Consider the following 55,707-nt stretch of genomic DNA (forward strand, 5'->3'; position numbering starts at 1 on the left):
AGAGCAAAGGATGCGGGCGGGTCTGGGGTGGGGGGTGCGAAACATGACGCTGAGTGACCGAATTGAGAGGTCGGCGACGGGGTCGTCGGATTCGGGGCACCGCTGGCGGACCAGCCCACCGGCCCGGTGACGGAGGCCACCCGTAGGTCGGAATCGTGGGCCGGCCGGGGTCGTTACAACTGGCATCCGCGATCGCACCCCCCGGCCGGCCCCGCTCGGCCGGAGGCACGGGAGCGCCGCGGAACGGACGCCCCCGGAGCACGCCGCCCCGGAACGCGAGCCACCCCTCTTCACCTGCCCCACGGCGCGACCGCGCCCATCCCGCACCCCCTGCGGACGTACGCGGGCGTGGACCCCCGAGATGCAGAGGAGCACGACATCATGCGTACCGACATCCTGCGTAAGACCGTGCTGACCGCTGCCGGCCTGACCGTCACCGCCGGTGGTATCGCCGGCCCCGCGCTGGCCGCCCAGGCCGCCGAGACGACCCGACCCGCCGCCGTCGTGCAGACCGACCGCAAGCCGGCCGGCGAGCGCGAGTTGAAGGTCGACTACGCCGCGCAGCCCAACTTCTACTACTGCGGCCCCGCCGCCACCCGGAACGCCCTGAGTGTCCAGGGCAAGAACATCGACGTCGACGCCATGGCCAAGGAGATGGGCACCACCGAGGACGGCACCGACAGCATCAACGACATCACCCCGGTGCTGAACAAGGAGATCGGCCGCAACGCGTACCGCAGCACCGAGATCCCGGTCGACAAGGTCGACGGCAAGCGCATCGCGCAGCTGCGGGCCGACATCGTCCGGGCGGTGGACGACGGCCGGGCCGTGGTCGCCAACATCGCCGGCACCGCCACCGACACCGACGGCAACACCCACGCCTTCGAGGGTGGGCACTACATCAGCGTCGTCGGCTACCGCGACGGTGGGCGGGTCGTGACGATCGCCGACTCCGCCAACCCGGACACCGCCTCCTACCGGATCGACGTCGACGAGCTGGCCCACTGGATCGCCAGCCGCGGCTACGCCTCCTGACCCGCCCCACACCGGTCATACGAAGGGCCGGCCCCCTCGGGGGTCGGTCCTTCACCGTCGGCACCGCCGACCGGCGGACCACCCCGGACAACCCGAACAGCACACCACCCCGGCCGGCGGAACACCCCGGACACCCCCAGGCGGCGGACGACCCCGGGCGGCGGACGCCCCGTCGACGACGGGCGGCGGACGGCGACCGGGTCGGTCGGTCTCAGCCGCCCGAGTCGTCCAACTCGGCGCCCTCGGGGACGGTGTCGTCGTCCCGGCTAGCCAGCCAGCCCTCGGGCAGGAAGACCTTGCCGGGAGAGTTCGTCCGGCCGCGCGGCTGACCGAGGGCGGCCACCGGGAACGGTTCGGCCGCGTCCAGCTTGCCGAGCAGGTCGTCCAGCTGGGCCAGGCTCTCGATCATGGCGAGTTCCCGGCGCAGCTCGCTGCCCACCGGGAAACCCTTCAGGTACCAGGCGACGTGCTTGCGGAAGTCGGTGCAGCCGTCCCGCTCGCCCCGCGCCGGGGTACGCGAGCCGGCGGTGAACTGTTCCACCAGCAGTTCGGCGTGCCGCCGCATGGTCACCGCCACCTCGCCGAGGGTCGGCAGCCGACGCTCCGGTCGGCCCTCGAATGCGGCCTCCAGGTCGGCGAAGAGCCACGGCCGCCCCAGGCAACCCCGGCCGACCACCACCCCGTCCACCCCGGTGTGGGCCACCATCCGCAACGCGTCGTCGGCCTCCCAGATGTCACCGTTGCCGAGCACCGGCACGTCGAGCGCCTGCTTGAGGGTGGCGATGGCGTCCCAGTCGGCGGTGCCGGAATACCGCTGCGCGGCCGTACGCCCGTGCAGGGCGACCGCCGCCACCCCGGCGTCCTGGGCGGCCAGCCCCGCCTCGACGTACGTCAGGTGATCGTCGTCGATGCCCTTGCGCATCTTGACGGTGACCGGCACCCCGGCGGGTGACGCGGCGTCCACCGCCGCCCTGACCAGCCGGGCGAAGAGCCGCCGCCGCCAGGGCAGAGCCGAGCCACCGCCCCGGCGGGTCACCTTGGGCACCGGGCAGCCGAAGTTCAGGTCGATGTGGTCGGCGAGGTCACGCTCCACCACGATCCGCACCGCAGCCGCGGTCACCTCCGGGTCGGTGCCGTAGAGCTGGAGGCTACGCGGCTGCTCCTCGGCACCGAAGGCGATCATGCGCAGGGTCTTCGGGTTCCGCTGCACCAGCGCGATCGTGGTGATCATCTCGCAGACGTAGATGCCACCGCCCTGCTCCCGGCAGAGCTGCCGGAAACCGACGTTGGTGATGCCGGCCATCGGCGCGAGCACCACCGGCGGCCACACCCGGTGGGGGCCGATGGTGAGCGGGCGCAGGACCGCAGCGGGACTGGTCACGTACCCCAGAATCCCATGCCGTCGGCGGCCCGCCCACCGCCGGTCCCCGGCCGCCGCCACGGCAGTGGGCAAACCCGCACCACGACGGCGACCGGTGTACGGCTTCAGTACGTGCCGGGTTCGGCGAGGATCAACCCGCAGACGTCCACGATGACCGAGGTGGCCGCGTTGACGTAGACGCCGAACGACAGCGGGGTGCCGTCGTGGCTGCCCAACTGCACCTCCACCAGGTTCGACAGCACCTGGTTGGGCCCCCACCAGTTCAACGAGGACGTGCCCGGCCGGGCCGTCGACGAGCTGTACGCGGTGAGGAAGCCGCCGGAGACGGTCCCGGCCACGGTGACGTTGACATACGCGGCGGTGGCCTTGCCGGCCAGCGCCGGCGGCACGTTCTTCACCGTCACGTGGATGATCTTGCCGGCGCCGAGCTTGCCGGCGAGCACGTTCCCCGCGCCGGCCACCACGTTGCCGCCGTAGGTGCCCATCGCACGGGTGTCCAGGATGCGCGTCGGCGCGACCGCCAGCGTCCGGTTCGCCCAGCGGGAGGTGTTGACGTACCGCTTCGTCGCGTCCCTGCCCCCGATGACCAGGTCACCCGACTCGTTGATCGCCAGCGAACCGGTAGGCAGCTCCGCCGGGATCGCCGCGTCCGCAGTGGGCGCGAGGATCAGTGGCGGACGCCCGTCGGCGTGGGTGAGGGTCAGCGTCGGGGCGGCCGACGAGCCCCCGGTCAGCAGCGTCCCGGTCGTACCGGCGTCGTTGGTCAACCCGGCGCGGACCGGGTCGCCGGCAGCCGCCTCGGCCGGCGTGGCGACGACGGCCGCGACCGGGACACCCGCACCGACGGCGAGGCCGCCCTTCACCAGCCGCCGACGGGTGGTCGAGGAGCTCTGGTCGCTGGTCATGCTGCTGTCCTCCTCGTGGTCACGCACCGGTCCGCACCTCGCGGTCACCGCGCTCGGCGGCTTCCCTGATCACCCGGGCCCGGACTCCGCCGGCACCGACGCGACCGCCCTGGGCGGCCTTCGCGTTGATCACCGCCGACTCCGGGTGGAACACCAGCAGGCCGGTGACGTCGAGGATCACCGCCGCCGCGCCAGCGGCCACCCAGACGGCCACCACGTCGGGGTAGTAGTCCCCACCGGCGGTCTCGTAGCCGCCGAGCTGGGAGATGACGCCGTTGGAGAGCAGCTGGCCGGCGTCCCACCAGTTGATCGTGGAGGCGGTGGGCAGTTCACCCCGACCCCACACGGTGGCGAACCCGCCCCGCGCGGTGTTGGCCACGGTGACGTTGCCCATCAGGCCGTCGCCGTAGTCGACGATGTCGCGCAGGTGCACGACCAGCAGGGTGTCGGCAAGTACCCGGCCCTGCGGATCGACCCGGCCGGCCCCCTCCAGGAGCCGGGCGCGACCGGTCGCGCTGCGGCTGTCGAGCACCCGGGTCGGCGGGATCGGCACCAGCATGGTGGCGTTCGCCGTGGTCAGCGTCTCGTGCTGCACCACCGCGCTGTCGACCACCCGCTGCACGCCCAGGCCGTCGGCGGTGGAGACCAGCCCGCCGCCCCACCCGAAGCTGGACGGCCGGCGGGTCAGCCGGAGGGTCGCACCGGTGCTGTTCTCCAGGGCGAGCGTTGCGGCCCCGCCGTCGGCGGCGCTGGTCACGACGGTGTGCAGGCCGCCGGTGGTGGTCCCGCCGAGGACGACCGGGTCTCCGGTCGCAGCGGCGGCGGGCGCAGCGGCGGCGGGCGCGGCGGCGGCGGGCGCGGCGGCGGCGGGCGCGGCGTTGGCTGTGGTGGCGGCGACCGCCGCGCCGCCGGTGACGGCGGCCCGCCGCAGCAGGGCCCGCCGGGAGGCGGCCGGGTCAGGTTCGGACGACGTCATTCTTCGTTCCCCCGTCGGCTGGTCGGATGGCGGCGTTCGGGGCGCGGTGCGCGCCTGCGGCCGCCTAGGCACGGTTGACGAGCACCTGGCTCGGGTGACCGACCAGCAGGCTGGTCAGGTCGAGGATCACGTGGGTCGGCGAACTGGTGGCCTGGAGCGTCAACACGCTGCGGTACGCCCCAACGGCACCGAGCTCGGTGAAGAGGAAGTTCGACAGGACCTGGCCGCTGGTCCACCAGTTCACCGTGGACGTGACCGGCCTGGGGCCGCTGCCCCACACGGTCAGCACGCCGCCACCTGTCATCCCGGTCACGGTCACGTTGCCCTTGAGGGCATAACCGTCCCGGACGTAGCCGTCCAGACTGAGCACGACCGGCTTGCCGGGGACCAGCCGGCCGGTGGCGTCCAGGTCGCCCGCGCCGGAGACGATGGCCCGGCGCAGGTTCGGATCCCGGGTGTCGAGCACCCGGGTCGGCGCGACCGCCACCGAGGTGGTCGCCCACTCCGAGGTCCAGGCCCAGCCGGCGGTTGCCTGGTCGGCGTCGTCCCCCCCGGCCTTGACGAACAGGTCGCCCTGGTCGTCGACGGCCAGCGTGCCGAGCGCGGCGTCCAGCACCTGCGGATAGATGCTCTCGCCGGGCACCAGCCGCAGCGGCGCACCCCCGGTGTTCCTCAGTAGCAGCGTGCCGTAGCCGCTGGTGGCGTTCACCGTGGTGGTGGCCGGGCCGGCGTCGTTGGTCGTACCCATGGTGAGGTTGCCGCCCGGGGCGGCCTGCGCGGTGCCGGGCAGGCCGACCGTGGCGGCGACACCCGCGCCGGCCGTGCCGGCGACGACCGTGGCGGCCCGGCGCAGCAGACGACGACGATCCGGGTCGTGGTCGTGGTCAGGCTGCGACGCACGCGTCATTTCACACCCCCGTGTAGAGATTCAGCACCGCTGATGCTGACACGGCCCACCGACCCATTCAAGGACTGAACGGACACAGCTACCGACCGATGCCCGGCCCGGGACCCGGCCCCGCCCGGCAACGCGACCCACCCGGCCCAGCCCGGCAACGCGACCCACCCGGCCTCGGCCCGGCAACGTGCCGGCCCCGCCCCGGACAGCGGGGCGGGGCCGGCACGACGGCGGTCGGGGTCAGCAGCCGGGCAGCCGCTCGATCAGGTAGCGCTCGACCTGGTCCAGGGCGACCCGCTCCTGGGCCATGGTGTCCCGGTTCCGCACGGTCACCGCGTCGTCATCGAGGGTGTCGAAGTCGACGGTGACGCAGAACGGGGTGCCGATCTCGTCCTGCCGGCGGTAGCGGCGGCCGATCGCCTGCGAGTCGTCGAACTCGACCACCCAGCGCTTGCGGAGCTGGGCGGCGAGCCCCTTGGCCTTGGGCGAGAGCGCCTCGTTGCGCGACAGCGGCAGCACCGCCACCTTGACCGGGGCCAGCCGGGGGTCGAAGCGCATCACGGTGCGCTTGTCGACGCCGCCCTTGGTGTTCGGGGCCTCGTCCTCGTCGTACGCCTCCAGCAGGAACGCCAGCACCGCGCGGGTGAGGCCGGCGGCCGGCTCGATGACGTACGGCACCCAGCGCTCGTTGCGGGTCTGGTCGAAGTACGACAGGTCCACGCCGGAGTGCTTGCTGTGCGTGGCCAGGTCGAAGTCGGTGCGGTTGGCCACCCCCTCCAGCTCGGCGAACTCGGTGCCGCCGAACCGGAACCGGTACTCGATGTCGACGGTGCGCTTCGAGTAGTGGGAGAGCTTCTCCTTGGGGTGCTCGTAGAAGCGCAGGTTCTCCTCGGACAGGCCCAGGTCGAGGTACCAGTTCCAGCGCTCCTGAAGCCAGTACTCGTGCCACTGCTCGTCGGAGCCGGGCTCGACGAAGAACTCCATCTCCATCTGCTCGAACTCGCGGGTGCGGAAGATGAAGTTGCCCGGGGTGATCTCGTTGCGGAACGACTTGCCGGTCTGCGCGATGCCGAACGGCGGCTTCTTGCGGGCGGCGGTCGCCACGTTGTTGTAGTTGACGAAGATGCCCTGGGCGGTCTCCGGGCGCAGGTAGTGCAGGCCCTCGTCGCTCTCCACCGGCCCGAGGTAGGTCTTCATCAGGCCGTTGAACATCTTCGGCTCGGTGAAGGTGCCCTTGTTGCCGCAGTTGGGGCAGTTCAGCTCCTGCAACGAGGTCAGCGGCTTGCCGTGCTTCTCGGCGTACGCCTCCTCCAGGTGGTCGGCGCGGAACCGCTTGTGGCACGACTGGCACTCGGTGAGCGGGTCGACGAACTCGGCGAGGTGGCCGCTGGCCTCCCAGACCTTGCGGGCGAGGATGACCGCCGAGTCGAGGCCGACGACGTCGTCGCGCTGCTGGACCATCGCCTTCCACCACTGCCGGCGGACGTTCTCCTTCAGCTCCACACCGAGCGGACCGTAGTCCCACGCCGAGCGGGTGCCTCCGTAGATCTCACTGGAGGGGAAGACGAAGCCTCGGCGCTTGGCGAGGCTGACGACGGCGTCGATACGGTCGGCTGGCATGTTTCCTCCTACGCCGGCTGGCGGTCGGCGTGGCCATGAGGTGGGTGGGACCGGACGGTCCGGGACAACGGTACGACCAGCAGCGCCCCGGGCCCAGCAGAATACCGGTGCCGGCTCAGCTGACCCCGCACACCTCCATGCCGCCGGTCTGCTGGTCGGCGGCGAGGGTGACCTGCTGGGTGCCCCGCCCACCACCGTTGAAGGTGACGTCGACCGGCACGGTCAGGGTCTGCGGGTCGACGTCACCGACCCGGTAACTGGCCACGGCCGGCTCCTCGGCGATCCGGCGGGTGAACTCGCCCCGGGACTCCCGCCGACGCGCGTCGTCGCAGAGCTTCTCGTACGCCTTGCCGTACTGCTTGTCGACCAGGGCGCGGTAGTAGTCGTCGGTGACCGCCTGACCCTGCTCCTCGATGGCCTGCACGTTGCTGACCACCAGCCCGACGGCTGCCGCGCCGCCGCCTCCGCAGCAGATCAACAGGGCGAGCGCCCCGACGCCGAGGCCCAGCCAGAGCCGCTTACGGCTGCCCTCGGTGGGTGGGGCGGCGAACGGCGGGGCCACCCCGGGACCCTGGGGTGGGGCGGGCACCCCCGGGTCACCCGGCGCGGTGGGCACCCCCGGGGCACCCGGCGGGGCGGGCACACCCGGGGCACCCGGGGCGACCGACGGCGGGGTGCCGTCCGGGCCGGGTGTCGCGGGGTACGGCGGTGGGGCTGCCGGGCCGGGAGCGGTCATAGGAGCAGGGTAGTGCCCCCGGGCTCAACGCTGCGGACGCGCGGCCCGATCAGGCTCGACGCTACGGCACGCGGCCCGACCGGGCTCAGCGGTGCGGACTCGCGGCCCGGTCGCTGTCGACCACCACCACCTCGCCGTCGGGGGCGGCGCCGGCCAGCGTCTCGTACGCCGAGGGTTCGTCGACCGACTCGGCGAGCAACGGCACGGCGGTGATCTTGACGTCGAACCCGCCCAGCGCCCGCCGGTACGTCCCGACCGACTCCCACTCGGTGAGCAGGCACCAGTGCCGGGGGTCGTCGAGGGCGCGCAGGAGTTCACCGCGCAGGTAGCCGGGGCGGGCGGCGAGCGCGGCCAGCGCGGCGTGCGCCCGGGCGGTGAAGTCGTCCGACGCCTCGACGGCGACCACGAACCGGTTGGTGACCAGCACCGGGTTCCTCCTCGTAGAGTCTGTGGGATGCAGCCTACGCAGCGCCCTCTGCTGGCCCGGTTGGCCCGGGCGAACCCGACGTCGGTGTTCCTCGCCACCCTGGCGCTGGTGCTGGTGGCGCTCTTCGCGCCCGGCCCGGTCGGTGGGCTGCTGCTGTTGGCGCTGGCCGCCGGGCTGGCCTATCTGCTGGCCACCACCTGGCCGGTGCAGGCGCCACAGACCCGGCTGTTGCGGTTGGTGATGTTGACGCTGCTGGCCACGGTGGCCCTGGTCAAGCTCTTCTGACATGCACTCATGCGTTTTTGACAATCATTCTCGTTTTCACGGACAGTTGCCGACATGACCGCCCGCACCCTGCCCCGCGCCCTGACCGCCGTCGCCACCGCCCTGCTCGTCCTGACCGGTGGCACCGCCTGCTCGACCGACGGGGCCGGGGCCGACCCGGACCGGGTGGACGTGGTCGCCGCCTTCTATCCCCTCCAGTTCGTCGCCGAGCGGGTCGGCGGGGACGCGGTCACCGTCACCAACCTCGCCAAGCCGGGTGCGGAGCCGCACGACCTGGAACTCAACCCCCGGCAGGTCGGCCAGGTCAGCCAGGCCGAACTGGTCTTCTATCTCAAGGGTTTCCAGCCGGCGGTGGACGAGGCCGTCGCGCAGAACGCCGCCGACCGGGCCTTCGACGTGACAACCGTCGCACCGCTGCGGGACGCGACAGCCGACGGGCACGACCACGAGGGTGAGGACGGTCACGCCGAGGAGAGCGGCGGCAAGGACCCGCACCTCTGGCTGGACCCGACCCGGCTGGCCACCGTCGCCGACCAGCTGGCCGAGCGGCTCGGCGCCGTCGACCCGGACCGGGCAGCCGACTACACGACCAGGGCCCGGACGCTGCGCGGCGAGCTGGAGAAGCTCGACACCGAGTACGCCGCCGGCCTGAAGACCTGCCAACGCCGGGAGATCGTGGTCAGCCACGCCGCCTTCGGCTACCTCGCCGAGCGCTACCAGCTGGAGCAGATCGGCCTCACCGGGCTCACCCCCGACACCGAGCCCGCCCCGCAGCGGCTGGCCGAGGTCGCCCGCGAGGCCCGCGAGCACCGCGCCACCACGATCTTCTTCGAGACGCTGGTCAGCCCGAAGGTCGCCGAGACCATCGCCGCCGAGGTCGGCGCGAAGACCGCGGTGCTGGACCCGATCGAAGGGCTCTCCGTCGACGGGGGTGGGGACTACCTTTCGGTGATGCGCACCAACCTGACCACGCTCCGTACCGCCCTGGGGTGCTCGTGACCACACCCGTGATCCAGGTCGGGCACGCCTCGGTCGGCTACGACGGCCGCCCGGTGCTGCGGGACGTCTCGTTGACCGTCACCGCCGGCGAGGTGGTGGCGGTGCTCGGCGCCAACGGCTCCGGCAAGTCCACCCTGATCCGGGCCGTGCTCGGGCTGGTCCCACTCGGCACCGGCTCGGTCGAGCTGTTCGGCGTACCGCAGCGCCGGTTCCGGCAGTGGCACCGGATCGGCTACGTCCCGCAGCGGCTCGGGGCCGGCAGCGGTGTGCCGGCCACCGTCCGCGAGGTGGTGGCCTCCGGGCGGCTGGCCCGCCGGGGTGTGCTGCGCCCACCGGGCCGGGCCGACCGGGCCGCGGTGGACGCGGCGCTGCGCGCGGTGGGCCTCGCCGACCGGGCCCGGGACCCGGTGGCCACCCTCTCCGGCGGCCAGCAGCAGCGCACCCTGATCGCCCGCGCCCTGGCCGGTGAGCCGGAGCTGCTGGTGCTCGACGAGCCGACCGCCGGGGTCGACGCGGCCAGCCAGGAGGCGTTCGCCGGGGCGTTGCACGACTTCGTCGGCACCGGCGGCACCGTGCTGCTGGTCGCCCACGAGCTGGGGCCGCTGCGTCCGCTGATCAGCCGGGCCGTGGTGGTGCACCAGGGCGGCGTCTGCCATGACGGCGCGGTGCCGGAACCGGCCGGGCACCACGCCGAGCCCGACCACGACCACGTGCACCCGCACGGTCCCGAGGAGCCCGCCGGGCTGTGGAGCAGCTGAACGATGGACCTCTTCCAGTACGACTTCATGCAGCGGGCGCTGGTCGGCGCCCTGGTGATCGGGCTGACCGCCCCGGCCCTCGGGATCTACCTGGTGCAGCGGCGGCTGGCCCTGATCGGTGACGGCATCGGCCACGTCGCGCTCACCGGCGTCGGGGCGGGCCTGCTGCTCAACCGGTCGCCGGTGCTGGTGGCGGTGGTCGCGGCGATCCTCGGCGCGGTCACCATCGAGCTGGTCCGGGCCCGGGGCCGCACCTCCGGTGACCTGGCGCTGGCGCTGCTGTTCTACGGCGGCATCGCCGGTGGCGTGATGCTGGTCGGCCTCTCCGACGCCAGCAGCGCCAACCTCAACGCCTACCTGTTCGGCTCGCTCACCACCACCTCCCCCGCCGACCTGACCACCATCGCGGTGCTCGGCGCGAGCATCGCGGTGCTCATGCTGGCGCTGCGCCCGGCGCTGTTCGCGGTCTGCCACGACGAGGAGTACGCCCGGGTGGCCGGGCTGCCCGTGCGGGCACTGAACCTGCTGCTGGCGGTCGCCACCGCGGTCACCGTCACCATCGCCATGCGGGCCGTCGGGGTGTTGCTGATCAGCGCGCTGATGGTGGTGCCGGTGGCCACCGCGCAGCAGGTCACCCGGGGCTTCCGCAGCACCATGACGGCGGCCATGGCGCTCGGCCTGTTCGCCGCCGGGGCGGGGATCTGGGTGGCGGCCACCGCCGACACCGCCCCCGGCGCGTCGGTGGTGCTGCTGGCAATCGCGTCGTTCCTGGTGGTGGCGTTGGCCGCCGCCGGCTGGCGGGTGCTGCGCCGCCGGGCCACCCCGGCCGCCGTCACCGCCCCGGAACCGCACGAGGTGGTGCTGCGGTGACGCCGACCGACGAACCGTCACTGGTATTGGTTACCGTTACGGGGTGACCGGCACCCAGGGCTACGACGCGTTCGAGGGCGCGGGCGAGCTGCTGCGGGCGCTGTCCGCCCCGATCCGGCTGGCCATCGTCAGCGAGCTGGCCCAGGGTGAGCGGTGTGTGCACGAGCTGGTCGAGCAGCTCGGCGCCCCGCAGCCGCTGGTCTCCCAGCACCTGCGGGTGCTCCGCGGCGCGGGGGTGGTGCGGGGTTCCCGGCGCGGCCGGGAGATCGCGTACGCCCTGGTCGACGAGCATGTCGCGCACATCGTGGCCGACGCGGTCAGCCATGCCGGGGAGGGGCCGTCGTCCCCCGGTGAGCCGGCGACCGGGCGCGCGGGGGGTGCCGGGCGGCCCGCGTCGTGGCACGCTGTCGGCCGTGAAGATCTACGCTGACCGTTTTCCGGTCGCCCTCCGCCAGTTCCTCACCGATCTCCTCGTCGTCGTCTGGGTCTACGCGGCGATCCGCTTCGCGATGTGGCTGTACGACCTGGTGGAGAAGCTCGCCGTACCGGGGCGGAAGCTGGAGGGGGCCGGCGGCGGCCTCGCCGACAACCTGGCCGAGGCCGGCGGCAAGGTGGGCCGGGTGCCGCTGGTCGGCGACGAGCTGACCGGCCCGTTCACCAAGGCCGCCGACGCCGCCCGGGCGGTGGCCGAGGCCGGCCGCGACCAGCAGGACCTGGTCGGTCAGCTGGCGTGGGCGTTGAGCATCGCGGTGCTGGTCTTCCCGCTCGGGCTGGTGCTGTTCGGCTGGCTGCCGCTGCGGCTGCGCTGGATGCGTCGGGCCGCGTCGGCGAAGGCCCTCGCCGCCGGGCCGGCCGGCCGGGACCTACTGGCCCTGCGCGCGCTGACCAGTCAGCCGCTGCGCCGGCTGACCCGGATCGACCCGGACGTGGCGCAGGCGTGGCGGCGGGGCGACGACGCCACCGTCGACGCGCTCGCCGCCCTGGAGCTGCGCCGACTCGGTCTGCGCGGCGGTCGCTAGGCACCGTCACCTGTTGTGTCCCCCCGGCCCGCAGGCTTAGATGATGGTGAATGTCTTAAGTCTGCAAGCCGTCGTCGTGCGTCGGCACGGACGGCCCGGAGAGGGAGCGTCCCCCATGCCCGTGTCCCGCAGTCGGTCGATCCTCGCGGCGGGAGCCGCCGGGGTGGTGGCGGTGCTGGCCGCCACACTCATCGGCCTGCCCCCGGCCAGCGCCGCCACCGGTGACGGCTCCCCCACCGACGCGAACATCGCCTTCGTCGGCCGCTGGGACCGCAGCAACAGCAGCGCGTACGTGCCGAACTGGGCGGGCGCCTACCTCAGGACCGGGTTCACCGGCACCACGGTCAAGCTGCGGCAGCGCCGCACCATCGACCTCTACTACAGCATCGACGGGGCCGACTTCCGCTACCTGACCAACGTCAGCGGCACGGTCAACCTCACCCCGACCCCGCTGCGCGCCGGCAACCACACGCTGGTGGTGTCGTACCGGGTGGTCGCCGGCTCGTACACCGGGGACGCGGTGTTCCAGGGGTTGACCCTCGACTCGGGGGCGCGGACCCTGCCGGCGGCGGTGCGGCCCCAGCTGATCGAGTTCGTCGGCGACTCCATCACCCTCGGCACCACCTCGTCGCGCACGGCGCTGACCGCGTACGGGTGGCTGACCGGGGAGCAGCTCGGCACCGAGCACACCCAACTCGGCTACGGCGGAGGCTGCCTGGTCGCCACCGCCGACGGCTGCGTCAGCGTCGCCAGCCAGTTCCTCCGCACCGGATACTCGGCCACCAGCCCCGCCTGGGACTTCAGCCGCTACCGGGCGGACGCCGTGGTGATCAACCTGGGCACCAACGACCGCAGCCACGGGGTGAGCGGCGCGGACTTCCAGAACCAGTACGCCACGTTCATCCGTACCGTGCGGGGGAAGTACCCGCGCGCGGCGATCTTCGCGCTGCGCACCTTCAGCGGCCGGTACGCCGCGGAGACCGCCGCCGCCGTCAACACGGTCACCGGGGGCGGCGACCGCAACGTGTTCTACGTGGACACCACCGGTTGGCTGCCGGCCGACGGGCTGAGCGACTCGGTGCACCCCAACGACGCCGGGCACCGGGCGATCACGGCCCGGCTCGCCCCGATCGTCGCGGCGAAGCTGACCACCACCCCGACGCCGACCCCCACCACCGCACCGCCCACCACGCCCCCGCCGACCACCGCACCGCCCACCACGCCCCCGCCCACCACCGCACCGCCCACCACGCCCCCGCCCACCACCGCACCGCCCACCACGCCCCCGCCCACCACGCCGCCGGCCGGCGCGACCGGGTGCGCCGTCGGGTATTCGGTCACCGGGCAATGGCAGGGCGGATTCCAGGGCGAGGTGACGATCCGCAACACCGGCACGGCCCCGGTCGACGGCTGGACGCTGCAGTGGAGCTTCGCCGACGGCCAGCGGATCAGCCAGGCGTGGAACGCGAGCTACACGCAGAGCGGCGGCACCGTCCGTGCGACCAACGCCGACTGGAACGGTGCGATCGCGGCCGGCGCGACGACGAGCTTCGGTTTCCTCGCCGACGCCACCGGCGCGAACAGCCGACCCACCGGGTTCGCCCTCAACGGCACCGCCTGCGCGCTGTCCTGACCGTGGTCGGGCGGCCCCGGTCCGGGGCCGCCCGACCGCACGCCAGCTATTCAGCTCACCACTGCTGAACCGACTCCACCAGGCTCACAGTCAGCGCAGGTAGGCCGCGAGGCCCAACTGCTGGTTACGCAGGGCGGTGGCCACCACACCGGCGATCTGCCGGGCCCCGGCCGTCTCGAAGTGGGTGTGGTCGGCGCAGAAGAACGCCCCCACCGCGCCCGAGTTGTAGTCCCCGTTGTTCGGGCACAGCTTGAGCGTGTTGTAGAGCGTGTAGCTCAGCTTGTGCAGGTCGATGACGGGGACGTTGTTGGCCCGCCCCGCGTCGAACGTCTCGGTGAGGAAGCCCCGGTTGCCCACGGCGGTGCTGCCCGAGCAGGTGATCGCGGCGGCCGGGGTGAGGAAGACCGGGTACGCGCCGCGCTGCTGGGCCGCGCGGGCCATCACGCCGAGCAGTTCCTTGTAGCGGGCCGAGCCGACGTGCCGGTTGCAGGTGGCGCTGCCGTCGTTGATGCCGAACTGGATGAACAGGTAGTCGCCGGCCTTCATCCCGCCGTTGGCGTTGAGCATGGCCTGCCAGCGGGTCGAGTAGGTCTGCGGGTTGATCACGCACTCGCCGGCCGAGTTCATCGTGGTGGTGACGTTGGGGTCGTACAGCCAGGTCTGGATGCTGCGTCCGCCGACCGCGCTGTTGACCACGGTGGCGTTGCCGTTGAGGTACTGGCCGAACTGGTTGCCCCAGCCCACCGGGCAGGCCCCGCTGGACGACGGGTTGGCGACCGTGGAGTCCCCGGCCAGCCACACGGTGACCCGCGGCTGCGTCGAGGGCGTCGGGGTGGGGGTGGGCGTCCGGGTGGGGGGCGGCGTGGGCGTGGGCGTGAGGGTGGGCGTGGGCGTCGCGGTCGGCGGGGTGGACGGCGGTGGGCAGGGCGTCGCGGTCGGCGTCGCGCCGGTGCACGACACCCCGTTGAGCGCGAACCCGGTGGGGACCGGGTTCGCGGTGGTCCACGCACCGTTGAAGCCGAAGCTGACGCCGGCACCGGTGCCGATGGCGGCGTTGTAGCCGACGTCCTTCGCGCTGACCGCCGTCCCACTCTGGGTGACGGTGGCGTTCCACGCCTGGGTGACCTGTTGCCCGCTGGCGAAGGCCCAGGTGAGCGTCCAGCCGGAGACCGGGTCACCGAGGTTGGTGATGGTCACGTCCGCGCCGAAGCCACCCTGCCACTCGCTGGTGACCTTGTAGTCGACCCGGCAGCCGGTCGCCGCCGCGGTGGCGTTCCCGGCCGCGACCGCCACCCCGCCCGCGAGGACCGCCAGCGTGATCGCGCCCAGTCCGGCGACACGTCGTCGCGCTGCTCTCATGATCTGCTCCTAGTCGCCGGTGCCGGGCCGGCGTCGCCCGCCCCCATCTGGACGGCCGCCCGAGCCCCGCGACGATGGCCGGACCCCGGGACGAGAGGAGGCAAAAATCGATGTTACTCGATATTAATCTGCTCTCCCACCTCCGCCCGGTCGAACCGGCACGCCAGATGACGCCGCACCGGGCCGCAGGCGGTCGCGCTCGGTCGCCAGGCACCGCAACCCCCTCGTCTAGGGTGGTGCGGTGCTCTACTTCCTGATCGTCATCGCCGTGCTGCTGCTGGCGTACGCCGCCGTACTGGTCAGCTTCGTCCGGCGCGGACGCAAGATCCCGCCGCAGGCGTACCTGGTGCTGGCGCTGCTCAACGGGCTCATCCTGGCCGCCGTGCTGGCCTGGGCCATCGCCCGCTGACGATCCGGCCGACACGCGAAGCGGGGCCCACCCCGACCGCCGTCGGCCCGGGTGGGCCCGGCCCACTGCGTCCCTCACCGCCCGAGGGCGGGATCAGTCACCGTTGGTCACCACCGGGTCGTCATCGTCGTCGTCGATGTCGTCCTCACCCCAGCTGCGCCGGACGAACGGCAGGATGACCCAGAACGTCAGGAACCACAGGCCGGTGACCACGGTGAGCACCACGGCGATGCCGGTGTCGAGCACGAAGTCGGCGATCAGCAGGACCGCACTCACCATGGCGACCAGCATGAAGGCCAGGCCGCCGGTGGCCATCCGGTGGGCGAACCGGACCAGCTCCGGCTTACGACCCTGGCGGAACAGCGCCCGGTGGAAGGCGACCGGCGAGATGATCATCGCGGTGGCCGCGGCGGCCGACAGCAGCGCGAGAATGTAGACGTCCCGCTGGAACTCGCTCGTCCGGGTGAAACCGTTGCTGAACGGCAGGGTCAGCAGGAAGGCGAAGAGGATCTGCACGCCGGTCTGGGCGACCCGCAACTCCTGGAGCAGATCGGCGAAGTTGCGCTGCCAGCGCTGCTTCTCGGATTCCTTCGACACGCGCTACCTCCGGATGAGACGGTACGACCGACGGGAGCACCTCCCGTCGGCAGCAACGCCAGTGCCCGATCCGCAATCGCCCGAAACCGATTCACGATCCCCGATCGGCCCGGTCCACCCTCGGCAGGGCGGCTCAGGCCGCCGGGCACACCCGGGCCAGGATCGCCTCGGCCAGGGGCCCCGGCGCCTCGTCGGGAATCCAGTGCGTCACCCCGGCCAGCACCATGAACCGGTAGTCCCCCGTGACGTGCCGGGCACAGGCCTGCGCGGCGGTACGCCCGACTGCCACGTCCCGGTCGCTCCACACGTAGCTGGTCGGCACCGGCACCGGACCGACCGCCTTCAGGTCCCGCCCCGACATCGCCCGGTACCAGTTCAGCGCCCCGGTCAGCGCGCCCGGCCCGCGCATCGGCTGGGCGTAGCGGGCCACCCGGGCGGAGTCACCGACGCCGGCCAGCAGCCGACGCAGGACCACCGCCCGCCCGGCCAGCAGCACCCGCTCCGCCAGGCCCGCCCGGCGGAACAACGTCATGTACGCCGAACGCGCCCGCTGCCGACGGTCGGTGGACAGCGCGTACCCGAAGGCCGCCGGATGGGGCACCGAGACCGCGGTGAGGGTACGCACCCGCTCCGGGTGCCGCGCGGCCAGCGCCCAGGCGACGATCGCCCCCCAGTCGTGCCCCACCACGTGCGCGGTGTCGACGCCCAGCGCGTCCAGCACCGCCACCGCGTCGGCGACCAGTTCCGGCAGCCGGTAGCCGGCCACCTCCGTGGGACGGGCCCCGGGCGAGTAACCCCGCTGGTCGGGGGCGTACGTACGCAGCCCGGCGGCGTGCAGGGCGGGCACCACCGCGTCCCACTCCCCGCCGTGCTGGGGGAAGCCGTGCAGCAGCAGCACGACCTCGCCGCCCTCGGGCCCACCGGCCCGTACGTCGAACGTCAGTCCCCGCGCCGCCACCCGCATGACCGGCAGCCTACCCAGCGCCCCGGTGTGCGCCCGGGACGTCGAATGCCGGGAACCATGACCTGCTGGGCCGTTGCCGCAGGTCGGTGCTAGCGTCTGCCGAGACAACTTCACATCCGACAGGGGAGCGCACAGCGCTGAGAGTGCGGGCACCGCCCGCAGACCCTCGAACCTGATCTGGGTAATGCCAGCGCAGGGAGTTCGGTCGACCTCCAGCCGCGCCGCCGTCCGGCAGCCGCCGGGCGCGGCGTGCGTCTTCTCCTGGTTCGATCGCTGGACTGGGAGCACCGACATGCCGCACACCACCACCAACAGCAATCGGTGGCGCACGATCGACATCGTGGTCGCCGCCGTGATCGCCGTGGCCTTCGGCGTCATCTTCTGGGCCTGGGGCCTGGTCTGGAAGGCCGCCGACCCGGCATTCGCCGCCGCACCCGCCAGCCAGGCGGTGATGTACGGCGTGTGGCTGGTCCCGGCGGTCCTCGGCGGCCTGGTGATCCGTAAGCCGGGGGCGGCCCTGTTCTGCGAGGCCGTCGCCGCCACCGTCTCCGCACTGCTCGGCGCGGAGTGGGGCGGGATCACCATCGTGCAGGGGCTGATCCAGGGCCTCGGCGCGGAGCTGGCCTTCGCCGCGTTCCGCTACCGGTCGTTCCGGCTGCCGGTGGCGGTGCTGGCCGGGGCGTTGACCGGGCTGAGCGCCGCCCTGTTCGACTTCTTCGTCTGGAACGCCGAGTACGCCCTGACCAGCTACCGCCTGCCGTACGCGGCGTTGACCGTGCTCAGCGCAGCCGTCGTCGCCGGGGTCGGCGGTTGGTACCTGACCCGCGCGCTGGCCGAGACCGGAGTGCTGGACCGGTTCCCCGCCGGCCGTGACCGCACCCTGGTCTGATCCTCTCCTGACGATCATGGAGGTGCCGGCGACGTGGCGAGTGTGAGGCTGGTCGGCTTCGGCTGGCGGCACGCCGGTCGGCGGGCCTGGGCGGTACGCGGGGTGGACCTGCGCATCGACCACGGGGAGCGGGTGCTGCTGCTGGGGCCGTCCGGGGCCGGCAAGAGCACCCTGCTGGCCGCGCTGGCCGGGCTGCTGCCGGCGGACTCCGGCGAGCAGGAGGGCACCGTCGAGATCGACGGCCTCGACCCGGCCAAGGCCCGCGAACGGGTCGGCACCGTCTTCCAGGACCCGCAGTCCCAGCTGGTGATGGCCCGCTGCGGTGACGACGTCGCGTTCGGCCTGGAGAACCGGGGGGTGGCCGGCGACGAGATCTGGCCCCGGGTGGACGAGGCGCTGCGCCGGGTCGGTTTCCCCTACCCCCGGGACCGGCCCACCGCGGCGCTGTCCGGCGGCGAGCAGCAGCGGCTCGCCCTGGCCGGGGTGCTGGCGCTGCGGCCGGGGCTGCTGCTGCTCGACGAGCCGACGGCCAACCTCGACCCGGCCGGGGCGGAGCTGGTGCGCGGCGCGGTGGCCGGCGCGCTGGACCCGGACACCACCCTGGTCCTGGTCGAACACCGGGTCGCCGACGCCCTGCCCCTGGTCGACCGGGTCGTGGTGCTGACCCCCGGTGGCGGGGTCCGGGCCGACGGGCCACCGGCGACGGTCTTCGCCGCGCACGGTGCCGCGCTCGCCGCCGAGGGTGTCTGGGTGCCCGGCCACCCCACCGGGTCCCGGCCGGCCACCGGGCCGCCCGGTGCGGGGTTGCTCACCGTCGACCGGCTCGGCCTGCCACCCCGGCTGGCCCCCACCGACCTGACGGTACGCGCCGGCGAGGCGCTCGCCGTCCTCGGTCCCAACGGGGCCGGCAAGTCCACCCTGGCGCTGCTGCTCGGTGGGCTGCTCCGCCCCGGCGTCGGTCGACTGACCGGCACCGCCGCCCTGGCCGACAGGGACGCCCGTACGCCCCCGCACCGGTGGCGGGCCCCCGCGCTGGCCGGTCGGATCGGTTCGGTCTTCCAGGACCCGGAGCACCAGTTCGTCACCCGCACCGTCCGCGACGAACTGGCCCTCGGGCCGCGTCGGACCGGCCGCCCGGAGGTCGCCGTCCGGGCCACCGTGGACGGGTTGCTGGACCGGTTGCGGCTGACCCGGCTCGCCGGGGCCAACCCGTACACCCTCTCCGGTGGGGAGGCCCGGCGGCTCAGCGTGGCGACCGCCCTGGCCACCGCGCCCCGGCTGCTGATCTGCGACGAACCCACCTTCGGCCAGGACCGCCGCACCTGGGGTGAGCTGGTCGACCTCTTCGCCGACCTGCGTGACGCCGGGCACGGCGTGGTCACCGTCACCCACGACCGGGACTTCGTCGCCGCGCTCGCCGACCGGACGGTCACCCTGCACCCCGCCCGGGAGCAGCCGTGATCGGCCTGGAGCCCGTCGCGGTGCCGGGTGCGCCGCTGGCCCGGCGTAACCCGGTGGCGAAACTGGCAGCCGGGCTGATCTTCTCGTTCGTGCTGGTGGCCAGCCTCGACCCGGTCGCACCGGCGGTCGCCATCGCCGTCGAGCTGGCGCTGCTGCCGCTGTTCGGCATCCGCTACCGGGTGCTGGCCCGACGGGCGTGGCCGTTGCTGGCCGGTGCCGTCGGCATCCTGGTCACCCTGCTGCTGTTCGCCGCCGACCGGTCCGGCCCGGTGCTGTGGACGGCGGGGCCGCTGCTGGTCACCTCCGGGGTGCTGGTCACCGCGCTCGGGCTGGTGCTGCGGATGCTCGCGGTCGCCCTGCCCGGAGTGATCGTCTTCGCCACCACCGACCCGACCGACCTGGCCGACGCGCTGGTGCAGAACGCGAAGGCCCCGGCCCGGTTCGCCATCGGCGCGCTGGCCGCGTTCCGGCTGGTGCCGCTGCTCGGCCAGGAGTGGCAGATGCTCACCATGGCCCGCCGCGCCCGGGGCGTGGACGCCGGCCGCAACCCGCTGGCCCGGCTGCGGCTCTTCGTCGCCACGGCGTTCGCCCTGCTGGTGGGCGCGATCCGGCGCGGCACCCGACTGGCGGTGGCGATGGACGCCCGGGGGTTCGACGCCGGCACCCCGCGCACGGTGGCCCGCCGGCAGGTGTTCCGTCCCGCCGACTGGCTGCTGGTCGCCGGTGCCGCCACCCTGGCCGGCGGCGCGCTCGCGGTCAGCGTCGCCCTCGGCACCTTCCGGCCCCTGATCGGCTGACCCGCGCCCCACCGGGCCGTCGCCCCACCACCCCGTCGGGCACGCCAGCCACCAGGCACACCGGGGGCGCACCGGCACCACTGTGCTGAAACAGCGGTATCCGGAGGTCCGGATACCGCTGTTTCAGCTATCTGGTGTGGGACGTCTGCGCCCGGGCGGCTCAGCTGCGCCGGAAGGCGTACCGACGGCCCTGGCCCTGGGCGGCGGTGGAGCCGGCCCGGACCGACCGGCCCGACCGCGACGGCGGCCGGGGTGGGTTCGACCGGACGAGAGCGTCCGGGTGGGGCGGCGTCACGGCGACCGGGACCGGGTGCGCGGGCGTCACGGTGAGTGCCGCGAGCGCCGCCGGATCCACCTCCACCGGCGACGGTACGACAGGTCGGGACTTCTTGGGACTGCGCTTGGCGGGCATTCGCTGCCTCCTGGGACGTGCGGAGGACCACACCGTCGCCTCAGCGGCGGGCGGTCGACGGACGGGATCGGCTCCGGACGACCGGCCACGAGTCATCCCCGGTCAGCAGGGGACGGGAGACGCGGACGCCCGAGCACGCGGACCCGCGGCCACGGCGGCGGGTCGGCTCTCAGAAAGGGCGTCAGATGCGCATGTCGTCACGGTAGCCGACCCCCACGCCCGGCGCACCCGCTTTTCCCGACGAGCATCCCGGCCCGACGAGCATCCCGGCCCGACGGCGGAAGTCCCGACGACCCCGCCGCCCGACGACCATCCCGGCCCGACGACCCCGCCGCCCGACGGCGGAAGTCCCGACGACCGGCCCGGCCCGGCGGCGGGACGGTCGCTGCCGCACGTACGCGACCACCCTGTGACACTGGGTGGACGGCGGCTGCCGGCCGTCGCGGGCGCGCGATACGGTCGCAGCACACAGGTGACGTGAGAGGGCGGGTACGGATGACGCAACAGGCGACGGCGCAGATCGGCGTGACCGGGCTGGCGGTGATGGGTCGCAACCTGGCCCGCAACCTGGCCCGGAACGGGTTCACCGTGGCGGTGCACAACCGCTCCCCGGAGCGCACCCGCAGCCTGGTCGCCGAGCACGGTGACGAGGGCACCTTCGTGCCGTCGGAGTCCCTGGCGGACTTCGTCGGCTCGCTGGAGCGGCCCCGCGCGGTGATCGTCATGGTCAAGGCGGGCGCCCCCACCGACGCGGTCATCGACGAGCTGGTGCCGCTGCTGGAGGAGGGCGACATCGTCGTCGACGCCGGCAACGCCCACTTCGCCGACACCCGCCGCCGGGAGGAGACGCTGCGCGAGCACGGGCTGCACTTCGTCGGCACCGGTGTCTCCGGTGGCGAGGAGGGCGCGTTGCTCGGGCCGAGCATCATGCCGGGCGGCTCGGCGGAGTCCTACCAGAAGCTCGGGCCGATGTTCGAGAAGATCGCCGCGCAGGTGGACGGCGTCCCCTGCTGCCAGCACGTCGGCCCCGACGGCGCCGGCCACTTCGTCAAGATGGTCCACAACGGCATCGAGTACGCCGACATGCAGCTCATCGCCGAGGCGTACGACCTGCTGCGGGCCGGGCTGGGGGCGACCCCGGCGGAGATCGCGGAGATCTTCCGGGAGTGGAACACCGGCGAGCTGGAGTCGTTCCTCATCGAGATCACCGCCGACGTGCTGGCGCACACCGACGCCGCCACCGGCAAGGCGTTCGTCGACGTGGTGCTCGACCAGGCCGAGCAGAAGGGCACCGGCCGTTGGACGGTGCAGATCGCCCTCGACCTGGGCATCCCGATCACCGGCATCGCCGAGGCGACGTTCGCCCGGTCGCTGTCCGGGCACGCCGGTCAGCGGGAGGCCGCCCGCCGTACCTTCGGCGACGCGGGCGAGAAGTGGCAGGTCGAGGACCGGGACGCGTTCGTCGAGGACGTCCGCCGGGCGCTGCTGGCCAGCAAGATCGTCGCGTACGCGCAGGGCTTCGACCAGATCCGGGCCGGCAGCCGCGAGTACCACTGGGACATCGACCTGGGTGGCACCGCCACCATCTGGCGGGGCGGCTGCATCATCCGGGCCCGCTTCCTGGACCGCATCCGCGAGGCGTACGACTCGCAGCCGGAGCTGCCGACGCTGCTGGTCGCGCCGTACTTCGCCGACGCGGTGAGCGACGGCGTGCCGAGCTGGCGTCGGGTGGTGGCGGACTCGGCCCGGGCCGGCGTGCCCACCCCGGCCTTCTCCTCGTCGCTTGCCTACTTCGACGCGCTGCGCGCGGAGCGGCTGCCGGCGGCCCTGATCCAGGGCCTGCGGGACAACTTCGGGGCGCACACCTACCACCGGGTCGACCGGGAGGGCGCGTTCCACACCCTGTGGGCGACCGCCGACCGCTCCGAAGTGGCCGGCTGACCCACCACACCTTCCCGGCGTGCCGCGGTGTCCCTGGTGGGGCACCACGACCACCGGACCCGCACCAGTGCCACGCGAACGCCCCGCCATCCCGGTGAACAACCGGGTGGCGGGGCGTTCGCCGTGAGGTCGGTGGTGACCCGCTGGTCACCGGGGAAGCCGGTGCCGGGTGGTCACCAGAACCGGCGACGCCGGGCGGCCTTGCGGGGGCGCAGCACGTCGGCGCCCTTGGAGAGCATCCGGCTCACTCCGCTGGGCCCCCGTCGGGACTCCAGGGTGTGGCTCAGCTGGCGGGCACCGGCTGCGGCCAGCGGCACGGCGACCGCCATGATTGCCCACTGCGCGATCCGCTTCTGAATCATGTGTGCTCACCTCCGCGATTGGCTGTCGGGGTGGTGGTACCCCGCAGGTGAGATCACCAATCGTGGGCCGGTCAGCGCGGCGGGGCCACCGGGTTGGGCAGCGCGCCGCCGAACCGGCGGTCCCGCTGGGCGTACAGCTCGCAGGCGTACCACAGGTGGCGGCGGTCGAAGTCCGGCCAGAGGGTGTCCAGGAACACCAGCTCCGCGTACGCCGACTGCCAGAGCATGAAGTTGGAGATCCGTTCCTCGCCGGAGGGGCGCAGGAAGAGATCGACCTCGGGGACCTCCGGGTGGTAGAGGTACTTGGCCACGGTCTTCTCGGTGACCTTGTCCGGGTCGAGCCGGCCGGCGGCCACCTCCCGGGCGATCGCGGCGGCGGCGTCGGCGATCTCAGCCTGGCCGCCGTAGTTGACGCAGAACTGGAGGGTCAGCGTCGAGTTGCCCCGGGACATCTCCTCGGCGGTCTGCAACTCGGAGATGACGCTCTTCCACAGCCGGCCCGCCCGCCCCGACCAGACCACCCGCACCCCCAGGTCGACCAGCTGGTCGCGGCGACGACGGATGACGTCCCGGTTGAAGCCCATCAGGAAGCGGACCTCGTCCGGCGAGCGCCGCCAGTTCTCGGTGGAGAAGGCGTACGCCGACAGGTAGGGCACACCCAGCTCGATCGCCCCCTCGACGGTGTCGAAGAGGCTGTATTCGCCCTGCTCGTGGCCCTTGGTGCGGGGCAGTCCACGCTCCTTGGCCCAGCGGCCGTTGCCGTCCATCACCACGGCGACGTGCTTCGGCAGCGCCTCGGCGGGCAGCGCCGGTGGCCGGGCGCCCGACGGGTGCGGGGTCGGCGGCACCGGCGTCCGCCGGTCGGCCCTCAACGATCGGATCACTCGGTCATCTCCTTGTCCCCACCCTCCACGCCGACCCGGGGCGGCGGCACCCGGCCACCCGGGGCACCCCCGTCGTCCCCCGTCGGCCCGCCGCCCACCGGGCCGGTGTCCGGCGCACCGGGCGTCGGGCCACCCCGGTCGACCAGCGGCAGCGAGCGTAGCGCGCGTTCCAGGTGCCACTGCAGGTGCGCCGCGACCAGGCCACTGCACTCCCGGCGTACCCCGGTGGCGGTGGCGTCGGCGACCTGCCAGTCGCCGCTGGTGAGGGCGGACATCAGGTCGATGGTGGCCGGCGCGGGGTGGGCCGCGCCGGGTGGCCGGCAGTCCGGGCAGACCGCACCCCCAGCGGGTACGGAGAACGCCCGGTGCCGCCCCGGGGTGCCGCAGACCGCGCAGGCGGTCAACGCGGGCGCCCACCCGGCGAGGCTCATCCCGCGCAGCAGGTAGGCGTCGAGCACCAGCGTGGTGGCGTGCTCACCCCGGGACAACGCCTTGAGCGCGCCGAGGGTGAGCTGGAACAGCCGCAGCGACGGTTCCCGCTCGACGGGGGTGAGGCGTTCGGCGGTCTCCGCGATCGCGCTGGCCGCCGTGTACCGGGGGTAGTCCCCGAGGAAACGTTTGCCGTACAGGTCGATGCCCTCGACCTGGCTGACGCTGTGCAGCGAACTGCCGGTGTTGCCCTTCGGGTCGCCGGCGAGTTGCAGGTCGACGTGGCCGAACGGTTCCAGCCGGGCGCCGAACTTGCTGGTGGTGCGGCGTACCCCCCGGGCCACCGCGCGCAACCGGCCGTGCCGGCGGGTCAGCAGCGTGATGATCCGGTCGGACTCGCCCAGCTTCTGCACGCGCAGCACCACCGCGTCGTCGCGGTAGAGCTGTCGGCGGTACCCGGCCATCCGGTCATTCTCCCTCGGGGTGGGAAATCAGGGTCGGCTCGGGGTGGGCCCGCGCTTCGCCCCCGATGTGCCGCAGGTGGCGACGGTCGTAGGTTGCTGGGCATGGCTCTTCCCCGCAGCGCGGTCGCCCTGGGTGCGACCGCCGCCCTCATCCTCGTCACCGGGTGCGACACGCTCTCCTTCCGGCGGCTGGACTTCGACACCACCGAGGCGGCGAAGATCGCCCGGATCACCGTACGGCCCGGCTCGGGGGACGTGGTGGTCCGGGCGACCGGCCCCGCCACCGGCGTACGCGTCAAGCGGGTGCTCCGTTACCAGGGTGACCAGCCGGACACCACGTACGAGATCACCGGTGACGAGTTGGTGCTGGACACCGAGTGCGGTCCCCGCTGCTCGGTGTCGTACGAGGTGACCGCCCCGCCCGGGGTGCGGGTGCAGGGGGAGACCGGTTCGGGTGACGTGGACCTGACCAGGATCGGCTCGGTCGACTTCACCCTCGGCTCGGGCAACATCCGGATCATCGAGGCGGCCGGCCCGGTGCGGGCCGAGACCGGGTCGGGCAACATCGAGGTGCTCAACGTCACCGGCCCGGTCGACCTGCGGGCCTCCTCCGGCGACGTCACCGGCACCCGGCTCGGTGGCGACGTCTCCGCCGAGACCGGTTCCGGCAACATCACGCTCACCCTGAGCAGGCCGGCTTCGGCGCGGGCCCACGCCGGCAGCGGGGACGTCGAGCTGACGGTGCCGGCCGGCCGGTACCGGGTGAAGTCGAATGTCGACTCGGGGGACACCGAGATCGGGGTCACCAACGACCCGGGCGCACCGCTGGTGCTGGACCTGGAGGCTGGCAGCGGAAACCTGACGGTCGTGCAGCGCTGAGCGGGTGGCGTACCTCAGCGGGCCCTGATCTCGGCGGTGTCGGCCTCGGGTGTCCGGGGTGCCGGGACGCCGGGCGACGCCGTCGCCGGGCGGGGGTGCGTGCGGCCGGGGACCAGTTCGGGGCGGCGGTGGGCCGCCACGTCCTCCACCCAGCCGACCAGCAGGGTCACCACCGCGACCAGGAGGAAGACCAGCACCACCCGGATCGCCAGCCCCCACGGGTCCCGGGGTGACCAGCCGACCAGGCCCACCAGCGGGGTGAGCGCCACCACGAAGGGCATGTGCCACAGGTAGGCGGTCAACGCGCGCCGGTTCGCCACCGTCACCAGCCGGCTGAAGATCCGGTTCCGGTCCACCCAGGCGGCGGTGGCCGGGGCCCGGCCGATGACCACCAGGATGAACGCCGCCGACCACAGGGCGTTGCCCAGCGGGATGTCGTTGAGGTCGTGGCCGCGCGGCCCCGGGTGGGTGAGGATCCACGTCGCGCCGGCCCCGGCCAGCAGCACCGCCACCGGCACCAGCACCCGGTCGGCCAGCCGGCACAACATGCCGTCGTGGTGGGCGAAGCCGAGCAGCCAGGCCCCGAAATAGAGGCCGAAGTCGCGCAGCACCGCCGAGGTGGTCGGTAGGAGACCCACCTCGATCGCGACCAGCAGCAGGTAGGGGGCGGCCAGGGTGGGCAGTGGGGCCCGGCGGAACAGCCACAGCGCCACCGGGGAGGCGAGCAGGAACCACAGGTAGTCCCGCAGGTACCAGATCGGGCTGAGCGCGAGCCCGCCCCAGTAGTTGGCGGGCGGGTCGGTGATCGGGAACAACCAGATCACCACCCGGGGGGTGAACTCCAGCCCGGTGAGCAGCATGGCCGGCACGAAGATCACCGCCACCACCCACAGCGAGGGCAGCAGACGGCGCAGCCGACGCCGTAGCGCGGACACGCCGTACCGGTCCATCGACGCCGCCATCAGCGACCCGGCCAGGGCGAACATGATCGACATCGCCGGGAAGATCAGCGTCAGCGTGGCCAGCCCGGTGACGTGGTAGACCACGACCCGGACGATGGCCAGGAAACGGAGCAGGTCCAGATATCGGTTACGCATCAGGCTGCATCTATGTCGGGGACGGATGAACGTCCCCTACCCTGCGCACCCGACCTGTGAAACCGCTGCTAATCGGGGCCTGACGTGAAACTTCCCATATCGGTGTCCGGATTTCACCCCGGCGTACGGGTCAGAAACCCAGCTTGCGCAGCTGCTTCGGGTCCCGCTGCCACTCCTTGGCCACCCGCACGTGCAGGTCCAGATAGACCCGGGTGCCGAGCAGCTCCTCGATCTGCTTGCGGGCGGTGGTGCCGACCTCCTTGAGCCGGCTGGCCCGGTGGCCCAGCACGATCGCCTTCTGGCTGGGCCGCTCGACGTAGACGTCGGCATAGATCTTCATGAGCTGACCCTCGGGGATCATCTCCTCCACCACCACGGCGATGGAGTGCGGCAGCTCGTCGCGGACCCCCTCCAGGGCCGCCTCCCGGATCAGCTCGGCGACCAGCACCTGCTCCGGCTCGTCGGTGAGCATGTCGTCCGGATACAGCTGCGGCGACGGCGGCAGGTAACCGGTCATCACGTCGACCAGGGTGTCCACCTGGTGCCCGGAGACCGCGCTGACCGGCACCACGGCGGCGAAGTCGGCCAGCTCGCTGACCGCGAGCAACTGCTCGGCCAGCCGCCGCTTGTCGACCAGGTCGGTCTTGGTCACCACCGCGAGCACGGTGGCCTTCAACTCGCTCAACTCGCCGCTGATGAACCGGTCGCCCCGACCCACCGGCTCGTCGGCCGGAATGCAGAGGCCGATCACGTCGACCTCCGTCCAGGTGGTGCGCACCAGGTCGTTGAGGCGCTCACCGAGCAGCGTCCGGGGCCGGTGCAGGCCGGGGGTGTCGACCAGGACCAGCTGCGACTCCGGCCGGTGCAGCACCGCGCGGATCACGTGCCGGGTGGTCTGCGGCTTGTTGGAGGTGATCGCGATCTTGGTGCCGACGATGGCGTTGGTCAGCGTCGACTTGCCGGCGTTCGGCCGCCCGACGAAACACCCGAAACCCGCCCGGTACGGCCGCTGCTCCACGCCGGTCACTCGACCACCGTGCCGAGGACCGTGCCATCCGGGGCGGCCACGTGGATCGGCGCGTCCGCAGCCAGATCCCGCACCGCCGCGTGCCCCGCCCCGTCCAGGGTCGACGCCTCGGTCACCACCGCCGCCGCCTCCAACCGGCTCGCCCCCGCCGCCGCCGCCGAGGCGACCGCCAACTGGAGCGCCGTGACGGTCAACGAGGGCAGCGAAACGCTCGCCGCAGCGTACGTCCGGCCGTCCTGGTCGCGGACCGCCGCGCCCTCCACGGCAGCCACCCGGGCCCGGGCGCCACGGGCCAGCACGACCAGCTTGCCGTCCTCGGCGCTCAACTCGGCCGGATCGGACGGGGTGGGCCGGGCGGCCGGCACGGCGGGTGTCTCAGGCATCGGCGGGTTGCCTCTCCTCGGTGCTGTTCTGGTTGTCACGGGAATCGGGGCCCCCGGTCGACGGCACCCGGCTGACCAGCACGCTGTCGATCCGGTTACGTCGGCCGGTGGTGCCCTCGGCGACCAGCTTCAGGCCGGCCACCTCGGCGTCGGCACCCGGGATCGGCACCCGCCCCAGGGCCTGCGCCAACAGGCCACCGACCGTCTCCACCTCGTCGGTGGGCAGGTCGGTGTCGAACAACTCGCCCAGGTTCTCCACCGGCAGCCGGGCGGTGACCCGGACCGCACCGTCGGCCAGGTGCTCCACCGGCGGGCGCTCGACATCGTACTCGTCGGTGATCTCACCGACGATCTCCTCCAGGATGTCCTCGATGGTGACCAGGCCACCGGTGCCGCCGTACTCGTCGACGACGATGACCAGGTGGTTGCGGGCGGCCTGCATCTCCGACAGCAGGTCGTCGACCGGCTTGGACTCCGGCACGAACGTCGCCGGTCGCATCAGCTCGGCCACCGGGGTCTGGTGCGCCCGCAGGTCACCACCCCGGGTATGCCGGATGAGGTCCTTGAGATAGAGCACACCGAGCACGTCGTCGACGCTCTCCCCGATCACCGGGATGCGGGAGAACCCGGAACGCAGGAACAACGCCAACGCCTGGGAGAGGGCCTTGCCCTCCTCGATCCACACCATCTCGGTGCGCGGCACCATCACCTCCCGGGCGATGGTGTCGCCGAGCGCGAAGACCGAGTGGATCATCTGGCGTTCGCCGTGCTCCACCACCCCCCGCTGCTCGGCCAGGTCGACCAGCTCCCGCAGCTCCACCTGGGTGGCGAACGGCCCCTCCCGGAAACCGCGCCCCGGGGTGACCGCGTTGCCGATCAGGATCAACAGCGAGGCCAGCGGGTTGAGCGCCCGGCCCAGCCAACGCACCAGCGGCGCCACCGCCCGACCCACCGCGTACGCGTGCTGCCGGCCCAGGGTGCGCGGGGCCACCCCGACCACCACGAAGCTGACCACCGTCATCGCCCCGGCGGTCACCAGCGCCGCCCGCCAGCCCGCGCCGAAGCTGTCCACCGCCACCAGGGCGACCAGGGTGGTGGCGGTCAGCTCCGCGAGCAGCCGGAGCAGCAGCAACAGGTTGAGGTGGCGGACCACGTCACCGGCGACGGCCTGGAGGGTACGCGCGCCGCGCGCCCCGTCGCGGGCCAGCTCCGCAGCCCGCGCCGGGGAGACCGCGGCCAGCGCGGCCTCGGTCATCGCGATCAGGCCGGCGAGCACCACCAGCCCGGCCGCGAAGAAGATCAGCTGAAGATCGGGAAGACCGGCGGTCGGGCCGGCCGCGACTATGTCCATCACCGGGACCGGGTCGACCGCCAGCTGGCCAGCAACCGGGCCTGGAGGGCGAACATCTCCCGCTCCTCCTCCGGCTCGGCGTGGTCGTAGCCGAGCAGGTGCAGCACCCCGTGCACAGTGAGCAGGTGCAGCTCGTCGGCGGCGGTGTGCCCGGCGGTGGCCGCCTGCTTCGCCGCCACCTCCGGGCAGAGCACGATGTCACCGAGCAGGGCCGGCTCACCGCTGGCCGGGGCGCTCTCCCCCGGGCCGTGGTCGACGCTGCCCTCGTCCATGGGGAAGGCGAGCACGTCGGTGGGGCCGTCACCGCCCATCCAACGATGGTTCAGCTCGGTCATGTAGCCGATGTCGACAAGCAACACGGACAGCTCGGCGAGCGGGTTGACCCCCATCTCGTCGAGGGCGTGCCGGGCCACGGCGAGCACGGAGTCGGTGTCGACCTCGACACCAGACTCGTTGGCGATCTCGATGGACAACTGTCTTCCTCTGATTGGTTAGCGGCGGCGGCCGGCCCGGCCGCCCTGGGCGGTCCGCCCCGGCACGGCGTGCACACCCTGCGCCTGCTGGTTCTCCCGCTCGTCCCAGCGGGCGTACGCGTCGACGATCTCCCCGACCAGCCGGTGCCGGACCACGTCCGCGCTGGAGAGCTGGGCGAAGTGCACGTCCTCGACGTTCACCAGGATCTCCCGGACCACCCGCAGCCCGCTGGCCGTCCCACCGGGAAGGTCCACCTGGGTGACGTCACCGGTCACCACGATCTTGGAACCGAAGCCCAGCCGGGTGAGGAACATCTTCATCTGCTCGGGCGTGGTGTTCTGCGCCTCGTCCAGAATGATGAAAGCGTCATTCAAGGTCCTACCCCGCATATAGGCCAGCGGCGCGACCTCAATCGTGCCGGCGGCCATCAGCTTCGGGATGGACTCCGGGTCGAGCATGTCGTGCAGCGCGTCGTAGAGCGGGCGCAGGTACGGGTCGATCTTCTCGTTCAGGGTGCCCGGCAGGAAGCCCAGCCGCTCGCCCGCCTCGACCGCCGGCCGGGTCAGGATGATCCGGCTGACCTGCTTGGCCTGGAGCGCCTGGACGGCCTTCGCCATCGCCAGGTAGGTCTTGCCGGTGCCGGCCGGGCCGATGCCGAACACGATCGTGTTGGCGTCGATCGAGTCGACGTACGTCTTCTGGCCCAGCGTCTTGGGGCGGATGGTGCGCCCGCGCCGGGAGAGGATGTTGAGGGTGAGCACCTCGGCGGGCCGCTCGGTGCCGCCCTGTTCGAGCATGCCGACGGTACGCCGGACAGCGTCAGTGGTCAGGGTCTCGCCCTTCTCGATCAGTTCGAGCAGCTCGCTGAAGAGGCGCTCGGCGAGAGCATTGTCCGCGGGCGCACCGGTGATGGTGATCTCGTTGCCACGGACGTGCACGTCACTGGTGACCGAACGTTCGACGAGTCGCAGGATCTCGTCGCCCGCGCCGAGCAGGTTGACCATGATCTTGGCATCGGGAACCGTGATCCTGGTCTGCACCCGGGGCGGGCCGGGAGGTGGGGTGCCGGTCATAGGTCGGGCCGTGGGGCCCTGCGCCACCTGCTTCCATCTCGCGCCGTGCCCTGCTGGCACGGCGTGCGGACGATACGCCTATCGTATCCGCTCCGCACCGGCGGCACCGCGTCGAATTTCCCGGCCCGGTCGCCCGGTCAGGCCCGGAAGTCGTACCGGTCGAAGGTCTCCTGGTGACGGGTGAAGCGGTAGGTGGCCCAGTGCATCGCGACCACCGTGCCGTCAGCGTCGCGGGTGAGCCGCAGCAACTCCCCGACCTCCCGCCCGGCCACGGTCCGGAACACGTCAGGCGACTGCGGCGTCGGCGCGAAGACCGCCGGAGGCCGGCCCACCGGATCGTCCGCGCCCCGGGCCCGCAGCGTCCCCTCGTGCCAGCTGAAGACGTACTCGAAGCCCTCGCCCCACCAGCGGCCCAGCACCCCGCGCAGCGGCTCCGGCGCGCCCGGGCCCGGACGCCACGGCGGGATCTCCGCCGGGTCGTGCTCGGCGGCGGCGGCCAGCAACCGGTGCGGCAGCTCCAACACCTGCGCCGCCGTGCCCGAGGAGGCGAGCACCGCGCAGCCCATCGCGCCGGCCGTGCCGTCACCACCGCGCCGGCCGTAGACCCCGGCCAGGAAACCGGGCATCGCACCGTCGTGCCCCACGTGCACCACCCGGTCCGGGTACGGCACCAGGATCAGCCCGAGCCCGAAGCCGGCCTTCCAGGCCGTCTCGTCGGTGGTCGTCACCGGCCAGCGCATCTCGTCCAGGGTGGCCGGGGCGAGCACCGCCCCGGTCGGGTCCAGCGCACCCGGGTCGGCCAGGAACGCCGCCCACCGGGCCATGTCCGTCGCGGTGCTCCACAACTGGCCGGCCGGCCCGACCGCCCCGAAGTCGGTCGGCGGCTCCGGATGCGCCTCGTCGGAGTACGCGTCGACCAGGAACCCGGTCACCGCCTGCGACCCCGGGTCGACCGAGGTGTCGGCCAGCCCCAGCGGGGTGAGCACCCGGTCGGCGAGCACCTCGGCCCAGGTGCCGCCCCGCAGCGCGCCGACCAGCCGGCCGAGCAGCGCCATGCCCAGGTTGGAGTAGTGGTAGCGGCGGCCGGTGGGCAGCACCCGCTCGACCCGGACCAGGTCGGCGATCAACTCGTCCACCTGCGGCGCGCGCAGCGTGTCCCAGACGTCCCCGTACGGCTCCCGTTGCAGCCCGGCGGTGTGCGACAGCAACCGGCGTACGGTCAGCTCGCCGTGCGCCGGCAGGTCCAGGTGCCGGCCCAGCGGGTCGTCCAGGTCGAGCAGGCCGTCGTCGCGGCACTGCAACACCAGCACCGAAGTGAAGGTCTTGGTGACCGAACCGATCCGGAACCGGCTGCGCGGGCCGAGCACGGTGTCGTTGCCGGTGCCGCCGACCTCGCAGGTCCAGAGCGGACGGTCGGCCCGGTGCAACGCCACCGCCAGGGCCGGCACCCGGGCCTGCGCCTGGACCTGCCGGACCAGCCGCGCCAACCGGTGGGTGGCGGCCGGGCCGGTGCCCGGTCCCGCCTCGGACGTCACACCGGTCTCCGATCGTCGACGACCGTCACGTCGCAGGCCGGGTCGCCGGCGGTGGTCACGCCCGGCCCCGGGCAGCCTCCGCAGGTCACGCCAGGTCCCGGGCCAGCATCGGTCCGAGCGGCGCGCCACCGAGCAGGTGGGCGTGCACGTGGAAGACCTCCTGCCCGCCGTACGGGCCGGTGTTGAACATCAGCCGGAAGCCGTCGCCGGTCAGCCCCTCGTCCTCGGCCACCGCGGCAGCCGTGGCCAGCACCTCACCGGCCAGCGCCGGGTCACCCTGGCCGAGCGTCGCCACGTCGGCGTAGTGCTCCTTGGGGATGACCAGCACGTGCACCGGCGCCTTCGGCCCGATGTCGCGGAACGCCAGGGTGCCGGCGGTCTCCTTGACGATGGTGGCCGGAATCTCCCCGGCGACGATGCGGCAGAACAGACAGTCAGCTCCCATCCCCCCACTCTAAAGACCACCCCCACCACCCCCACTCCCCCACCACCCCCACTCCCCGCCACCCCGACCCGCCCCATCCCCCGCCAGCCCACCCCACCCGGCCCAGCCCGCCGACCCCACCCAGCCCCGCCCCGCCCCGCCTCGGCCAGCCCTCTCGTCCCGGTGATCAAGAGCTTTACGCCAATTTCAAGCCCCCAGATGACCCAAACCTCTTGATCACCAGCCACCAACGCCGAGGGTTGGGTGGTGGGCTCGGTGATCAAGAGGTTTAGGGCGGGATTGGGCTCGCGGATGACGTAAAGCTCTTGATCACGGGACGAGGGAGGTTGGCCGGGGCGAGGTGGGGCGGAGGTGGGGCGAGGGAGGGAGGGGAAGAGGGGGTTACCAGCGGGGGAGGCGGGTGGAGAGGACGGAGAGGGCGGCCACGCCGGCGGTGGAGGTACGCAGGACCGAGGGGCCCAACCGGACCGGGCGGGCGCCGGACTCGGTGAAGGCGGTCAACTCGGTCGGGGCGATGCCGCCCTCGGGGCCGACCACGAGGATGATCTCGCCGGTGGTCGGCAGCTCGACCGTGGTCAGCCGCTCCTCGGCCTCCTCGTGCAGGACGAACGCCGCGCCGGCCCCGGCGATCCGGCGGGCCACCGTGGCGGTGGACTCGTCCGGTGCTCCCGCCACCACCGGCAACCAGGCACGACGGGCCTGCTTGGCCGCCTCCCGGGCGGTCGCCGCCCACTTCTCCCTGGCCCGTACGCCCCGGTCGCCGCGCCACTGCACCACCGAGCGGGACGCCGCCCAGGGCACGATCTCGTCCACCCCGACCTCGGTCATCGCCTGCACGGCGAGTTCACCCCGGTCGCCCTTGGCGATGCCCTGCATCACGACCAGCCGGGGGACGTCCGCGTCGACGTACCCCCGGGAGGTGACGGTGAGGTCCAGGGTGCCCCGGCCGACGGCGGTGACCACGGCGGTGGCGGTGCCACCCCGACCGTCGGCGAGCAGCAGCTCCTCGCCGACGCGCAGCCGTTGCACGGTGGCGGCATGGTGGCCCTCGGGGCCGTCCAGGATGAGCTGGTCGGCGGTGGGCAGCGACTCGACCAGGAACAGCGGCGCGGACACGCCGATCAGGCTAACCGGCCCGGCCCCCACCGCCCCGGACCGGGCCACCACCCGGACCAAGAAACCCAGACCGGGAAACCACCGGACCGGGAAACCGTCCGAGGGCCGAGCTGACCGGAGCCGGCCCGGGGTCAGGCGTGGCCGTTGAAGGCGTCGCGCATCCGGGAGAAGAAGCCGCCCTGCTTGCTCAGCTCGGCGACCTCCTCGCCCCGGGTCTTGGCGAAGTCCCGCAGCATCTTCTCCTGGTCGGCGTCGAGCTTGGTGGGGGTACGCACGTCCAGGTGGACGTAGAGGTCACCCCGGCCGGTGCCCCGCAGGTGCGGTACGCCCCGGGCGCGCAGTCGCAGCGTGCTGCCCGGCTGGGTGCCGGCCTTGACGTCGACCGTCTCCTCGCTGTCGAGCGTCTTGATGGTCAGTCGGGTGCCCAGCGCGGCGGCCGTCATCGGGACGGTGACCCGGCAGTGCAGGTCGTCGCCCTTGCGGGAGTAGACGTCATGCGGGCGCTCGTGGATCTCGACGTAGAGGTCACCGGCGGTGCCGCCGCCCGGGCCGACCTCACCCTGCTGGGCGAGCCGGATCCGCATGCCGTCCTCGACCCCGGCGGGGATCTTGACGGTCAGCGAGCGGCGGGTCCGCACCCGGCCGTCGCCGGCACAGGTCGGGCAGGGGTGCGGGATGGTGGTGCCGTAGCCCTGGCAGACGGTGCACGGGCGGGCCGACACCACCTGGCCGAGGAAGGTCCGCTGCACCGACTGCACTTCGCCCCGGCCCCCGCACGCCTCGCAGGTCGCCAGGTGGGTGCCGGCTGCGGTGCCCGCCCCGGAGCAGGTGGTGCAGAGCACTGCGGTGTCGACGGTGATTGGGGCCTCGACGCCGAAGGCGGTCTCGTGCAGGTCCAGTTCCAGCCGCAGGATCGCGTCGGCTCCGGGGCGGGTACGCGGGCGCGGACCGCGCGCCCCACCGGCCGCACCACCGAAGAAGGCGTCCATGATGTCCTGAAAGCCGACGAACGGGCCGGCCCCACCGGGGCCACCCGGGCCACCGGCGCCCCCTCCGCCCGGGGCGAGCGGGTCGCCGCCCAGGTCGACGATCTGCCGCTTCCGGTCGTCCGAGAGGACCTCGTACGCGGCGTTGATGTCCTTGAACTTCTCCTGTGCCTCCGGGTCCGGATTGACGTCCGGGTGGAACTGCCGCGCCAGCTTGCGGTAGGCACGCTTGATCTCGTCATCGGAGGCTTCCCGGCCGACGCCGAGAATGCCGTAGTAGTCCCTGGCCACTGCGTTCCGTGTCCTCATGTTCGTCTCGCGTTGCGCCGGTCGGCGGCCGGAGCCGGCCGTCGGCCCTGACTGGTCAGTTCTGGGCCAGCAGCTCGCCCACGTAGCGTGCCACGGCCCGCACCGTGGCGATGGTGCCGGGGTAGTCCATCCGGGTCGGGCCGAGCACGCCCAGCCCACCGACGATGGTGCTGCCGGGGCCGTACCCGGTGCTGACCACCGAGGCGGCCCGCAGGTTGTCGACCTCGTTCTCGTCGCCGATCAGCACCCGGGTGGTGCTCGGTTCGGCCTCGCCGATCAGCTTGAGCAGGACGACCTCCTCTTCGAGCGCCTCCAGGATGGGTCGCAGCGAACCCTGGAAGTCGAGCAGGCCGCCCCGGGTGAGGTTGGCGGTGCCGGCGAGCGCCAACCGCTCCTCGGTGCGCTCGACGAGGGTCTCCAGCAGCACGGTGGACAGGGTGGTCATGGCCCCGCGCAGGTGCGGCGCGGACTCCTCGACCAGCGCCTGGACCAGCGGTGGGGTGTCGGACAGCCGACTGCCGACCAGTTTCTCGTTGACCAGCCGACGCAGGTCGGTGACGTCGTCGGCGGGGACCGGCGTGGGCAGTTCGACCAGCCGCTGCTCGACCCGCCCGGTGTCGGCGATCATGACCAGCATCAGCCGGGTGGTGGAGATCGGCACCAGCTCCAGGTGCCGCACCGACGAGCGGGCCAGCGACGGGTACTGCACGACGGCGACCTGCCGGGTGAGCTGCGCCAGCAGCCGTACGGTGCGGTGCACCACGTCGTCGAGGTCGACCGCGCCGACCAGGAACCGCTCGATGGCCCGACGTTCGGCGGGGCTGAGCGGTTTGACCCGGGAGAGCCGGTCGACGAAGAGGCGGTAGCCCCGGTCGGTGGGCACCCGGCCGGCGCTGGTGTGCGGCTGCCGGATGTAGCCTTCCTCCTCCAGCACCGCCATGTCGTTACGGACGGTCGCCGGGGAGACCCCGAGCTGGTGCCGCTCGACGAGCGTCTTGCTGCCGACGGGCTCCTGCGTGGCGACGTAGTCCTCGACGATCGCCCGCAGCACGGCGAGTTTGCGGTCGTCGAGACCCATCTCCCACCTCCTGTCGCACGGCGACCGGACTTCTGACGCGTCCGGCGAGCGCTCTGGCACTCGACTGTAGCGAGTGCCAGTCTACGACGGCAGTACCGCCGCTGCGTTGATCAACGACGGACCGTCGGTGCGACCGCCCCGGTGGGTTGCCGGCGTGGCCGCTGACCGAATGTCGAGGCCAACCTCACCAGTGTCGCTCTGGTGCACCCTTGCCAGCAGCCCCTACCGTGACGGGCATGACTGAACCACCTCGCCCGCCCGGCGCGGGGGACGGCTACCCGCCGGACCCGAACGCTGGCCAGGGCTCGCCATATGAGCCGCCCACCGCACCACTGTCCGGGGCACCGGGTGCAGGCGGGTATCCCCCGCCCGGCGGGTATCCGCCGCCCACCGGTGACCAGCCGCCGTCGGGTGGCTACGACCCGTCGGGTGGCTACGGCCCGCCGGGTGGCTACCCCCCGGCCGGTGGCGGATATCCGACCGCCGGCGCGTACGGCGCCCCGACCGGTGGATACGCCAACAGCGAGGACAAGACCTGGGCGCTGGTCGCGCACTTCGGCGGGGCCGCCGGCGCGCTGATCAGCCTCGGCCCGCTCGGCTTCGTCGCCCCGCTGATCGCCTACCTGGTACGCGGGCAGCAGTCGCCGGCCGTCCGGGCGCAGGCGTTGGCCGCGCTGAACTTCCAGATCCTCTGGTCGATCATCGCGTTCGTGCTGCTCTTCGTGAGCTGGTGCCTGCTCTTCCTGCCCAGCATCGCGGTCGTGGTGATCCAGATCCTGTTCGGGATCATCGCCGGCATGAAGGCCAACGAGGGTCAGGCCTACCGCTACCCGATGTCCACCAGTTTCATCAAGTGAACCCCGGCCGGCCGCTCCCCCGGCCGGTCGGGCACCACCGCCGGCCCCGGCCCGCCCCGCTGCGGTGCGCGGCGGGCCGGCGGGGCCACGCTCAGGGCAGCAGGTCGCGGACCACCGCGTCGGCCAGCAGCCGGCCCCGCAGGGTGAGCACCGACCGCCCCTGCGGGTAGGCCACCGGGTCCAGCAGCCCGTCGGCGAGCGCACGGGCGGCGGCGGCCCGGCCCGCGTCGTCCAGCACGTCCAGCGGCAGCCCGGAGGCGAGCCGGAGCCGCAGCATCACGTCCTCCATGTGCGCCTCGGCCGGGGTGAGGATCTCCCGGGCCAGGCCGGGCGAGTGCCCGGCGGCGAGCCGTTGCGCGTACGCGCTGGGGTGTTTGACGTTCCACCAGCGCACCCCGCCGACGTGGCTGTGCGCCCCCGGGCCGAGGCCCCACCAGTCGGCCCCGGTCCAGTAGAGCAGGTTGTGCCGGCACCGGCCCGCCTCGCTGCGGGCCCAGTTGGAGACCTCGTACCAGGAGAACCCGGCCGCGTCGAGGGCGGCCTCCGCCGCCAGGTAGCGGTCGGCCGCCACGTCGTCGGAGGGGTACGGCAGCTCGCCGCGCCGCATCCGGGCGGCCAACCGGGTGCCGTCCTCCACGATCAGGGCGTACGCGCTGACGTGGTCGACCCCGGCGGCGACGACCTGCTCCAGCGAGGCGGCGAAGTCCTCGGCGCGCTCCCCCGGCGTGCCGTAGATCAGGTCCAGGTTGACGTGGTCGAACCCGGCGTCGCGGGCCTCCCGGGCGGCCTCGGCGGCCCGGCCGGGGCGGTGGGTCCGGTCGAGGACCGCCAGCACCCCGGCGGCGGCGGACTGCATGCCCAGCGAGATCCGGGTGTAGCCGGCGGCCCGCAGGGTCTTCAGCGACTGCGGGGTGACCGACTCGGGGTTGGCCTCGGTGGTCACCTCGGCGTCGGCGGCCAGTCCCCAGGTGCGGTCGATGCCGTCCAGCAGGCGGGCCAGGTCGTCGGCGGGTAGCAGGGTGGGGGTGCCGCCGCCGACGAAGACCGTGTCGACCCTCGGTGGCGGGGCGTCGCCGAGCACCCTTGCGGCGAGCGCCAACTCGGCGAGCACGGTGTCGGCGTACGACTCCCGGCTGACGCCTGCGCCCAGCTCGGCGGCGGTGTAGGTGTTGAAGTCGCAGTAGCCGCAGCGGCTGGCGCAGAACGGCACGTGCAGGTAGACGCCGAAACCGCGCGCGCCGACCTCCCGCAGGGCGGTGGTGGGCAGTGCGCCGTCGACGGGAACGGTCTCACCATCTGGAAGGACGCCGGGCATGGCCACTAGTGTGCCCGGCATGACCTCTCCCGACCGACTCGTGCGGGTCGCCACGGCCCGTGGGGTGACCACGCTCACCCTGGACAGCCCGCACAACCGCAACGCGCTGTCCACGGCGCTGATGACCGAGCTGCTGGCCGGGATCGCCGCGGCGGTCGCCGACGACGCGGTCCGGGTGGTCGTGCTGGACCACACCGGTCCGGTCTTCTGCTCCGGGGCGGACCTGAAGGAGACGGCGGCGGCGTACGCCAGCGGGTCGGTGCCGGCCGGGATGCTCGGTGACGTGCTGGTGGCGGTGCGGGAGTGCCCGAAGCCGGTGCTGGCGAAGGTGGCCGGGCCGGCGCGGGCCGGCGGTCTGGGCCTGATCGCGGCGGCGGACCTGGCGGTCTGCGCGCAGGAGGCGACGTTCGCCTTCACCGAGGTGCGGATCGGGGTGATCCCGGCGGTGATCTCGGCGACCGTGCTGCCCCGGCTGCATCCCCGGGCCGCTGCCGAGCTGTACCTGACCGGCGACACCTTCGACGGTGGGCGGGCCGCCGAGGTGGGCCTGGTGACCGCCGCCGTGCCGGCCGCCGAGCTGGACGCGGCGGTGGCCGGGTACTGCGCGTCGCTGGTCCGGGGGGCGCCGGGGGCGTTGGCCGGGACGAAGGAGTTGCTGCGCCGACCGCCGGCCACGGACCTGCGGGCGGAGATCGCCGACCTGTCCGCCCGCTCCACCGGTTACTTCCTGTCGGCCGAGGGCCGCGAGGGCGTGGCGGCGTTCCGCGAGCGGCGGGACGCCGCCTGGGTACCGACGGATTGAGCTGGTTTCTTCCGATTCCGTGCGGGAACGTGAACCGGTCGACCGACCCGGGGTCCCCGGATGACGACGTAGGCTGGCTCCGACCCTGAAACAGGAGGTGCGGGTGCGGACACGGACATTCGTGGCAGCCGGTGTCGTGGTGGCGTTGTTCGCCATCGTCGGGGGCTGGGGAGTCCGTCAGTTCGACGGGGAGCTTCGGCTCCCCATCGCGGGCCGCAGTTGCACCGTTCAGGCCGACGGCACCGTGAAGCTCGACGCCGACCAGATGGCCAACGCGGCCACCATCGCCGCGATCGGCATGCAACGGCAGATGCCCGAACAGGCCGTGGTGGTCGCCCTGGCCACCGCCTACCAGGAGTCGGGGCTGCGCAACCTCACCCACGGTGACCGGGACTCGCTCGGCCTCTTCCAGCAGCGCCCCAGCCAGGGTTGGGGCACCCCGGAGCAGATCCGCGACCAGCGGTACGCGGCGACCCGGTTCTACAAGGCGTTGAAGAAGGTGCGCGGCTGGGAGCGGATGGAGGTCACCGACGCCGCCCAGGCGGTGCAGCGGTCGGCGTACCCGACGGCGTACCAGAAGTGGGCCGACGAGTCCCAGGTGCTGGCGCGGGCCCTGCTCGGCGAGGCGACCGGCGCCGTGGCCTGCACGGTGGGGCGTACCCCGGTGATGCGCGGGCAGGCGGCGGCGGCTGAGCTGACCCGTGGCCTGACCCTCGACTGGGGTCTGCCCGACGCCGGGGCGGTGGCCGAGCTGACCGACGTGACGGTGCCCGCCACGGACGTCCGCGACGGCTGGCGGTACGCGCACTGGTTGGTCTCGCACGCCCCCGACCACGGGGTGAAACGGGTCCGCTTCGACGGTCTGGAGTGGAGCGCCGACAACGGCCGGTGGGCGAAGGTCTCCGACGGCCGGCCGACCGAGGCGAGGGTGCTGGCCGAGGTCTTCGCCGACCGCGCCTGACGGGTCGACGGGCCGGTGCGGTCAGCCGGCGACGTTCAGCCGGCGACGCACCTTCTCCCGGGTCGATTCGGGCAGGTCGGGGACGTCGAGCAGCCGGGGCAGCAGTTCCGGTTCCAGGCTGGTGGCCCGGAACACCTCGCCGATGGTGACGCCGTGCGCCGGCCGGTCCACCACCTCGACCGGGTCGCCCGCGCCGACCTCGCCGTCGCGCAGCACCCGCAGGTACGCCCCGGGCATGGCCCGGACGGTGAACCGCTTGATCAGGTCGGGCACCCCCCAGAAGCCGGCGAAGGTCAGGCACGGGGTACGCGGCTTGGTGACCTGGAGCAGCGCCGACCCGACGGCCCAGCGTTCGCCGATCACCGCGCCGGTGACGTCCACCGCCCAGGTGGTGAGGTTCTCCCCGAAGCCGCCGGGGCGGATGTCGCGGCGCAGCTCGGCCGACCACCAGCCGGCGTCCTCCTGGGCGTAGGCGTAGACCGCCTGGTCGGGGCCGCCGTGCTGGGCCCGCTCACCGATGAAGTCACCGACCACCCCGTCGGCGCGCAGCAGCACCGGGCCGTCGACCGGCCGCTTGTCGATGCCGCTGCGTCCGCTCGCGTCGCCCGCCCACTGCGCCTGCGTCACCACGCCGAGGTTCACCGCCGCCACCCTGCCCGTCATGGCCCCAGGGTACGGCCGGGCGCGGGTGGTCACCGTCCCGGCTCAGCCCTTGACCGCACCGGCGACCAGACCGGAGACCATCCGCCGCTGCACCAGCAGGAAGAAGACGATCACGGGGAGGGTGAACAGGGTGGAGGCGGCCATCACCGATCCCCAGGCGGTGTCGTCCCGGCCGAAGAAGAACGTCATCGCCACCGGCAGGGTGTAGCGGCTCTGGTCGTTGACGAAGGTCAGCGCGAAGATCAGCTCGTTCCAGGCGGTGATGAAGGAGAAGATGCTGGTCGCCACCAGGCCCGGCGCGACCAGTGGGAAGAGGACCTTCCGGAAGATCTGCGACCGGCTCGCCCCGTCGATCGCGGCGGCCTCCTCCAGCTCCTTGGGCACCGCCGCGACGAAGCCGCGCAGCATCCACACCGCGAACGGCAGGGAGAAGCCCAGGTAGGTCAGGATCAGGCTGGGCAGGGTGTTGTAGAGGCCGAGCCGCTGGATCATCAGGAACAGCGGGATGACCAGCGCCTCCAGCGGGATCATCTGCACCACCAGCAGCAAGATCAGGAAGGTGGTCCGCAGCCGGAACCGGAACCGGGCCACCGCCGTCGCGGCCAGCAGCGCCACCAGGCCGCTCAGCACGACCGTGCTCACCGCCACCAGCACGCTGTTGAGCAGGAAGTCGCCGAAGGTCACGCCCGGGATCAGGTTGCCGGTGAGGATCTCCCGGTAGTGCTCCAGGGTGGGGTGTGCCGGCACCGGCCGGGGGGTGGCCGAGAAGATCTCCCGGTTGGGCTTCAGCGAGGTGGCGACCATCCAGTAGACCGGGAAGACGGCGAAGAGCGCCACCAGCAGGCCCGCACCGTTGAGGGCGACCTTCTTCACGACTCGTCCTCCTGCCTGAGCACCATCCGGACGTACAGGCCGGTCACCAGCAGCAGGATAAGCGTGAGGATGACCGCGATGGCCGAGCCCACGCCGTACCTGGGCGGTGGGGAGAACGCCTCGGCGTACGAGTAGATGGCGAGCATGAACGTCGGCCGGTCCTGGGTGCCGCCGGCCAGGACGAACTGCTGGGTGAAGACCTTGAAGTCCCAGATGGTGGAGAGCACCACCAGGATGCCGAAGACCGGCCGCAGCAGCGGGAAGGTGATCTTCCAGAACACCGTCCACGGGCCGGCCCCGTCGACCCGGGCCGCCTCGTGCAGCTCGCTCGGTACGCTCTTGAGCCCGGCGAGCACGCTCACCGCGATGAACGGGAACGAGTGCCAGACCACCACCAGGGTCAGGATCGCGAAGAACAGCAGCGGCGAGTTGAACCAGCCGTAACCCGACCAGTCGGTGCGGCCGAAGAGCGCCTGCGACAGCCCGTCGGGCAGGGCGTTGAACGCCCAGGTGACCAGGCCGGAGGTGTCATCGAAGATCCATTTCCAGACGATCGTGCCGGTCAGCGCCGGGGTGGCCCAGGCCAGCATCACGCAACCGGCCACGAAGGTGGCCATCTTCCGGCCGAGCCGGTGCAGCAGCAGCCCGACCAGGGTGCCCAGCACCATCGTCAGCAGCACGTTCGCTGCGGCGAAGAGCACCGTGTTGCGCAGCACCGTACGGAAGAACGGGTCGCCGAGGATCTGGGTGTAGTTCGCCAGCCCGACGAACGGCCACTCCCGGTCCCCGCGCAGCTGCCGGACGTTGTCGAGCCGGAAGAACGACATCGTCACCACCTGACCCAACGGCCAGAGCAGCAGCACCCCGATCACGACCAGGCAGGGCAGCAGGAGCAGGTACGGCAGGCGGTCCACCCGGGACCGTCGCCGCGCGGGGGTCTCCCGCGCGGCGTCCGTCCGGGTGTGCTCGGTCAGCGTGCTCACTTGGCGTTGAGGATGCTTTCCATCTCGGCGGCGGCGTCACCGGTGGCCTGCTCGACCGATTTCTGCCCCTTGATGACCGAGCTGTTCATCGCCTGGGTGACCGTCTTCGTCCGGCTGACCTCCACCCACTTGGGGGTCAGCGGCGTCACCCGGGTGCGCTGCATGGTGCTGGCGAACGCCGACATCAGCTTGTCGTCGGCGTAGTTCCCGCCCTGCACGAGGTCGGCGTAGACCGGGAAGAACCCCAGGCTGCCGGCGAAGGTCTGGGCGTTCTTCTTGTTCAGCAGCACGGTCAGGTAGTCCCAGGCCAGGTCCTGCCGCTTGCTGTCGCGCCACAGGGCGATGTCCGAGCCGCCGGCGAAGGCCGGGGCCGGCCTGCCGTCCGGGCCGGGGATCGGGAAGGTGCCCCAGACCTTCTCGATGTCGGGGTTGTCCTTCTTGATCGCGCCGGCCTGCCAGCTGCCGGCGAAGGCCATCGCCGCCTTGCCGGTGGCGAACTGGGTACGGGCGTCGATCTCGTTCCATCCGGCGGCGGCGGGCGGGGCGACCTTGTGCACGGTCACCAGGTCGGTCCAGAACTTCACCGCCTGCCGCGCCTGCGGGCTGGTGTAACCGGACTTCCAGGTGCCGCCCTGGTCGGTGGCGATCTCGCCGCCGGCACCCCAAAGGAAGGAGTAGAAGGGCAGCTCGGAGTTGCCGGGCAGGGCGATGCCGTAGGTGCCGGGCTTCTTGGCCTGCACCGCCTTGGCGACCGCGACCAGGTCGTCCCAGTTCTTCGGCGGCTGCACGCCGGCCTCGGCGAACCAGTCGGTGCGGTAGTAGATCGCGCGCACCCCGGCGTACCAGGGGACGCCGTACTGCTTGCCGTCGAGTTGCGCGTTGCGCACCAGGTCGGGCAGGACGTCCTTGCCGTCGGCCCAGCTGCCGAACCTGCCGGAGACGTCGGCGAGGGCCTCCTGGGCCGCCCAGCCCTGGGTCTCGGTGTTGCCGAGTTCGGTGACGTCCGGGCCCTCGCCGCCGGCGAGCGCGGCCTGGAACTTCTTCGGCGCCTCCAGCCAGGGTATGTACTGGACCACCACGTCGGTGTCGGGGTGCCGCTGCCGGAACTCGGTCTCGACGCCGTCGAGGAACGTCGTCTGGGCGTCGCTCCCCTCGCCCATCATCCAGACCGTCAGCTTGCTGTCGTCGGCGGCTTCGTCGTCGCCGGAACCGCCGCAACCGGCGAGCACCATCGCGGCCGAGGCCACGATGGCGGTGACCGGGGCCAGCCGTTTCCACCTGTTCACGCCACTTCTCCCTCGCGCTGTCCGGCATTTACCTTCTCAGCCGCACCCTAGTAGGAAAATTTCCTTTACGACAGGGGTGGGTGCCGCCCCGCGCGAGCGGACCGTCGACGGCACGGCGGCGGACGGCGGGGCGTTCGGCGAGGCGACCGTATCGCAGGCGGGGGCCGCTCTGGCAGGCCCCGCGACGACCCGTCGGGATCGATGGTCACCATCCGGACGAGCGGATGCCCGCCCCCGAACCGGGGGCGGGCATCCGCTGAGTTGGTCCGCGCCGGCCGGTCACCGACCGGCGGGCGGGGTCACCGGTGGCTGACGCCCCGACGACGACCCACACCGGCCACCAGGGCCACGGCGATGGCGGCGAGGACGACCTGCACCAGCAGCTCGGTCCAGTCGATGCCGGCGGTCTGAGTGGCGATGCCCATCGCCCGGGCCAGCACGGTGCCCAGCAGCGCGGCGCCCACACCGATCAGCATGTGCAGCCAGATCGGCATGTTCTGGCGGCCCGGCACGACCAGGCGACCCAGAGCGCCGATGATGAGACCGACGACGAGCGCGGTGATGATGCCCCAGACGGTGAACTCCACGGCCGTCCTCCTTCAGTAGATATGTCGTTGGTGAGTGTTTGTTGCTGTGGTGATCGATAGGTTCCCGAAGCGGAGAATTTCCAAACCGACTCCGGTAACGATCTGGTCTAGACCGCCCGCCACCGGCGACGACCCCCGGCCGCCCGGCCCCGTACGCCAGCGGGCGCCCGACCCCGTGGGGGTCGGGCGCCCGCTCAGCGGTGCCGCTTGACTTACCGGTGGGTGACGCTGCGGCGGCGACCCACACCGGCCACCAGGGCCACGGCGATGGCGGCGAGGACGACCTGCACCAGCAGCTCGGTCCAGTCGATGCCGGCGGTCTGAGTGGCGATGCCCATCGCCCGGGCCAGCACGGTGCCCAGCAGCGCGGCGCCCACACCGATCAGCATGTGCAGCCAGATCGGCATGTTCTGGCGGCCCGGCACGACCAGACGGCCCAGAGCGCCGATGATGAGACCAACAACGAGCGCGGTGATGATGCCCCAGACGGTGAACTCCACGGTCGCCCTCCTCCTGAAGATTGAGTCACACGGTATGTGTGGTTCCTGTCGTGACAGCTAGATTCCCGACCCGCCGGAAAACCAAACCGACTCACCACCACACATGTCGCCGCACGTCGATCGAACACCGCTGCGTCGGTTCGCCGGCCGTCGATGTCCGTGCAGCTCAGGGCACTCGCGCCAGCCCATCCGGCAGCGACGCCGGGGCGGAAAAATTCGTCCGTACGACACCGGGGCGCGCATGCCGACGGCCGGCGGCCCGGTCGGAACACCGGGTCCGCCGGCCGTCGTGGGACACCTGGACCGGCCGTGCCGCGCGGGCGCGGCCGAGCCGACGGGCCGGGCGTACGCGCCCGCTGCGGGCGGCTACTTCTTGCCGGCCGGCTTGGCGTCGCCGGAGTCCGAGGAGAGCGCGGCGATGAATGCCTCCTGGGGCACCTCCACCCGGCCCACCATCTTCATCCGCTTCTTGCCCTCCTTCTGCTTCTCCAGCAGCTTGCGCTTACGGCTGATGTCACCGCCGTAGCACTTGGCCAGCACGTCCTTGCGGATGGCGCGGATGGTCTCCCGGGCGATCACCCGACTGCCGATGGCCGCCTGGATCGGCACCTCGAACTGCTGGCGCGGGATCAGGGTGCGCAGCTTCGCCGCGATCGTGGTCCCGTAGTTGTACGCCTTGTCCTTGTGCACGATCGCGCTGAACGCGTCCACCGGCTCACCGTGCAACAGGATGTCCACCTTGACCAGGTCGGACGCCTGCTCGTCGGTGGGCTCGTAGTCCAGCGAGGCGTAGCCCTTGGTGCGGCTCTTCAACTGGTCGAAGAAGTCGTAGATGATCTCGGCGAGCGGGAGGGTGTAGCGCAGCTCCACCCGGTCGGCCGAGAGGTACTCCATGCCGAGCAGGCTGCCGCGCCGACCCTGGCACAGCTCCATCACCGCGCCGACGTAGTCGTTCGGGGTGAGCACGCTGGCCCGCACCACCGGCTCGTACACCTCGGCGATCTTGCCGGTGGGGTACTCGCTCGGGTTGGTCACCACGATCTCCTGGCCGTCCTCGGTGATGGCCCGGTAGACCACGTTCGGGGCGGTGGAGATCAGGTCGAGGTTGTACTCCCGCTCCAGCCGCTCCCGGATGATCTCCAGGTGCAGCAGGCCGAGGAAGCCGCAGCGGAAGCCGAAGCCGAGCGCCCCGGACGTCTCCGGCTCGTAGTCGAGCGCGGCGTCGTTGAGCTTGAGCTTGTCCAGCGCCTCACGCAGGTTGGGGTAGTCCGAGCCGTCGATCGGGTAGAGGCCGGAGTAGACCATCGGCTTGGGGTCCTTGTAGCCGCCGAGCGCCTCGGTGGCCGGCCGGGCGTTGATCGTGACGGTGTCACCGACCCGGGACTGCCGGACGTCCTTGACACCGGTGATCAGGTAGCCCACCTCGCCGACGCCGAGCGCGTCGGCCTTGACCATCTCGGGCGAGATGACGCCGATCTCCAGCAGCTCGTGCACGGCGGCGGTGGACATCATCTTGATCCGGTCCCGGGCGCTGATCCGGCCGTCGATGACCCGGACGTAGGTGACCACGCCCCGGTAGACGTCGTACACCGAGTCGAAGATCATCGCGCGGGCGGGCGCGTCGGCGTCACCGACCGGCGGGACGAACTGCCTGACGATCTCGTCGAGCAGGTACGGCACCCCGTCACCGGTCTTGCCGGAGACCCTGATGCAGTCGGCCGGGTCGCCGCCGATCAGGTGGGCCAGCTCCTCGGCGTACTTCTCCGGCTGGGCGGCCGGGAGGTCGATCTTGTTGAGCACCGGAATGATCTTGAGATCGTTCTCCAGCGCCAGATAGAGGTTGGCCAGCGTCTGCGCCTCGATGCCCTGGGCGGCGTCGACCAGCAGCAGCGCCCCCTCACAGGCGGCCAGCGACCGGGACACCTCGTAGGTGAAGTCCACGTGGCCCGGGGTGTCGATCATGTTGAGGACGGCCTGCTCACCCGTCCGCTCGCCCTCGCGGATGGTCCACGGCATTCGGACGGCCTGGCTCTTGATGGTGATGCCGCGCTCGCGCTCGATGTCCATCCGGTCGAGGTACTGCGCGCGCATCTGCCGGGGATCGACCACGCCGGTCAGCTGCAACATCCGGTCGGCCAGGGTCGACTTCCCGTGGTCGATGTGGGCGATGATGCAGAAGTTCCGGATGCGCGCCGGGTCGGTGGCACCAGGAGCGTTCGCGCCGGGATCGAGCGTCGGTGGCACAGCGGTCCGTTCTGGTCGGCTGACGGGAGCGGGCCGACGCACGCCGGCCCCCTCTATGCTCCCACGTCGCCGCGAACCCGGTCCGATCACTCCTGGGGTACCCGGACCGGACCCGACGCGGCAGGGCCCGGCGGGGTGCACTCCTCGGCCACCTCGACGGAGAGGGCGGGCCCGGCGGGGTTCACTCCTCGGGCGGCTCGACGAAGAGGGCGGCGAGCTTCGGCAGCCGACGGCGGGCCTCCTGCTCGTCGTCGAAGTCCCAGAAGTCGTTCAGGTCGGGCACCGGCACCCGGTCCCGCTCCGCCGGCAGGTCGGTGGCGGTCGCCTTACGGTAGGCGTCCCACGGCACCGCCAGCATGTCCTCGCACTCGAACTCCTCACCGCTGAGCGCCGCTGACCGGACCCGGGGCACCTCGGCCAACGAATCCGGCGCGGTCACCGCGGCGGCGAAGACCGCCCGCCCCTGGGTCATCAGCCAACCCCGGAAATACTCGAACCCGTCGTCGGAGCAACCCCCGTTGATCAGGTACGCCGCACCCCACAGGTCGACCCGGTAGGAAGCGGCAAGCACCCGCTGCTGGTGGTGCGCGTACCCGACGATGTCCTGCGGGGTGCGTTCGGCGAGCAGCGCGACCGCCCGGGCGGCGACCGCGCCGGCCTCGCCCCCGCCCCCGGCCCGGGCCTGGTCGATCAGCTGCCAGAAGTCGTCGGTCCTCATGGCCTGGAGTCTCCCAGACCCCCGCCGGCACCCGGTCGACGCCGGGCCACCGTCGTCCCGGCCGGGGCGCACGCGCCGCGCGGGTCGGCGGTGCACCCGGTTCGGCCCGACCGGGCACGATGGTGGGGTGTCCACGACGCCGCCGCCGTACCACCGCACCGCCGTGCGGCCCGACTGGCGGGAGCTGCCCGCCGGCCTGCGGGACGCGGTCACCGCCCGGCTCGGTGCGCCGGTGGTCACGGCCCGGACCGCGACCGCGGGCTTCACCGGCGGCTTCGCCGCCGTGCTGGAGACGGCAGCCGGCACCCGGGTCTTCGTCAAGGCCGCCGAGTTGGCCCGGCAACGCCACCTGGCCGACTGGTACGCCCGCGAGCTGGCCGTCCTCGCCCGGCTGCCGGCCGGCCTGCCGGTCCCCCGCCCACGCTGGGCGCTCGACGCGGCCGGTTGGTACGCGGTCGGCCTCGACGCCCTGGACGGGCGGACGCCCCGCCTGCCCTGGGACCCGGCCGACCTGGCCGCCGTGCTCACCGGCTACGCCGAGGTGGCCGCCGCGCTGGTCGACCCGCCGGCCGCACTGACCGCCCTCGGCCTCCCCCGGCTGGCCCAGCTGGCCCGCGACGACATCCTCTGGTGGGGTGAGGTGGCCGCCGGCCGGGAGCCGATGCCCGCACTGCCCCCGGCGGCCCGCGACCGGCTACCCGACCTCGTCGCGCTGGAGTCCCGGCTGCCCGGCTACGCGGCAGCCGCACCCGGCCTGGCCCACGGTGACCTGCGGCTGGACAACGTGCTGCTCGACCCAGCCGGGCGGGCCTGGTTCTGCGACTGGAACTGGCTCTGCCACGGCCCCGCCTGGTTCGACCTGGCCGGCCTCCTGATCACCGGGTACGGCGACCGGGTGGACCTGGATGCGGCCTTCGCCGCCCACCCGGCGGCGGCCGACGCCCCGCCCGACGCCCTGGACGTGACGCTTGCCGCCCTCTGCGGCTACTACCTCACCGCCGCCGGCCCACCCTCAGCCGCCGCCTCCCCGCCGGCTGACGCTCTCCCGCCGATTGGCGGCCCCCCGCCGGCTGGCGGCCTCTCAACGGTCGCCGGCTCCTCAGCGGCTGATTGCCTCGCGGCGGCCAGCGGCTCTCCACCGGCCGGGGGCTCCCCACCGGCCGGGGGCTACCCGGCGGCTGCCCAGGGGGCGGGCGGCCCGGGGGCGGCGGGCCCGTCCGCGCTGCTGGGAGTGCATCGACGGTTCAGCGGGGAGCAGGCTCTGCGCTGGCTCGCCGCCCGGCAGGGCTGGTGGTGACCACCTGCCGTGCCGGGCTGGCCGGTCCGGGCGGGGGTGGGGCGTTTTGGCTCGTCCGGACCGACCTGGTAGCCTGGCTTTTCGCGTGGCGATGACGCATGCTCGTCGCGCGCGGTAATGCAGACCAAACCGAGCTATCAAGACGAGGCTGTCGCGTGGCGAACATCAAGTCCCAGATCAAGCGCAACCGGCAGAACGAGAAGCGCCGGCTGCGTAACAAGTCGGTCAAGTCGTCGCTGAAGACCGCCATCCGGAAGTTCCACGAGGCTGCGGAGGCCGGTGACGCCGAGAAGGCCACCGCCCTGATGCGTGACGCCGCCCGCAAGCTCGACAAGGCCGCCAGCAAGGGCGTCATTCACGCCAACCAGGCGGCCAACCGGAAGTCGGCCATCTCGAAGCGCGTCGGCTCGCTCTCGGCCTGACCGAGCGACCCAAACCCGACCGTAGGCCCCGGAGCACTGCTCCGGGGCCTACGGCTTCGTACTTTCCGGGCCTCGACCCGTCGTCCGCGCTGCCCTGACGAGTCAGGTCTACCCGGGAGAGACGAGCGGCGAGTCGCGTCTACCCGTGGGAGACGGGCGGGGCGGCGGGTCGGGTCTACCTGCGGGAGACGGGCGGGGGCGGCGAGTCGGCCGGCTCCCAGCGGGCAGGTGCGGTGGTGACCATCGCGCCCGGCAGGGCGTAGGGCACCCGGGCGCGTCCGACCACCGGCTCGACCTGCCGCCGGAACCGGTCCCGCTCCTGCTCCGGCACCAGCGCCGCCGAGTGGACCACCCGCTCGGCGACCTCGTCGTTGAGTTTCACCATGACCGCCACCGCCATCGGCAGCACCGGCACCGCCCACCAGTTGACCAACTCGGCCAGGGCAAGAAGCACCGCGAGCGCCACCGCCCCCTCGAAGAAGAGGAAGCAGAGCACCCCACCCGGGTTGACGAAGCGCAGGCCGAGCAGCCGGGCGTAGAGCGGTCGGTAACGCTGGTCGTCCGCCGGCACGGTCGACCAGCCCGGCCGGCCGTGCCCCGTCACCGGGCGGGTGGTCCCGCTCACCGGCCGGTGCACGCCATCCACCTGCCGCAGGTGGCCGGCCGCCGGGCGGATCGGGCCGGTCACCGGGCGGTGCCCTGCCGGGCGGCGGCGACCGAGAAGACCGCCTTCTCCAGGGCGTACGCCCGGTCGTCGGCACCGCCCTTGACCGCCGCGTTGCACTCGGCCGCCGCCCGCATCGCCTCGACCAGCCCTTCCGGTGTCCAGCCCCGGGCCCGCTGCTGGGCATTCTTGATCTTCCAGGCGGGCATGCCGAGGGTGCTCGCCAGCTGGTACGGATCGCCCCGGCCGGCGGCTGCGACCCGGGCCACCGTCCGGACCCCGTCGGCGAGGGCGTCGGCGATCGGCACCGGGTCGACCCCGACGTGCAGCGCCCAGCGCAACGCCTCCAGCGCGGCGGGGACGTCGCCGATCATGGTGGCGTCGGCGACGGTGAAGCCGCTCACCTCGACCCGACCCCGGTAGTAGCGGGACACCGTGTCCGCGCCGATCCGCCCATCCGTGTCGGCGATCAGCTGGGAGCAGGCGGCGGCCAGCTCCCGCAGGTCGGTGCCGACGGCGGCGATCAACGCGTCGGCCGCGTCGTCGGTGCACCTGCCACCGCCCCGGCGGATCTCGTCGCGGACGAAAGCCACCCGCTCGCGGTGCCCCTTGAGCTTCGCCGCCGCGATGACCGTCGCCCCGGCGGCGCGCAGCCCGTCGGCGAACGCCTTGCCTTTGCCCCCGCCCAGGTGCAGCGCCACCAGTTGGACGTCCGGGTCGGGGTTCTTCGCGTAGCCGAGCAGGGCGGTGACCAGGTCCTTGCGGGCATCCTGGGCGGACCGCAGCACCAGCACCCGCCGCCCGCCGAACAACGACGGGCTGAGCATCTCGGCGATCTCGCCGACGGCCAACGCCCCGGCCTGGTATTCCCGGACGTCGACCTCGGGGTCGACGCTACGGGCCTTCGCCACGGCTTCGCTCACCGCGCGCGTGGCGAGCAGCTCCTCGTCGCCGAGGACGAGCAGAATAGGAGCAAGGTCGACGCCGGTCACGTCGCTCATCTTGGCACGCTCGGCGGCTGATCGTGCCTGCTCGTCGACGGCTGCGACGGCCCACCCCGCACTCAGCGCAAATATAGACATTTACCTTGATTGTCGGGCAGTAGGCGCAATATGGCTCTGATTCCTGATTTCCCTTCACCTTCGTCCGGCCTGCCCCGGGCTGGCCAGCCGCCCACCCCACCAACCGGGGCAGGCCCGGAAGCACCGTTTCGTCCCACCCGGGTCAGCGGCGACCCGGGGGCAGGCCCCGACCGACCACTGCCAGCCGGCCGGACCGCAGCACCACCGCCACGTCCCCGTCGGTGTCGGTACGCAGCACCCGGGCACCGGCTCGGGTGAGCCGATCCAGGATCACCGGACTCGGATGGCCGTAGTCGTTGTCGGCTCCCACCGGCACCAACGCGACCATCGGCCGGACCGCATCGAGGAAGGCCGGCTCCTGGTATGCGCTGCCGTGGTGGGCCACCTTGAGCACCTCGGCCCGCAGTTCCTGCGGCGGCGTCCGGTCCAGCAGTGCCCGCTGCTCCTCCGTCTCCGCGTCCCCCGGCAGCACGATGCGGACACCGGCCACGGTGGCCCGCAGGACGAGGGAGTTGTTGTTCGGGTCGGACCGGGTGCCCCGCATCGGATAGGGCGGACCGAGCGCGACCAACTCCACCCCACCCGACCGGTACGACCAGCCCGCCGCCGGCACCACCTGCCGCGCGGCACCGGCCGCGAGCGTCACCGACTCCCGTCCCGCCGCCGGCTCGGCCAACGCCGGGGCGACCACCATGGCCACCCGTCGGCCCCGGGACACCCCGGCCACACCCCCGACGTGGTCGGCGTGGAAGTGGCTGACCACCAGCAGCGAAACCTCCCGGACGCCGAGCCGGCGCAGGCAGCCGTCCACCGCCGACGGCTCCGGGCCGGCGTCCACCACCACCGCCCGGCCTGCCGTCACCGGCAACACGAGGGCGTCTCCCTGGCCGACGGCGCAGGCCACCACCACCCACCCGGGTGGCGGCCACCCGCTGGCGACCAGCCGGACCGGGAGGGTGCCCAGCACCACCGCCACCGCACCGACCGCCACCAGCCGGCGGACCAACGGGCGGCGGACGGCCAGCAACAACCCCAGGGTCAGCCCGGCCAGCAGCAACGCGCCCGGCAGTCCGCCCGGCCAGGGCAGGGTGCCGGCCGGCAGACGGGCCCCGACCCGGGCCACGGTGACCAGCCACCAGGCCGGCCAGCTCGCCAACCAGGCGGTGAACTCCGCACCGGCCGGCCACACCGGGGAGACGACCGCCGCCGCCACCCCCAGCACCGTGGCCGGGGCGATAGCCGGCACCACGAGCAGGTTCGCCGGTACGGCCACCAGGCTCACCGTGCCGGAAATGCCCGCCACCACCGGCCCGCAGGCGAGCTGGGCCGCCGCCGGAACGGCGAGCGCCTCCGCCAACCCCGCCGGTACGCCCCGGCGACGCAGCCCGTCCCGCCAGCCCGGGGCGAGCAGCAGCAGCCCACCGGTGGCCAGTACGGACAGCGCGAAACCGGCGTCACCGGCCAGCTCCGGGTCGACCAGCACCAGCACGGCCACCGCCGCAGCCAACGCAGGCAGGGTCGCCCGGGGACGCCCGGCAGCCAACGCGGCCAGCCCGATCGCCCCCATGGTGGCCGCCCGGACCACGCTGGGCGAGGGGCGGACCAGGACGACGAAACCGATCAGGGCGAGCCCACAGAGGATCACCGCCAGCCGGGGACCGGCCCGGACCCAGCGGGCCAGCAGCAGCACCGCGCCGACCACGATCGCCACGTTCGACCCGGAGAACGTGACTTGAGGAGGTGAGTCGACCAGACAAGAACGGCCCCGGCAGGTGCTGGAACACCTGTTACCCGGGGCCTTGACGGACACAGGAGGTCCGCCCGCCCATGAGTGTAGAGGCCCTGACCTGGGCGCTGAACGACGCGCCCGACCTTCCCCCTTCCTGCTTGGCCGTGCTGATCGGTCTCGCCAACCACGCCCACGCGAACGGCCGGGCCGCGTACCCATCCCGAGAACGGCTCGCCCACTACGCCCGCAAGTCGGTCCGCGCGGTGGCGAACGACATCAAGGAGTTGGAACGCCTCGGGCTGATCCGCCGAGGCGATCAGCGGCACGTCTTCCACCTGCCCGCCGACCGGCGGCCGGTTGTCTGGGATCTCGCGATGGAGCGTCGCCGGACCGTTCCCGGTTCGCTCGACCCGTTCGCCGAGCCGGCATCTGGCAAGCCGACCGAGGTCCCCGAGCCTGTGGATAACCGGGGTGAAGCTGACTTCCTGCCGGTTGCCGACCGGGGTGAAGCAGGCTTCCGAGCGGCAGGAAGTGCAGTACCGACCGGGGTGAATCCCGCTTCACACGAACCGTCCTTGAACCGTCAGAGAACCCTCAACCGCGCAAGCGCGGGAGAGACCTCTCCGAGGATCAACGGCAAGAAGACCTTCACCCCCCGGGCTCTGACCGGCGCTGCCCTGCCCGTCCAGCGGGACACCGAGCAGTGCCCAAGGCACCGGGGTAGCTCGGCTACCAACTGCGGCCCGTGCCGCTCCGAGGCTCTGGTGGATGGCCGATGAACGCCACCGCCGTCTACGCGCTCGCCCTGGTCCTCATCGGCGGACCCGTCGCGATGCTCTCGCCGTTCGCCATCGCTCGCCTGCTGGTCAACCAGCACGCCGACCAGATTGCCACCGCCACCCGCAAGGAGATCCGCCCGTGAACGTCACCTCGGTTGCCTCTCGCCTGAGCACGGGTCTCGTTGCCCTGGTCGCCGGCTACGCCTCGTTCTCCCACATCTACGCCGTCGCCCGGTCGGCCGGTGAACACGTCTCGGTCGCGTCGGTGCTCCCGCTGTCCATCGATGGTCTGATCCTGGTCGGCACGCTGGCGATGCTCGACGACAAGCGCAGCAACCGGAAGCCTCGTCTGTCCGCTCGGCTGGCCGTGGCGTTTGGCATCATCGCCACCCTTGCCGCTAACATCGCGTCGGCTCAGCCGACCTGGACGGCACGAGCAGTTGCTGCCGTTCCTCCGGTCGCCTTCCTACTGGCCGTCGAGGTGCTGAGCCGTCGGGGCAAGCTGATCCACACTGAGGCCGTCGAGCAGGTCGAGCCGGCCACCATCGCTGAGCCGGTTGCCGTCGAGCCTGAGCCCGTAGCCGAGCCGGTTGCCGTCGAGCAGGTCGAGCAGACCAGGAAGCCGACCCGAAAGCAGGTCACCGGCACGTCGGCTGACCGGGTCATGTCGGCTCACTTGGCCGAGCCCGAGGCGACTCACCCCCGGATCGCGGAGCTTGCCGGGGTGTCGGTGGCGACGGTGAAGCGGTACCGGCCGTCCCGTTCCACCGGCCGTACGCACGAGCTGGCGGGGGTGGCGGCATGACCGAGGTTGAGCGGCTGATCCGCCGGCTACGTCGGCAGCACACCGTGTCGCGGGTGGCCTATCGGTACGTCTCCGGTAGGCCACTCAGCGGCAAGCCTGGCTACCCGTACCGGCACCGGGGACCGGGCCGGCTGGCCGGCTGGCAGCGTCAGGTGATCCGGCTCAGCGTGCCGGCTACCGCTGTGCTGGCCGTGGCTCAGCCTGAGCCGTTCGGCTGGTCGGTCGGCTCGGCTGTCGTCGTGGCCGGCTACCGAGCCCGGCGACGGTTCACGATGCGCCGGTTCAACCGGGAGTACATCGCGCCGACCCTGGCTGCTCTCGCCCCGGCGATGGGGATGCAGACCGGCGTACGCCTGCACGTTGATCCCTCGCTCGGCAACCTCACGCCCCGACTCGTGAAGCCGCTGAGCCCGGCGGAGACAGCCGTACGGACCTGGTACGGGGAGAACGTTGAGCCGATCATCAGGTGGCTTCCTGAGCGTGCTCAGCGGGCGGCATGGTCGGTGCAGCGCACAGCCGAGCCGGTCACGTCCAAGCTGGCCGTGTTCCGCCGGCCCGTCGATGGCGACCAGGGGCCGCGTATCGAGCTGACCGCCGACACCCCATACCTGACCAGAGAGCAACGGCAGCTCGTCTCTTCGATCATCGGCAGCAAGATTCCCGTTGCTGACCTGGTGGAGACGTGGCACCAGGTCGGCCCCCGGGTACGCGCCGTCTGGACCGTGCGCAAGCGTCCGCCGGCCCAGGTAGGTGCTGAGCAGGTTGCCGCCAACCTCGCCGGGTTGGCCGAATGGGAGTTCTACATCGGTCAGGGTGCCGGGGACCGCCCGGTCACGTTGTCGCTGCGTGACGACTCGCCCCACGTCGCTGTGAGCGC

Annotated in this window: 59 protein-coding genes, 1 pseudogene and 1 riboswitch (1 of these 61 cut by a window edge); of the genes and pseudogenes, 23 read left to right on the plus strand and 37 right to left on the minus strand. The window is 72.6% G+C overall.

Going from position 1 to position 55,707, the window contains the following annotated elements; all coding sequences use genetic code 11:
- Positions 1-381 precede the first annotated feature (381 nt).
- The gene (locus tag ACQP2H_RS23835; RefSeq protein ID WP_219464246.1) at positions 382-1,035 is read left to right on the plus strand and encodes a C39 family peptidase; all 654 of its coding nucleotides are present in this window, start codon (positions 382-384) and stop codon (positions 1,033-1,035) included.
- A gap of 211 nt (positions 1,036-1,246) precedes the next feature.
- On the opposite strand, the gene dusB is transcribed toward ACQP2H_RS23835, so the two are convergent.
- The 7 genes from dusB to ACQP2H_RS23870 form a co-directional block, all read right to left on the minus strand.
- Complete coding sequence (dusB, locus tag ACQP2H_RS23840) at positions 1,247-2,338, minus strand: tRNA dihydrouridine synthase DusB (RefSeq protein WP_433233654.1); 1,092 nt, start codon at positions 2,336-2,338, stop codon at positions 1,247-1,249.
- A gap of 182 nt (positions 2,339-2,520) precedes the next feature.
- Positions 2,521-3,348 carry a hypothetical protein gene (locus ACQP2H_RS23845; protein WP_363822602.1) on the minus strand — a complete coding sequence of 276 codons (828 nt, stop codon included), beginning with the start codon at positions 3,346-3,348 and terminating at the stop codon, positions 2,521-2,523.
- Positions 3,341-4,297, minus strand: coding sequence for a hypothetical protein (locus ACQP2H_RS23850; RefSeq protein ID WP_433228943.1), 957 nt, complete (start codon positions 4,295-4,297; stop codon positions 3,341-3,343). The genes ACQP2H_RS23845 and ACQP2H_RS23850 overlap by 8 nt, the downstream gene beginning before the upstream one ends.
- Before the next feature lie 64 nt (positions 4,298-4,361).
- The gene (locus ACQP2H_RS23855; RefSeq protein ID WP_357535653.1) at positions 4,362-5,204 is read right to left on the minus strand and encodes a hypothetical protein; all 843 of its coding nucleotides are present in this window, start codon (positions 5,202-5,204) and stop codon (positions 4,362-4,364) included.
- Positions 5,205-5,435: 231 nt separating this feature from the next.
- The gene (locus tag ACQP2H_RS23860) at positions 5,436-6,815 is read right to left on the minus strand and encodes a glycine--tRNA ligase (protein ID WP_204926316.1); all 1,380 of its coding nucleotides are present in this window, start codon (positions 6,813-6,815) and stop codon (positions 5,436-5,438) included.
- A gap of 115 nt (positions 6,816-6,930) precedes the next feature.
- Positions 6,931-7,404 (minus strand): hypothetical protein, encoded by a 474-nt coding sequence (locus ACQP2H_RS23865; RefSeq protein ID WP_208570144.1) that lies wholly within the window; start codon positions 7,402-7,404, stop codon positions 6,931-6,933.
- Between the two features lie 232 nt (positions 7,405-7,636).
- Positions 7,637-7,978 (minus strand): antibiotic biosynthesis monooxygenase family protein, encoded by a 342-nt coding sequence (locus tag ACQP2H_RS23870; RefSeq protein ID WP_208570085.1) that lies wholly within the window; start codon positions 7,976-7,978, stop codon positions 7,637-7,639.
- Between the two features lie 27 nt (positions 7,979-8,005).
- Between ACQP2H_RS23870 and ACQP2H_RS23875 the strand changes: the two genes are divergently transcribed.
- The 7 genes and pseudogenes from ACQP2H_RS23875 to ACQP2H_RS23905 all read left to right on the plus strand — a co-directional run bounded on the left by ACQP2H_RS23875 (position 8,006) and on the right by ACQP2H_RS23905 (position 13,542).
- Positions 8,006-8,263 (plus strand): DUF6703 family protein, encoded by a 258-nt coding sequence (locus tag ACQP2H_RS23875; RefSeq protein ID WP_219464256.1) that lies wholly within the window; start codon positions 8,006-8,008, stop codon positions 8,261-8,263.
- Positions 8,264-8,317: 54 nt separating this feature from the next.
- Complete coding sequence (locus ACQP2H_RS23880) at positions 8,318-9,262, plus strand: metal ABC transporter substrate-binding protein (RefSeq protein WP_433228947.1); 945 nt, start codon at positions 8,318-8,320, stop codon at positions 9,260-9,262.
- A complete protein-coding gene (locus ACQP2H_RS23885) occupies positions 9,259-10,020 on the plus strand; it encodes a metal ABC transporter ATP-binding protein (RefSeq protein ID WP_219464258.1) in 762 nt (253 codons plus the stop codon). Before ACQP2H_RS23880 ends, ACQP2H_RS23885 begins: the two co-directional genes overlap by 4 nt.
- Before the next feature lie 3 nt (positions 10,021-10,023).
- Positions 10,024-10,890, plus strand: a complete 867-nt coding sequence (locus ACQP2H_RS23890; RefSeq protein WP_219464259.1) for a metal ABC transporter permease — start codon at positions 10,024-10,026, stop codon at positions 10,888-10,890.
- 43 nt (positions 10,891-10,933) lie between these two features.
- Positions 10,934-11,236 (plus strand): annotated as a pseudogene (locus ACQP2H_RS23895) (ArsR/SmtB family transcription factor); the annotation flags it as partial.
- A gap of 67 nt (positions 11,237-11,303) precedes the next feature.
- Positions 11,304-11,909, plus strand: coding sequence for a hypothetical protein (locus tag ACQP2H_RS23900; protein WP_208570090.1), 606 nt, complete (start codon positions 11,304-11,306; stop codon positions 11,907-11,909).
- A 115-nt stretch (positions 11,910-12,024) separates the two neighbouring features.
- A complete protein-coding gene (locus ACQP2H_RS23905; protein WP_433228950.1) occupies positions 12,025-13,542 on the plus strand; it encodes a cellulose binding domain-containing protein in 1,518 nt (505 codons plus the stop codon).
- A gap of 90 nt (positions 13,543-13,632) precedes the next feature.
- Here the strand turns inward: ACQP2H_RS23905 and ACQP2H_RS23910 are convergent, their stop codons facing one another.
- Positions 13,633-14,901: a cellulose binding domain-containing protein gene (locus ACQP2H_RS23910; protein WP_433228952.1), complete on the minus strand. Its 1,269-nt coding sequence runs from the start codon at positions 14,899-14,901 to the stop codon at positions 13,633-13,635.
- 241 nt (positions 14,902-15,142) lie between these two features.
- Here ACQP2H_RS23910 and ACQP2H_RS23915 point away from each other — a divergent pair, with 241 nt between their 5' ends.
- On the plus strand, positions 15,143-15,310 hold the full coding sequence (locus ACQP2H_RS23915; protein ID WP_204926308.1) for a hypothetical protein: 168 nt from the start codon (positions 15,143-15,145) through the stop codon (positions 15,308-15,310).
- A gap of 93 nt (positions 15,311-15,403) precedes the next feature.
- On the opposite strand, the gene ACQP2H_RS23920 is transcribed toward ACQP2H_RS23915, so the two are convergent.
- Together ACQP2H_RS23920 and ACQP2H_RS23925 are read right to left on the minus strand one after the other, a co-directional pair.
- Positions 15,404-15,907, minus strand: coding sequence for a DUF6328 family protein (locus tag ACQP2H_RS23920; RefSeq protein WP_219464261.1), 504 nt, complete (start codon positions 15,905-15,907; stop codon positions 15,404-15,406).
- Positions 15,908-16,040: 133 nt separating this feature from the next.
- A complete protein-coding gene (locus ACQP2H_RS23925) occupies positions 16,041-16,871 on the minus strand; it encodes an alpha/beta fold hydrolase (protein WP_433228955.1) in 831 nt (276 codons plus the stop codon).
- Positions 16,872-16,982: 111 nt separating this feature from the next.
- Positions 16,983-17,088, plus strand: a riboswitch (TPP riboswitch).
- A gap of 75 nt (positions 17,089-17,163) precedes the next feature.
- Between ACQP2H_RS23925 and ACQP2H_RS23930 the strand changes: the two genes are divergently transcribed.
- Genes ACQP2H_RS23930 through ACQP2H_RS23940 form a run of 3 tightly spaced genes read left to right on the plus strand, consistent with a single transcriptional unit; the run spans position 17,164 to position 20,018 of the window.
- On the plus strand, positions 17,164-17,760 hold the full coding sequence (locus ACQP2H_RS23930) for an ECF transporter S component (RefSeq protein WP_208570095.1): 597 nt from the start codon (positions 17,164-17,166) through the stop codon (positions 17,758-17,760).
- 33 nt (positions 17,761-17,793) lie between these two features.
- Positions 17,794-19,221, plus strand: coding sequence for an ABC transporter ATP-binding protein (locus ACQP2H_RS23935; RefSeq protein ID WP_357535665.1), 1,428 nt, complete (start codon positions 17,794-17,796; stop codon positions 19,219-19,221).
- Positions 19,218-20,018 (plus strand): energy-coupling factor transporter transmembrane component T family protein, encoded by an 801-nt coding sequence (locus ACQP2H_RS23940; protein WP_219464266.1) that lies wholly within the window; start codon positions 19,218-19,220, stop codon positions 20,016-20,018. The genes ACQP2H_RS23935 and ACQP2H_RS23940 overlap by 4 nt, the downstream gene beginning before the upstream one ends.
- Positions 20,019-20,178: 160 nt before the next feature.
- Here the strand turns inward: ACQP2H_RS23940 and ACQP2H_RS23945 are convergent, their stop codons facing one another.
- Positions 20,179-20,430: a hypothetical protein gene (locus ACQP2H_RS23945; RefSeq protein ID WP_219464268.1), complete on the minus strand. Its 252-nt coding sequence runs from the start codon at positions 20,428-20,430 to the stop codon at positions 20,179-20,181.
- A gap of 495 nt (positions 20,431-20,925) precedes the next feature.
- Between ACQP2H_RS23945 and gndA the strand changes: the two genes are divergently transcribed.
- On the plus strand, positions 20,926-22,371 hold the full coding sequence (gene gndA, locus ACQP2H_RS23950) for an NADP-dependent phosphogluconate dehydrogenase (RefSeq protein WP_208570099.1): 1,446 nt from the start codon (positions 20,926-20,928) through the stop codon (positions 22,369-22,371).
- A gap of 173 nt (positions 22,372-22,544) precedes the next feature.
- Here the strand turns inward: gndA and ACQP2H_RS23955 are convergent, their stop codons facing one another.
- The 3 genes from ACQP2H_RS23955 to recO form a co-directional block, all read right to left on the minus strand.
- Positions 22,545-22,733 (minus strand): hypothetical protein, encoded by a 189-nt coding sequence (locus tag ACQP2H_RS23955; RefSeq protein ID WP_219464271.1) that lies wholly within the window; start codon positions 22,731-22,733, stop codon positions 22,545-22,547.
- Between the two features lie 71 nt (positions 22,734-22,804).
- Positions 22,805-23,581, minus strand: a complete 777-nt coding sequence (locus tag ACQP2H_RS23960) for an isoprenyl transferase (protein WP_208570145.1) — start codon at positions 23,579-23,581, stop codon at positions 22,805-22,807.
- A 32-nt stretch (positions 23,582-23,613) separates the two neighbouring features.
- Positions 23,614-24,510, minus strand: coding sequence for a DNA repair protein RecO (gene recO, locus ACQP2H_RS23965; protein WP_208570101.1), 897 nt, complete (start codon positions 24,508-24,510; stop codon positions 23,614-23,616).
- Positions 24,511-24,612: 102 nt separating this feature from the next.
- Between recO and ACQP2H_RS23970 the strand changes: the two genes are divergently transcribed.
- Entirely contained in the window at positions 24,613-25,389 is a 777-nt protein-coding gene (locus ACQP2H_RS23970; RefSeq protein ID WP_433228960.1) for a DUF4097 family beta strand repeat-containing protein, read from the plus strand.
- 14 nt (positions 25,390-25,403) lie between these two features.
- On the opposite strand, the gene ACQP2H_RS23975 is transcribed toward ACQP2H_RS23970, so the two are convergent.
- From ACQP2H_RS23975 to hrcA, 11 genes are all read right to left on the minus strand, one after another.
- Positions 25,404-26,486 (minus strand): acyltransferase family protein, encoded by a 1,083-nt coding sequence (locus ACQP2H_RS23975; RefSeq protein WP_433228962.1) that lies wholly within the window; start codon positions 26,484-26,486, stop codon positions 25,404-25,406.
- A 130-nt stretch (positions 26,487-26,616) separates the two neighbouring features.
- The gene (era, locus tag ACQP2H_RS23980) at positions 26,617-27,513 is read right to left on the minus strand and encodes a GTPase Era (RefSeq protein WP_208570104.1); all 897 of its coding nucleotides are present in this window, start codon (positions 27,511-27,513) and stop codon (positions 26,617-26,619) included.
- Positions 27,510-27,896, minus strand: a complete 387-nt coding sequence (locus ACQP2H_RS23985; RefSeq protein WP_208570105.1) for a cytidine deaminase — start codon at positions 27,894-27,896, stop codon at positions 27,510-27,512. Before ACQP2H_RS23985 ends, era begins: the two co-directional genes overlap by 4 nt.
- A complete protein-coding gene (locus ACQP2H_RS23990; protein ID WP_208570146.1) occupies positions 27,889-29,271 on the minus strand; it encodes a hemolysin family protein in 1,383 nt (460 codons plus the stop codon). The genes ACQP2H_RS23985 and ACQP2H_RS23990 overlap by 8 nt, the downstream gene beginning before the upstream one ends.
- A complete protein-coding gene (gene ybeY / locus ACQP2H_RS23995) occupies positions 29,247-29,720 on the minus strand; it encodes an rRNA maturation RNase YbeY (protein ID WP_208570106.1) in 474 nt (157 codons plus the stop codon). The genes ACQP2H_RS23990 and ybeY overlap by 25 nt, the downstream gene beginning before the upstream one ends.
- A gap of 18 nt (positions 29,721-29,738) precedes the next feature.
- Positions 29,739-30,794: a PhoH family protein gene (locus tag ACQP2H_RS24000; RefSeq protein WP_219464275.1), complete on the minus strand. Its 1,056-nt coding sequence runs from the start codon at positions 30,792-30,794 to the stop codon at positions 29,739-29,741.
- 137 nt (positions 30,795-30,931) lie between these two features.
- Positions 30,932-32,329: a serine hydrolase domain-containing protein gene (locus ACQP2H_RS24005; protein ID WP_433228966.1), complete on the minus strand. Its 1,398-nt coding sequence runs from the start codon at positions 32,327-32,329 to the stop codon at positions 30,932-30,934.
- Positions 32,330-32,414: 85 nt separating this feature from the next.
- A complete protein-coding gene (locus tag ACQP2H_RS24010; protein ID WP_357535675.1) occupies positions 32,415-32,774 on the minus strand; it encodes a histidine triad nucleotide-binding protein in 360 nt (119 codons plus the stop codon).
- A 381-nt stretch (positions 32,775-33,155) separates the two neighbouring features.
- The gene (locus tag ACQP2H_RS24015) at positions 33,156-33,890 is read right to left on the minus strand and encodes a 16S rRNA (uracil(1498)-N(3))-methyltransferase (protein WP_433228968.1); all 735 of its coding nucleotides are present in this window, start codon (positions 33,888-33,890) and stop codon (positions 33,156-33,158) included.
- Between the two features lie 131 nt (positions 33,891-34,021).
- Complete coding sequence (dnaJ, locus tag ACQP2H_RS24020) at positions 34,022-35,167, minus strand: molecular chaperone DnaJ (protein ID WP_208570147.1); 1,146 nt, start codon at positions 35,165-35,167, stop codon at positions 34,022-34,024.
- Positions 35,168-35,240: 73 nt separating this feature from the next.
- Positions 35,241-36,263, minus strand: a complete 1,023-nt coding sequence (gene hrcA / locus ACQP2H_RS24025) for a heat-inducible transcriptional repressor HrcA (RefSeq protein WP_208570111.1) — start codon at positions 36,261-36,263, stop codon at positions 35,241-35,243.
- A gap of 236 nt (positions 36,264-36,499) precedes the next feature.
- Here hrcA and ACQP2H_RS24030 point away from each other — a divergent pair, with 236 nt between their 5' ends.
- Positions 36,500-37,120 (plus strand): DUF4870 domain-containing protein, encoded by a 621-nt coding sequence (locus tag ACQP2H_RS24030; RefSeq protein WP_208570112.1) that lies wholly within the window; start codon positions 36,500-36,502, stop codon positions 37,118-37,120.
- Positions 37,121-37,211: 91 nt separating this feature from the next.
- Here ACQP2H_RS24030 and hemW read toward each other — a convergent pair whose 3' ends face one another.
- Positions 37,212-38,435, minus strand: coding sequence for a radical SAM family heme chaperone HemW (gene hemW / locus ACQP2H_RS24035; protein WP_219470289.1), 1,224 nt, complete (start codon positions 38,433-38,435; stop codon positions 37,212-37,214).
- Between the two features lie 19 nt (positions 38,436-38,454).
- Here hemW and ACQP2H_RS24040 point away from each other — a divergent pair, with 19 nt between their 5' ends.
- The gene (locus ACQP2H_RS24040) at positions 38,455-39,237 is read left to right on the plus strand and encodes an enoyl-CoA hydratase-related protein (protein WP_219464280.1); all 783 of its coding nucleotides are present in this window, start codon (positions 38,455-38,457) and stop codon (positions 39,235-39,237) included.
- 97 nt (positions 39,238-39,334) lie between these two features.
- The gene (locus ACQP2H_RS24045) at positions 39,335-40,198 is read left to right on the plus strand and encodes a hypothetical protein (RefSeq protein WP_208570114.1); all 864 of its coding nucleotides are present in this window, start codon (positions 39,335-39,337) and stop codon (positions 40,196-40,198) included.
- A gap of 21 nt (positions 40,199-40,219) precedes the next feature.
- On the opposite strand, the gene ACQP2H_RS24050 is transcribed toward ACQP2H_RS24045, so the two are convergent.
- From ACQP2H_RS24050 to ACQP2H_RS24085, 8 genes are all read right to left on the minus strand, one after another.
- Complete coding sequence (locus tag ACQP2H_RS24050) at positions 40,220-40,861, minus strand: MOSC domain-containing protein (RefSeq protein ID WP_219464281.1); 642 nt, start codon at positions 40,859-40,861, stop codon at positions 40,220-40,222.
- A gap of 42 nt (positions 40,862-40,903) precedes the next feature.
- Positions 40,904-41,734: a carbohydrate ABC transporter permease gene (locus tag ACQP2H_RS24055; protein WP_219464283.1), complete on the minus strand. Its 831-nt coding sequence runs from the start codon at positions 41,732-41,734 to the stop codon at positions 40,904-40,906.
- Entirely contained in the window at positions 41,731-42,717 is a 987-nt protein-coding gene (locus tag ACQP2H_RS24060; RefSeq protein WP_357535680.1) for a carbohydrate ABC transporter permease, read from the minus strand. The genes ACQP2H_RS24055 and ACQP2H_RS24060 overlap by 4 nt, the downstream gene beginning before the upstream one ends.
- Complete coding sequence (locus ACQP2H_RS24065; protein WP_219464286.1) at positions 42,714-44,003, minus strand: sugar ABC transporter substrate-binding protein; 1,290 nt, start codon at positions 44,001-44,003, stop codon at positions 42,714-42,716. Before ACQP2H_RS24065 ends, ACQP2H_RS24060 begins: the two co-directional genes overlap by 4 nt.
- 299 nt (positions 44,004-44,302) lie before the next feature.
- The gene (locus tag ACQP2H_RS24070; RefSeq protein ID WP_208570119.1) at positions 44,303-44,590 is read right to left on the minus strand and encodes a GlsB/YeaQ/YmgE family stress response membrane protein; all 288 of its coding nucleotides are present in this window, start codon (positions 44,588-44,590) and stop codon (positions 44,303-44,305) included.
- A gap of 212 nt (positions 44,591-44,802) precedes the next feature.
- A complete protein-coding gene (locus ACQP2H_RS24075; RefSeq protein ID WP_219464287.1) occupies positions 44,803-45,090 on the minus strand; it encodes a GlsB/YeaQ/YmgE family stress response membrane protein in 288 nt (95 codons plus the stop codon).
- Between the two features lie 366 nt (positions 45,091-45,456).
- Positions 45,457-47,334 carry a translation elongation factor 4 gene (lepA, locus tag ACQP2H_RS24080; protein ID WP_219464288.1) on the minus strand — a complete coding sequence of 626 codons (1,878 nt, stop codon included), beginning with the start codon at positions 47,332-47,334 and terminating at the stop codon, positions 45,457-45,459.
- Between the two features lie 181 nt (positions 47,335-47,515).
- Positions 47,516-48,052, minus strand: coding sequence for a DUF4240 domain-containing protein (locus tag ACQP2H_RS24085; RefSeq protein ID WP_357535684.1), 537 nt, complete (start codon positions 48,050-48,052; stop codon positions 47,516-47,518).
- A gap of 196 nt (positions 48,053-48,248) precedes the next feature.
- Here ACQP2H_RS24085 and ACQP2H_RS24090 point away from each other — a divergent pair, with 196 nt between their 5' ends.
- Together ACQP2H_RS24090 and rpsT are read left to right on the plus strand one after the other, a co-directional pair.
- A complete protein-coding gene (locus ACQP2H_RS24090; RefSeq protein ID WP_433233657.1) occupies positions 48,249-49,349 on the plus strand; it encodes a phosphotransferase family protein in 1,101 nt (366 codons plus the stop codon).
- 155 nt (positions 49,350-49,504) lie between these two features.
- Positions 49,505-49,771 (plus strand): 30S ribosomal protein S20, encoded by a 267-nt coding sequence (rpsT, locus tag ACQP2H_RS24095; protein ID WP_067311213.1) that lies wholly within the window; start codon positions 49,505-49,507, stop codon positions 49,769-49,771.
- 175 nt (positions 49,772-49,946) lie between these two features.
- Here rpsT and ACQP2H_RS24100 read toward each other — a convergent pair whose 3' ends face one another.
- The 3 genes from ACQP2H_RS24100 to ACQP2H_RS24110 form a co-directional block, all read right to left on the minus strand.
- Entirely contained in the window at positions 49,947-50,375 is a 429-nt protein-coding gene (locus ACQP2H_RS24100) for a hypothetical protein (RefSeq protein WP_208570149.1), read from the minus strand.
- Between the two features lie 80 nt (positions 50,376-50,455).
- Positions 50,456-51,436: a DNA polymerase III subunit delta gene (gene holA, locus ACQP2H_RS24105; protein ID WP_208570124.1), complete on the minus strand. Its 981-nt coding sequence runs from the start codon at positions 51,434-51,436 to the stop codon at positions 50,456-50,458.
- A 223-nt stretch (positions 51,437-51,659) separates the two neighbouring features.
- Entirely contained in the window at positions 51,660-53,228 is a 1,569-nt protein-coding gene (locus ACQP2H_RS24110) for a ComEC/Rec2 family competence protein (protein ID WP_433228976.1), read from the minus strand.
- Positions 53,229-53,344: 116 nt separating this feature from the next.
- On the opposite strand from ACQP2H_RS24110, the gene ACQP2H_RS24115 reads away from it, so the two are divergent.
- The 4 genes in view from ACQP2H_RS24115 to ACQP2H_RS24130 are tightly spaced (each overlapping or abutting the next) and all read left to right on the plus strand, a layout consistent with a single transcriptional unit that may run on beyond the window.
- A complete protein-coding gene (locus tag ACQP2H_RS24115; protein WP_433228978.1) occupies positions 53,345-54,025 on the plus strand; it encodes a helix-turn-helix domain-containing protein in 681 nt (226 codons plus the stop codon).
- Positions 54,022-54,168 carry a hypothetical protein gene (locus tag ACQP2H_RS24120; protein WP_433228980.1) on the plus strand — a complete coding sequence of 49 codons (147 nt, stop codon included), beginning with the start codon at positions 54,022-54,024 and terminating at the stop codon, positions 54,166-54,168. Before ACQP2H_RS24115 ends, ACQP2H_RS24120 begins: the two co-directional genes overlap by 4 nt.
- Positions 54,165-54,830, plus strand: coding sequence for a DUF2637 domain-containing protein (locus tag ACQP2H_RS24125; protein ID WP_433228982.1), 666 nt, complete (start codon positions 54,165-54,167; stop codon positions 54,828-54,830). The genes ACQP2H_RS24120 and ACQP2H_RS24125 overlap by 4 nt, the downstream gene beginning before the upstream one ends.
- Positions 54,827-55,707, plus strand: the 5' portion of a protein-coding gene (locus ACQP2H_RS24130; RefSeq protein WP_433228984.1) for a helicase HerA domain-containing protein. The gene runs 862 nt beyond the window's last position; only the first 881 of its 1,743 coding nucleotides appear in the window; it begins with the start codon at positions 54,827-54,829; its stop codon lies off the right edge, out of view. Before ACQP2H_RS24125 ends, ACQP2H_RS24130 begins: the two co-directional genes overlap by 4 nt.

Source organism: Micromonospora sp. CA-248260, assembly GCF_050942205.1.
Classification (GTDB): Bacteria; Actinomycetota; Actinomycetes; order Mycobacteriales; family Micromonosporaceae; genus Micromonospora; species Micromonospora antibiotica.

Excerpts from the sequence above, each read along its gene's own strand:
- ACQP2H_RS23955 (WP_219464271.1), bottom strand. The coding sequence starts at position 22,733 with ATGATTCAGAAGCGGATCGCGCAGTGGGCAATCATGGCGGTCGCCGTG.
- ACQP2H_RS23925 (WP_433228955.1), bottom strand. The coding sequence starts at position 16,871 with ATGCGGGTGGCGGCGCGGGGACTGACGTTCGACGTACGGGCCGGTGGG.
- ACQP2H_RS24030 (WP_208570112.1), top strand. The coding sequence starts at position 36,500 with ATGACTGAACCACCTCGCCCGCCCGGCGCGGGGGACGGCTACCCGCCG.
- ACQP2H_RS23880 (WP_433228947.1), top strand. The coding sequence starts at position 8,318 with ATGACCGCCCGCACCCTGCCCCGCGCCCTGACCGCCGTCGCCACCGCC.
- ACQP2H_RS24085 (WP_357535684.1), bottom strand. The coding sequence starts at position 48,052 with ATGAGGACCGACGACTTCTGGCAGCTGATCGACCAGGCCCGGGCCGGG.
- holA (WP_208570124.1), bottom strand. The coding sequence starts at position 51,436 with ATGAGCGACGTGACCGGCGTCGACCTTGCTCCTATTCTGCTCGTCCTC.
- recO (WP_208570101.1), bottom strand. The coding sequence starts at position 24,510 with ATGGCCGGGTACCGCCGACAGCTCTACCGCGACGACGCGGTGGTGCTG.
- hemW (WP_219470289.1), bottom strand. The coding sequence starts at position 38,435 with ATGCCCGGCGTCCTTCCAGATGGTGAGACCGTTCCCGTCGACGGCGCA.
- ACQP2H_RS23860 (WP_204926316.1), bottom strand. The coding sequence starts at position 6,815 with ATGCCAGCCGACCGTATCGACGCCGTCGTCAGCCTCGCCAAGCGCCGA.
- ACQP2H_RS23930 (WP_208570095.1), top strand. The coding sequence starts at position 17,164 with ATGCCGCACACCACCACCAACAGCAATCGGTGGCGCACGATCGACATC.
- ACQP2H_RS23875 (WP_219464256.1), top strand. The coding sequence starts at position 8,006 with ATGCAGCCTACGCAGCGCCCTCTGCTGGCCCGGTTGGCCCGGGCGAAC.
- ACQP2H_RS23945 (WP_219464268.1), bottom strand. The coding sequence starts at position 20,430 with ATGCCCGCCAAGCGCAGTCCCAAGAAGTCCCGACCTGTCGTACCGTCG.
- ACQP2H_RS23890 (WP_219464259.1), top strand. The coding sequence starts at position 10,024 with ATGGACCTCTTCCAGTACGACTTCATGCAGCGGGCGCTGGTCGGCGCC.
- ACQP2H_RS24000 (WP_219464275.1), bottom strand. The coding sequence starts at position 30,794 with ATGACCGGCACCCCACCTCCCGGCCCGCCCCGGGTGCAGACCAGGATC.
- ACQP2H_RS23975 (WP_433228962.1), bottom strand. The coding sequence starts at position 26,486 with ATGCGTAACCGATATCTGGACCTGCTCCGTTTCCTGGCCATCGTCCGG.
- gndA (WP_208570099.1), top strand. The coding sequence starts at position 20,926 with ATGACGCAACAGGCGACGGCGCAGATCGGCGTGACCGGGCTGGCGGTG.
- ACQP2H_RS23970 (WP_433228960.1), top strand. The coding sequence starts at position 24,613 with ATGGCTCTTCCCCGCAGCGCGGTCGCCCTGGGTGCGACCGCCGCCCTC.
- dusB (WP_433233654.1), bottom strand. The coding sequence starts at position 2,338 with ATGGCCGGCATCACCAACGTCGGTTTCCGGCAGCTCTGCCGGGAGCAG.
- ACQP2H_RS23985 (WP_208570105.1), bottom strand. The coding sequence starts at position 27,896 with ATGCCTGAGACACCCGCCGTGCCGGCCGCCCGGCCCACCCCGTCCGAT.
- ACQP2H_RS23855 (WP_357535653.1), bottom strand. The coding sequence starts at position 5,204 with ATGACGCGTGCGTCGCAGCCTGACCACGACCACGACCCGGATCGTCGT.
- ACQP2H_RS23850 (WP_433228943.1), bottom strand. The coding sequence starts at position 4,297 with ATGACGTCGTCCGAACCTGACCCGGCCGCCTCCCGGCGGGCCCTGCTG.
- ACQP2H_RS24115 (WP_433228978.1), top strand. The coding sequence starts at position 53,345 with ATGAGTGTAGAGGCCCTGACCTGGGCGCTGAACGACGCGCCCGACCTT.
- ACQP2H_RS24050 (WP_219464281.1), bottom strand. The coding sequence starts at position 40,861 with ATGACGGGCAGGGTGGCGGCGGTGAACCTCGGCGTGGTGACGCAGGCG.
- ACQP2H_RS23835 (WP_219464246.1), top strand. The coding sequence starts at position 382 with ATGCGTACCGACATCCTGCGTAAGACCGTGCTGACCGCTGCCGGCCTG.
- hrcA (WP_208570111.1), bottom strand. The coding sequence starts at position 36,263 with ATGGGTCTCGACGACCGCAAACTCGCCGTGCTGCGGGCGATCGTCGAG.
- ACQP2H_RS23905 (WP_433228950.1), top strand. The coding sequence starts at position 12,025 with ATGCCCGTGTCCCGCAGTCGGTCGATCCTCGCGGCGGGAGCCGCCGGG.
- ACQP2H_RS24120 (WP_433228980.1), top strand. The coding sequence starts at position 54,022 with ATGAACGCCACCGCCGTCTACGCGCTCGCCCTGGTCCTCATCGGCGGA.
- ACQP2H_RS24040 (WP_219464280.1), top strand. The coding sequence starts at position 38,455 with ATGACCTCTCCCGACCGACTCGTGCGGGTCGCCACGGCCCGTGGGGTG.
- ACQP2H_RS24010 (WP_357535675.1), bottom strand. The coding sequence starts at position 32,774 with ATGGGAGCTGACTGTCTGTTCTGCCGCATCGTCGCCGGGGAGATTCCG.
- ACQP2H_RS23910 (WP_433228952.1), bottom strand. The coding sequence starts at position 14,901 with ATGAGAGCAGCGCGACGACGTGTCGCCGGACTGGGCGCGATCACGCTG.